The following is a 55486-nucleotide window of genomic DNA, read 5'->3' as shown; positions in this document are numbered from 1 at the left end:
GTGGGGCCCCACGTCAACGGGCCGTCGCGGCGAGCCTTGTCAGGCGTCGAAGGAGTGCTCCGGGGCCGGGAAGGTGCCGGACGCGACGTCGGCCGCGAACTCCTGCGCGGCGCCGAGGATGATGCCGTGCAGGTCGGCGTAGCGCTTGACGAAGCGCGGCGCCTTGCCCGTGCGCAGGCCGAGCATGTCCTGCCAGACCAGGACCTGGGCGTCGCAGCTCGGCCCGGCACCGATGCCGATGGTCGGGATGTGCAGCCGCTCGGTGATCTCGGCGGCGATGGGCGCCGGCACCATCTCCATGACGACCGAGGAGGCGCCGGCCTCCTGCACCGCGAGGGCGTCCTCCATGAGCCGTGACGCCGCGTCTCCGCGACCCTGCACCCGGTAGCCGCCGAGGGCGTGCTCGGACTGCGGCGTGAAGCCGATGTGGGCCATCACGGGCACCGCGCCCTTCGTCAGCAGCTCGATCTGCGGCGCCATCTCGGCACCGCCCTCGAGCTTGACCACGTGCGCCTCGCCCTCCTTCATGAACCGCACGGCCGTGTCGTACGCCTGCTCGGGGGAGCGCTGGTAGGAGCCGAACGGCAGGTCGGCCACCACGAGCGCGCGACGGGCGGTGCGGGGGACGGCCTTGACCAGCGGCAGCAGCTCGTCGACCGTCACCGGGAGGGACGACGCGTAGCCGAAGACGTTGTTCGCGGCGGAGTCGCCGATGAACAGCACGGGCACACCGGCCTCGTCGAACGTCGCGGCCGTGTACTGGTCGTACGTGGTGAGCATGACCCACTTGTGGCCCTGCTCCTTCCACTGCTGCAGGTGGTGGGTGCGCACACGACGGATCGCGGGGTCGGTCGTCGGGCCGGTGGCCGCGGTGCCGACGGACGTCGCCGACGCCGACGGGCCGCCGCCGTACGGGGCGGGCTCCTCCGCCGACGTGCTCGTGCCGGTCGCGGGGGCAGGGGTGGGTTCGGACATGGTGGTTCCCTCTCTTCTCGCGGCCCCTCGGTGGGGGTCCACGGACGAGGACCATCCTGCCGCATCGACGACATTTGTCACGTCGCTGTGCCCCAGGTCATGCCCGGGTGTGCCCAGGGTGTGCGCTGCGTTCGCGCCGCAGGTCAGTCGAGCGACTCGCGCCACCCGTTCGTCATCGGCACGCGCCGGTCGCGGCCGAAGTTGCGTCGGCTGACCTTCGGGCCCGGCGGGTACTGGCGGCGCTTGTACTCGGCCTTGTCGACCAGCGTCACGACCCGCTCGACGAGCGCAGGGTCGAAGCCCTCGGCCACCACGGCCGCAGCGCCCAGGTCGCGCTCGACGTAGGCGTCGAGCACGGCGTCGAGCAGGTCGTAGGACGGCAGGGAGTCGGAGTCGAGCTGGCCGGGGCGCAGCTCGGCCGACGGCTCCTTGTCGATCGCGTTCTCGGGGATCGGCGGCTGCTCGCCCTGCTCCTCGGCCCAGCGGTTGCGCCAGCGCGACACCTCCCACACCAGGGTCTTCGGCAGGTCCTTGATGGGGGCGTACGCGCCGACCGCGTCGCCGTAGATCGTCGAGTAGCCGGTGGCCAGCTCGGACTTGTTGCCGCAGGCGAGGACCAGGTGCCCGTGCTGGTTCGACAGGCCCATCCAGATCACGGCGCGGATGCGGGCCTGCAGGTTCTCCTCGGCGATCCCGTCGAGGTGGAGCGCGTCCTGGTAGGCCTCGAAGATCGGCGCGATCGGGACGGTGTCGAGCTGCAGCCCCGTACGTCGCGCCAGCTCGGCGGCGTCGCTGCGGCTGTGCTCGGTCGACCACGCGCTCGGGTTCGACACCCCGAAGACGTTCTCGGCACCCAGCGCGTCGACGGCGATCGCGCCGACGAGCGTCGAGTCGATGCCGCCCGACAGCCCCAGCAGGACCGAGCGACCGCCGTTCTTGTGCACGTAGTCGCGCAGGCCGAGCACGATCGCCCAGTAGCGCTCGCCGAGGTCGTCCCACCGCTCGGCGACACGCGGCTCCAGCGGCTCGTACGGCTCCAGCGGCTCGGACGAGACGACCGTGCGCTCGACCCGGAGTCCGGCGAAGCGGGCGTCGGGATCGGGCATCGGAGCCGTCGCGGCGGGCAGGTCGAGGTCGACGACCAGCAGCTCGGGCTCGAACTGCGCCGCGCGGGCGACGAGCTCGCCTGTGGCGTCGACGACGAGGGAGTCGCCGTCGAACACCAGCTCGTCCTGGCCGCCGACGAGGTTCACGTAGGCGAGGGCGCAGCTGCCCTCGCGCGCGCGTCGGGCGCAGAGCTCGAGCCGGGTGTCGTCCTTCGCGGCCTCGTACGGGGAGCCGTTGAGGACGACCAGCAGACCGGCCTCGGCGGCGTCGGCCGCCGCCGAGGGACCGTCCTGCCAGATGTCCTCGCAGATGGCGATGGCGACGTCGACGCCGTGCACCTGCACGACCTGCGTCTCGTCGCCGGGCACGAAGTGCCGGAACTCGTCGAACACGCCGTAGTTCGGCAGGTGGTGCTTGTCGTAGCGGGTGACGACGCGGCCGCCCGTGATCACCGACGCGGAGTTCGTGGGCGCGTTCTTCGGCACCCCGAGACGCTCGGTGTCGATGTGGTCCTTGGCGGTGTCGAGGTGCCCGACGACGACAACGAGGTCGCCCAGCCCCTCGTCGGCCAGCCGGGTGGCGAGCGCCGGGACGTGCGCGCGGGTGCCGTCGATGAAGCTCAGGCGGTAGGCGAGGTCCTCCACCGGGTAGCCGTTGAGCACCATCTCCGGCAGCACCAGCAGGTGGGCACCCGCCTGCGCAGCCTCGTGCGCGGCCGCGACGACGAGCTCGACGTTGCCGTCGAGGTCGCCGAGACGCGGGTTGACCTGAGCAAGGGCGAGTCGGAGCTGAGGCACGTGGTCAGCCTAGGGCGTCGAGCGTGCCGCATCATGTCGTCATGGCCAGGACCTGCCCGTGCGGCACCGGCGCACCCTTCGACGACTGCTGCCGGCCCTACCTCGACGGCCAGGCAGCGCCGACGGCGGAGCGACTCATGCGGTCGCGGTACACCGCGTACGTCCGCGGCGACGGCGGGCACCTGCTGCGCACCTGGCACCCGACCACCCGCCCGACGCGCGTCGACCACGACCCGGGCCTCGAGTGGCTCGGGCTGGAGGTGCTGCGCACCGAGGCCGGCGACGTCGGCGACGCGTTCGGCGTGGTGGAGTTCCGGGCCGCCTACCTCGCCGACGAGCCGGGCGTCCTGCACGAGGTGAGTCGTTTCGCGCGGACCGACGAGGGGTGGCAGTACGTCCGCGGAAGGATGGTCGACGACGGCGTGCCGACGATCCCCTGAGCCGCCTCGACCACGAAACATCGCCGTAACACGACCCGTGCGAGACTCTGGCCATGGGTAAGCAGGAAGACTTCGTCCTCCGGGCGCTCGAGGAGCGTGACGTCCGGTTCGTGCGGCTCTGGTTCACCGACGTGCTCGGCTCGCTGAAGTCGGTCGCCATCGCCCCGGCCGAGCTGGAGGGGGCCTTCAGCGAGGGCATCGGCTTCGACGGGTCGGCGATCCAGGGGTTCGCCCGCGTGCACGAGGCCGACATGCTGCTCAAGCCCGATCCGTCGACCTTCCAGATCCTGCCGTGGCGGGGCGAGGCGCCCGCGACGGCGCGCATGTTCTGCGACATCGCGATGCCCGACGGGTCGCCGTCGTTCGCCGACCCGCGGCACGTGCTCAAGCGGACGCTGACGAAGGCCTCGGAGGCCGGCTTCACCTTCTACACCCACCCGGAGATCGAGTTCTACGTCTTCCGGGGCAAGCCCGACGTCGGCGGACGGCCGGTCCCGGTCGACGACTCCGGCTACTTCGACCACACGGCGCAGGGTGGCGGCCAGGACTTCCGTCGCGAGGTCATCACGATGCTCGAGAACATGGGCATCAGCGTCGAGTTCAGCCACCACGAGGGCGGACCGGGGCAGCAGGAGATCGACCTGCGCTACGCCGACGCGCTCTCCACCGCCGACAACGTGATGACGTTCCGCACCGTCGTCCGCGAGGTCGCGCTCAGCCAGGGCAAGTGGGCCTCCTTCATGCCCAAGCCGTTCACCGAGCACCCCGGCTCCGCGATGCACACGCACCTGTCGCTGTTCGAGGGCGACGAGAACGCCTTCTACGAGGCGGGTGCCGAGTACCAGCTGAGCGCCACCGGCCGCTCCTTCATCGCGGGCGTCCTCGAGCACACGGCGGAGATCACCGCCGTCACGAACCAGTGGGTCAACTCCTACAAGCGGCTCGCGAGCGGCTACGAGGCCCCCAACTACCTGAGCTGGGGCCACAACAACCGCTCCGCGCTCGTGCGGGTGCCGATGTACAAGCCGCACAAGAGTGGCTCGGCGCGCGTCGAGCACCGCGGGATCGACGCCGGCTGCAACCCCTACCTCACCTACGCACTCGTCCTCGCCGCCGGACTGAAGGGCATCGAGAACGGCTCGACCCTGCCGCCCGAGACCGAGGACAACGTCTGGTCGCTCACCGACCGCGAGCGCAAGACGATGGGCCTGACCCCCATGCCGCGCAACCTCGACGAGGCGATCCGCGAGATGGAGAGCAGCGAGCTCGTCGCCGAGACCCTCGGCGAGCACGTCTTCGACTTCTTCCTGCGCAACAAGCGCCAGGAGTGGGACGCCTACCGCTCCCAGGTGACCCAGTTCGAGATCGACCGGCTCCTGCCCGTCCTCTGACGGGCGGGGTGGTCGGCTGCTCGTCGGCCGTGACCTTGCTGGTGCGCTGCCTTCGGGGGGGTTGACTCGGCTGGTGCGCTGCCTGCGGGGGTCTGGCCTTGCTGGTGCGCTGCCTTCGTGGGCTTGACTCGGGTGGTGCGCTGCCGCAGGGGCTCTGGCCTTGCTGGTGCGCTGCCTCGGCTTTCGCTGTGTCTGGTCTCCGAAAGGCCTCGACCGGGCGGCTGGGCGGGGGTCGGCTTCGGGTCTCGGGCTGTGGCTCACGCTGTGGGACGCACGATGCTGCGTTCGTGTGCGGGAGGGTCAAGGATGCTGCGTTTGCCACGGGATCCCGTCACCAACGCAGAAGCGTTCGACCTTGAGCGCGCCAAGGAAGAAGCGTGGGTGCCCTTGGGGTGGGGTGGGCAGCGCTTCTCCCTTCTCGTGGCACGGTCCACGAGAAGGGAGAAGCACTGCCACGTCCGACCCCGTCGTCGGTGGATTCTCCACCTGTAGGGCGCTGAGAAGGTGCCAGATTCACCGCCGAGGGCGATTCGGTGGCAGATCCACCGCTCAGGGGGCGCAACCGCAGATTCTTGGGTCCAACGCAGGCCGCAGCCCGAGACCCGGACCCGATGCCGCTCCCAGCCGCCCGGTCGAGGCCCTTGCGGAGCGCAGGACGACTCGAAGCCGAGCCGACGCAGCGACAAGCCGCGCCGCCGCAGCCCCACCTCGACGACAAGCCGCACTGAGGCACCCGCAGACCTAGCCCGCGCCCAGCACGTCACAGCACCTCCACCCACCCCCGGTAGCCTGCGAGCGTGCCCCCCGAGTCTCCCGAGCTGGCCCTGGCGCGTCGTGGGTTCCGCGACGGGGCGGCGGCCGCGGCCCACCTCGCCCGCCTCGACGGCATCGACGACGCGCTGGTGGAGCAGGTGGCATCCGTCGCCAGCCCCGACACCGCGCTCGCGTCGCTGGTGGCGATCGCGGAGACGTGGGGGGTCGAGCGGCTGCTCGCGACCCTGCGGGGCGACGCGGAGCTGCGGCAGCGACTGCTCATCGTCCTTGGTACCAGCGAGGCGCTCGGCGACTTCCTCGCCCGGCACCCGCAGCACGTCGAGGACCTCGCCGCCGACCGGCTGTCGCCCGTCCCGCTCGACCTCGACCTCATGCGCCAGCAGCTCGGTGACGCCGACGACGCCGACGCCCTGCGCGTCGCCTACCGCCGCAAGCTGCTGCACGTCGCCGCCCGCGACCTGACCGCGCTGACCTGCTTCGAGGAGTCGTCGGCCGAGCTCGCCGACCTGGCCATGGCGACGCTGGGCGCCGCGCTCGAGCTCGCGCGCCGAGACGAGCCCGACGCCGACTGCGTGCGGCTGGCGGTCATGGCGATGGGCAAGACCGGCGGCCGCGAGCTGAACTACGTCAGCGACGTCGACGTGATCTTCGTGCACGAGCCCGCCGACGGCGCCGACGAGCAGGTGGCGGGACGGATCGCCGCACGTCTCGCGTCGGCCATGATGCGCCTCTGCTCCGACCACACCCGCGAGGGCACCATCTGGGAGGTCGACGCGAACCTGCGACCCGAGGGTACCCAGGGGCCGCTGAGCCGCACGCTGCGCAGCCACGTCGCCTACTACGACCGGTGGGCGTCGACGTGGGAGTTCCAGGCGCTGCTGAAGGCACGGTTCGCGGCGGGCGACGCGGAGCTCGGCCAGGCCTACCTCGACGCGCTGTCGCCAAAGGTCTGGGAGGCCAGCACCCGCGAGAACTTCGTGCGCGACGTCCGCGCGATGCGCACGCGCGTCATCGAGAACATCCCGTCGCAGCAGCGCGAGCGGCAGCTGAAGCTCGGCTCGGGCGGCCTGCGCGACGTCGAGTTCTCGGTGCAGCTGCTGCAGCTCGTGCACGGTCGGGGCGACGCGTCGTTACGCAGCCCGACCACGCTCGAGGCGCTGCGCGAGCTCACCGAGGGTGGCTACGTCGGCCGGCGCGACGGTGCCGCCCTGGAGGACGCCTACGAGTTCCTGCGCACCCTGGAGCACCGCATCCAGCTCTACCGGCTACGGCGCAACCACGTCGTGCCCGACGACGAGGAGGACCTGCGACGTCTCGGCCGCTCCATGGGCTACCGGGCGAACCCGGCCGAGGGTCTGGTCAAGGACTGGCAGGCGCACAAGCGCCTCGTGCGACGCCTGCACGAGAAGCTCTTCTACCAACCGCTCCTGGAGGCGGTCACCTCCCTGCCCGACGAGGGTCTGCGGCTCACGCCGGAGGCGGCGCAGGCCCGGCTCATGGCGCTCGGCTTCAAGGACCCCAAGGGCGCCCTCGCGCACATCCAGGCCCTCACGTCGGGCGTGTCCCGACGCGCGGCGATCCAGCGCTCGCTGTTGCCGGCCATGCTGCAGTGGTTCGCGGAGTCGCCTGCGCCCGACGCCGGCCTGCTCGCGTTCCGACGGATCAGCGAGTCGCTGGGGGAGTCGCACTGGTACCTGCGCAAGCTGCGCGACGAGGGCGAGGGTGCCGAGCAGCTCGCGGCGGTCGTCGGGTCGAGCCGCTACGTGTCCGACCTGGTCCAGCGTGCGCCCGACGCCGTCGCGCTGCTCGGCGACGACGCCGAGCTGGTGCCGCGCGACGCCGAGCGACTGCGCGGGGAGATGCAGCTCGCCGCCAGGCGCCACACCCGCCCCGACCAGGCCATCAAGGCCGTCCGACGCGTGCGACGCCGGGAGCTGTCGCGCATCGGCATCGCTGACGTCCTCGGCCGGCTCGACATCGACGAGGTCGGCACCGCGCTGTCCGACCTCACGGAGGCGACGCTCGGCGCCGCGCTCACGGCCTCGATCGGGGCCGTCGCCCGCCAGCGGGAGGAGGCCGGCAGGGATCCCTTCCCGACGCGCATGGCCGTGGTGCTCATGGGTCGTCTCGGCGGCCGTGAGTCGGGTTACGGGTCCGACGCCGACGTCATGTTCGTGCACGAGCCGCTGCCCGGCGCCGACGACGGGGAGGCGGCGGCTGCCGCCACGGCCGTCGCGACGTCGCTGCGGACCACCCTCGGCGCGCCCGGCGACGACCCGGCCCTCGAGGTCGACGCCGAGCTGCGACCCGACGGCCGCAACGGACCGCTGGTGCGCTCCTTCGCCGCCTACGCGTCGTACTACGAGAAGTACTCGGCGGTGTGGGAGGCCCAGGCCCTGCTGCGTGCGCGCGCCAGCGTCGGCGACCCCGACCTGTGCGCCCGGTTCGAGGCACTCGTCGACCCGTTGCGCTGGCCCGACGGCGGCGTCTCGGACGCGCAGGTCCGGGAGATCCGGCGCATCAAGGCGCGCGTCGAGGCCGAGCGGCTGCCCCGGGGTGCCAACCCGAAGACGCACCTCAAGCTCGGCCGGGGCGGCATCGCCGACGTCGAGTGGACCGTGCAGCTCCTGCAGCTGCAGCACGCCCACGCGGTGCCCGGACTGCGCACGACGTCGACGTGCGGCGCCCTCGCGGCGGCTGCCGATGCCGAGCTCGTGACCGAGGACGACGCCGAGGTCCTGCTGCACGCGTGGCGGCTGGTGAGCCGCATCCGCAACGCCGTCGTGCTCATGCGTGGCAAGCCGGCGGAGTCGATGGTGGAGCAGACCGAGGAACGGGCGGGTGTCGCGCACCTGCTGGGGTACGGTCAGCAGCACAGCGAACGCATGGTCGACGACTACCTGCGCGCCACCCGGCACGCGAGACAGGTCGTCGAACGCATCTTCTGGGAGTGAGCGCGATGACGTCGACCGGACCGATCCTCCGCCGCGGTCGACGCGCCTCGTCCCTCGTGACGAGCACGGTGCTGGCCTTCGGGCTGCTCGCCGCGGCCGGCCCTGCGTCGGCCGACGAGCCGAACCCGACCGAGCCGACGCCGACCGAGCCCACCCCGACCCAGCCGACGCCGGCCACGGCGGTGCAGGTCGTCGAGCCGCCCGTGGTCACCGGCACCGCGCGCTACTGGTCCACGCTGACCTCGACGACCGGACGCTACGAGCCCGGGACGGCACGGGTCACCCGTCAGTGGCTGCGCGACGGTGCCCCGATCCGCGGTGCGACGGCTGCCACCTACCGGCTCGTGGGGGCCGATGTGGGTCGACGCGTCGCGGTCCGCGTGGTCGCCAGTGCCGACGGTCTCGAGCAGGCCACCACGACCACCGGTCCGACGACCGCGGTCGCCACTGCGCCGCTCACGGTGCGGACCGCGCCCCGGATCTCCGGCACCCGACGCTACGGCCAAGTGCTCCAGGCCTCGGCCGGACGCTGGAGCAGCAGCGGCCTGACGAAGCGCTATCAGTGGTACCGCGACCGCACCGTCATCCGTGGCGCCACGCAGCGCCGCTACGCCATCGCGCCGGCCGACGTCGGCCACCGGCTCCGCGTGCGCGTGACGGTCTCGAAGGCGTACCACCGCACCTCCTCGGCCACCGCCGTCACCGCACCCGTGCGGCACCGCCGCGACGCGCGACGGACCCTCACCTACTCGGTCCGCTCCGACGGGGCGCGGGGGAGCCTGGCCACCTTCCGCCGGCAGGCGGCGCAGACCCTCGCCGACGCCCGCGGATGGCCCGGAGCCGGCGTCCGATTCCGCGAGGTGCGCTCGGGCGGTGACTTCACGCTCGTGCTCGCGCGGGCCTCGCGCCTGACGTCGTACTCGACCGAGTGCAGCGTGCTCTACAGCTGCCGCGTCGGCCGCAACGTGATCATCAACGAGGACCGCTGGGTCCACACCACGCGTGTGTGGCGCTCGGCCAAGGGGTCGGTGCGCGACTACCGCCACATGGTCGTCAACCACGAGGTCGGGCACTTCCTGGGGCGGGGGCACCTGGGCTGCCCGGGCCGGGGCCAGGCGGCGCCGATCATGCAGCAGCAGTCGAAGGGGCTGCACGGCTGTCGGGTCAACCCGTGGCCGCGTCGCGACGAGCTCTGAGCGGGTCGTCCCGCCCAGCTCAACCGGCCCAGCTCACCCCGCGTCGCGCAGCAGGTGCTCGCGCTCGGTCTGGTTGAGCCCGCCCCACACGCCGAACGGCTCACGCACCGTGAGGGCGTGGTCGAGGCACTCGGCCACCACCGGGCAGCGGGCGCAGAGCGCCTTCGCGACCGCCTCGCGGCTGCGTCGACGCGGACCACGCTCTGTCTCGGGGGAGAAGAACGTCTCCGGATCCACACCGCGACACGCTCCGCGGTGCTGCCACTCGTAGGACTCCTGGATCGGGTCCGGGAGTCGGCTGGTGCTCGCCATGGCCCCTCCTGTTCGACGTGACGGACGCTTCCGTCACTGGGAGTTCGACGCCACGCCGTCTACGGATGGGTCGCATCCGTCACACGGGCACCAGTGGCCACCGCTCGGGTCCACCGTCAGGCAGGGCGCTCCATGCGCAGCTGGAACACGTCGATGTAGCCCACGCCGAAGCCGGCCTCGCAGTAGGCGAGGTAGAACTCCCAGAGCCGACGGAAGGTCTCGTCGAAGCCGAAGGTGGCGATCTCCTCCCAGTTCGCCTCGAAGCGCTCGCGCCACAGGCGCAGCGTCTGGGCGTAGTCCTGCCCGAGGCTGCGTCGGTCGGTCACCGCGAGCCCGTGCGTGTGCGCGGCGAGGTTCTCGTCGATCGCCTCGAGCGACGGGATCAGGCCGCCCGGGAAGATGTACTTCTGGATCCAGCCGTAGGAGTTGCGCGTCGCGAGGTAGCGGTGGTGCGCCATCGTGATCGCCTGGATCGACACGCGGCCGCCGGGAGCGAGCACCTCGTCGATCTTGGCGAAGTACGTCGGCCAGTACTCCTCGCCGACGGCCTCGATCATCTCGCAGCTCACGACGGCGTCGAACTCGCCGGTGACGTCGCGGTAGTCCTGCAGGCGCAGCTCGATGCGGTCGGCGACGCCGGCGGCCTCGAACCGCTCCTGGGCGAGGGCGGCCTGCTCCGAGGAGATGGTGATCGTGACGACCTGCGCGCCACGCTGCGCGGCGCGGATCGCGAGCGAGCCCCAGCCGCTGCCGATCTCGAGCACGCGGGTGCCCTCGGTGACGCCCGCCTGGTCGAGGATGCCGTCGAGCTTGCGGTGCTGCGCCTGCTCGAGCGACTCCTCGGGTGACGCGAACCAGGCGGACGAGTACGTCATCGTCGGGTCGAGGAAGCGCTCGAAGAGGTCGTTGGAGAGGTCGTAGTGCCGCTCGATGTTCGAGCGCGACCCCTCCTTGGTGTTGCGCTCGTGCTGGGGGAGCTGGCGGTCGACGAGGCCGCGCAGCTTCTGCAGCGACGGGGGCACGATCGTCGTCAGCCGCTCCGCGAACGGCGTGAGCAGGTCGGCCAGGTCGGTGCCGGGACCGGTGGTCCAGTCGCCGGCCATGTAGGCCTCGCCGAAGCCGATCTTGGTGTCGTGGCCGAGCCGGCTGAAGAAGGCGGCCGGGCGGCGCACCTGCATCTCGGGGGCGCCGGGCTCGCCGGCCCCCCACACGGTGCCGTCGGGGAACGTCAGGCGCACGGGCGTGCGCGAGACGGCGGGGCGCAGGATCGCCCTCGCGGCGCGTGCCTTGAGGGGAGTGCGCGGGGTCTGCGCGATGCCGGGCCAGCGGGTGGCGAGTACGTCGGTCATCGGGTCGTGCCTTCCTGAGGTTCGTGGAGCGGTCGTGGGACGACCGGGAGTCGGCGCAGCCAGAGCCACACACCGTGGATTCGGATCAGCAGGCTGGTCCGATGGGTCATGAGGGGCATCGTCACGAGCAGCCGCACCAGCCGACGTCGCGTGGCGGGCAGCGGCCGGCCGCGGAACGTCGCGGTGAAGACGGCCTCGTCGGGACGGGAGGCGGGGGAGCCCTCGTCGGAGGGCGACTGGCGCAGCACCACGGTGCTCGCGACGGCATCGGGCTGCAGCCGGAACTGCAGGTCGTAGCGTCCGGCCACCGTGAAGAACGGCGAGACGTAGAACGCCTTCTCCGTGGACGTACGGCCCTTCTCGTCGGGCTGCAGCAGGTACGCGTGCCGCTCGCCGTAGGTGTTGTGCACCTCCGCGACGATCGCCTCGGTGCGCTCGCCGTCGAGGATCCAGAAGACCGAGAGCGGGTCGAACACGTGACCCAGCGTGCGGGCGTTCGCGAGCATGACGATCCGGCGACCGGTGACGTCGAGGCCCTGCGCCCGGCAGAACGTCTCGATGTTCTCGCGCAGCGAGCGGTCGGGGTCGCCGATGTGGTCGGCGGCGCGGAAGGTCGAGAACGGTCGCAGCCAGCGCGGCATCCGCGGCAGGTCGTCGACGTCGACGAGCCACTGGTAGACGCGGTAGCGGAAGCGGTGCTTCAGCGGCACGCGTCGGGTGTGGGCGACGTCGCCGACCACGAGCGCGGGCAGGACGGGCAGCCGTCGCTGCTCCTCCTCGTCCGCGACGTCACGCTCGACGTCGGCGGTGGTCACCAGGTCGCTCCGAGGGAACGGGCGGCCTCGACGCCGGAGCGGCAGCCGTCCTCGTGGAACCCCCAGCCGTGGTACGCACCGGCGAACGCGGTGCGGCCGTCGGACAGCCCGGGCAGCTCGCGCTGGGCCGCGACGGACGCCGGCGTGTAGACCGGGTGCGTGTACTGCATCGTGGCGATCACCGTCGTCGGGTCGACACGGTCGGTGGAGTTCAGGCTCACGAGGTACGGACGACTGCTCTCGATGCCCTGCAGGAGGTTCATCCAGTAGGTCACGTCGGTGGCCTCGCCGCGGCCCTCGCAGGAGTCCATGCGGTAGTTCCATGACGCCCGGGCGCCCTCGGCGTCGGGCAGCACGCTGGCGTCCTGGTGCAGGACCGTCTCGTTCCGCGAGTACTCGAACGCGCCCAGCACGCGACGCTCGGCGTCGGTGGCGTCGGTGAGCAGGGCGAGGGCGTCGTCGGCGTGCGTGGCGATCACGACCGAGTCGACGACGTGCTCCTGGCCGGACGCGTCGAGCACGACGACGCCGTCGGGCTTGCGGGAGACGGCGCGGACCGCCGTCGAGGCGCGGACGTCGCCGATCGCGTCGACCACCTTGCGGGTGTAGGCGTTCGAGCCGCCCTGCACCGTGAACCACTGCGGCGAGCCCGTGACGGACAGGAAGCCGTGGTGGCGCAGGAAGGCGAACAGGTAGCGGGCGGGGTACTGCAGCGCGGTGTCCTGGCCGGACGACCAGACGCAGGCCACGACCGGGATCGCGTAGTGCGCGACGAAGTGGTCGGAGAAGCCGTGCAGGCGCAGGAAGTCGCCGTACGTCTGCGGCTCGGCGTCGTCGGGCTCGCTGTCCAGCAGCGCCAGGGCGGCGCGCTGGAAGCGCTTCACCGACGTGAGCAGGCGCAGGTAGGTCGGGTCGACGATGCGGCGACGCTGCGCGAACAGGCCGGGCAGCTTGCGACCGCCCGCGTACTCGAGGCCGCAGCCGTCGCAGTGGATGCTCATCGACATCTCGGTCGGGTGCACGGCGACGTCGAGCTCGGCGAACAGCCGACGCAGCAACGGGTAGGTCCGGTCGTTGTGCACGATGAAGCCGCTGTCGACGTGGTGCGTCGTCCCGTCAGCCTCGACGTCGTGGGTGTGGGCGTGGCCGCCGATGCGGTCGTCGGCCTCGAAGAGCGTGACGTCGTGGGTCGTGCGCAGCACGTAGGCGGCGGTGAGGCCGGAGACGCCGGACCCGATGACGGCGACCCGGGGCCGGTTGCCGGTCGCGGACGTCGAAGAGGTGGTCATGTGAGGGATTCGCCCTCACCGGTCCTGCGGATGGGTCGGTGTGACGCGATCGGTGGGGTCGGGGTCCTCGCCGGCGCGCTTGCTGGCCTCGGTGATCTCGAACAGCTCCGTGCCGAACGCACCCAGCTCCGTCGTGACCCGGCGGGCGGTGTCGAAGAGGATCGCGCTGATCCGACCGCCGGTCGTGATCGCAGCCTCCACGCCCTGCTGGACGGCGTCCTTGGCGATCTCTCGGCGGCTCAGCGCCATGGCCGTCTCCTCGGGGGTCGTGCGGTCGGTCGGCAGCCACCATTGTGGCGCACCACCTGGTGCGTGCACGCCGACGCCCCGGGGCTGGACCGGAGCGTCGGCGGGGTCGTGCTGGGGCAGGGTCGCGTCAGGCGGCGACGTTCTCGCGCTCGGCCTGGGCCGCGGCGGCAGCCTCGCGCTTGGCGCGACGCAGCGCCTTGGACTCCGGGCTCTTGCCCTGCTTGTACGGGTCGTCGGGCTTGCGGGCGTACGACGCGAGCTGACGGGCGACGCTCGCGAGCTGCTTGCTCAGTCGGCCGCTGTTGTACTGCAGGCCGTGGCGCTCGCAGATCGCGCGGATCTCCTGCGCGACCTCGGGGTAGCGCCGGGCCGGGATGTCCGGGAACAGGTGGTGCTCGATCTGGTGGCTCAGGTTGCCGCTGAGCACGTGGAAGGTGCGGCTGCCGCTGATGTTCGCCGACCCGAGCAGCTGACGCAGGTACCACTGGCCGCGCGACTCGTTCTCGGCGTCCTCCTCGGCGAACGTCTGCACCTCGGCCGGGAAGTGGCCGCAGAAGATGATGAGGAAGGTCCAGATGTTGCGGATCAGGTTGGCGGCGAAGTTCGCGCCCATGACGGCCAGCGGAGCCCACCAGCCGACGAACGGCACGAGGGCGAGCGCGATGGCGGGGTAGGCGACGTAGTCCTTCACGACCTGGCGGCGGGCCTTGCGGGCCGCGCGGCTCTTGCGGTCGCGGAACTCCTTCTTGCTCATCTTGCCGCCGAGGTACTCGTCGAGCTCAAGGCCGTGGTACATCACGCCCCACTCGAAGAACAGCATCAGCGCGAACGCGAGCGGCAGGTTGAACCGGTGGTTCGGGTACCAGGGCTGGTCGTCGTCGATCCGCAGCAGGCCGTAGCCGATGTCGCGGTCCTTGCCGTGGATGTTCGTGTACGTGTGGTGGATGTAGTTGTGGCCGTGCTTCCAGTCCTCCGCGGGAGCCACGTTGTCCCACTCGTAGCGCTTGCCGTCGACCAGCGGGTCGTTCATCCAGTCGTACTGGCCGTGCATGACGTTGTGGCCGATCTCCATGTTCTCGAGGATCTTGGAGAGGCCGAGGAGCACGATGCCGGCGACGAACGTCGGCCAGAAGAACGGCGTGAGGATGCCGATGCGGCCCAGCACCTCGCACACCTGCTGCACCCGGATGACGCGGCGGATGTAGTCGGCGTCGGCCTGCCCGAGCGAGTCGAGCGTCTTCTGGCGGATGCCGTCGAGCTCCTCGCCGAAGCGCTCGAGCTCCTCGTAGCTCATGTACTCGAGCCCGATGGTCGACTGCTTGGTGCGGTCGGTGCCCACGAGCGGTGCGGGCGCCTCGTTGTGGTTCGACGCGCTGTAGGGCGCGATGGGGGTGCGCTTGCGAGACATGGAACTCCCTCTTCCTAGAGTGCGACGCTGACGTCGCCGACAGGGACCTGGACGCAGACCTTGATGGTCTCGTCGGTGTTGGCGCCGACCTCGCCGGTGACGACGTGGCGGACGGCGCCGCTGAGCTTCTTGACGGCGCAGGTGTTGCAAACGCCCATCCGGCAGCCGTACTCGGGCGCCAGGCCGGCGGCCTCGGCCTGCTCGAGGATGGTGGCGCCGGAGTTCTCGGCGGTCGTGCCCGAGGCGTCGAAGCTGAGGGTGCCCGTGGCGTCGGCGGCCGTGAGGTCGACGGAGGGCACCTTGAAGTACTCGGTGTGGAGCTGCTCGGTCGCACCACGCTCGGCGTAGACGTCGCGGACCGCGGCGATCAGGCCGGCTGGGCCGCAGCACCAGGTGGGCGACGACGTCGGGTCGACGTCGAGGTGGTCGAGGTGGTCGGCGGTGAACCGACCCTCGAGCGCGGCGCCCGCCTCGGGCTCGCGCGTGTAGACGCGGTGCACGACGGCGCCCGGCAGCTCCTCGGCGAGCCGGTCGAGCTCGGGCGTGAACATCTCGTCGTCGCGGGAGCGGGCGTAGTGCAGGAACGTGACGCGTCCGCGGTGGCCGCGATCGCGCAGCGTGCGCGCCATCGACATGACCGGCGTGATGCCGGAGCCCCCGCTCAGCAGCACGAGGTCGTCGGGCACCTCGTCCGGCAGCACGAACTCGCCCTCGGCCTGGGAGAGGTAGACGATCGTGCGGGGCTGGAGCTCGCGGTGCAGGAACTGGGAGACGTAGCCGTCGGGGTGGGCCTTGACCGACACGCTGAAGGTGCCGTCGCGCAGGGCGCGGGAGCTGGACACCGAGAACACGCGCACCTTGCGGGTGCCGTCGACCTCGATGCCGAACTGGACGTGCTGGCCGGGGACGAAGCCCTTCCACGCGCCATTGGGCCGCAGGACGACCGTGCTGGCGGCGCCGGTCTCGCGTCGTACCTCGACGACCCGGGCGCGGACGGCGTCGACCGTGAGCATCGGGTGCAGCTGGTCGAGGTAGTGGTCGACCGAGTGCGGCGAGGTCAGGGACGCGACGGCCCGCGACGAGAGTGCGGTGCGGACGAGGCCCATCGCGTGTCTCCTTCGGTCGGCGAGTAGTTCAGTGCACGAGCGTACACTCAAAGTGTGGCGCGATGAAGCAGGCCGCGGCAAGACGCGCCGGTCGTGACGTCCGGCACGCGAACACGTGTTCACCGAGTGGGGTGGGGTCGAGGGCCACTAGACTCCCCACGTGTCCGGAAGTCCGTCGCCGTCCGCTGCGCGGGCCGACACGTCGCGTCAGGCTCAGAAGGAGCGGACGCGCGAGGCGATCCTCGCGGCCGCCCTCGAGCTCAGCCAGACCCAGGGCTTCGCCCAGACCAGCCTGCGCCAGGTCGCACGGCAGGCCGGTGTCGTGCCCACCGCCTTCTACCGCCACTTCGCCGCGATGGACGAGCTCGGGCTGGCGCTCGTCGAGCAGTCATTCGGCACGCTGCGCGCGATGATCCGCGACGCGCAGCGCGACCCCGAGACCTTCGCCGACATCATCGACGCCTCCGCCGAGATCCTCGTCCGCGTCGTCAAGCAGAACAAGGCCCACTTCGGCTTCGTCGCCCGCGAGCGCAACAGCGGCTCCGAGGCCGTCCGCCAGGCCATCCAGCGCGAGCTCGAGCTGTTCATCTCCGAGCTCGCCGTCGTCCTCGCCCGCCTCCCGCACCTCGACACGTGGTCGGCCGAGGACGTCAAGCTCGCCTCGGGCCTCTTCGTCCGCAACATGGTCTACCGCGCGGAGCAGGTCGTGCAGATGCCCGACGGCCGCCCCGACCTGGAGGAGGAGATCAAGCGCAAAGCCCGCCGCGAGATGCGCCTCATCGTCCTCGGCTTCGAGAAGTGGGACAGCCATTCGGGGTGACGTGGTGACCTTGCCGCTGCGCCGCCGCAGGGGGTCTGTGCTTGCCGCTGCGCTGACGCGGGGGGTCGCACCTCGCTGGTGCGCTGCCATAGGGGGTCTCGCCGTGCTGCTGCGCTGCCTCGGCCTTCGCTGGGGATGGTCTTCGAAAGGGCCTCGACCGGGCGGCTGGCGGCGGCGCTGGTCTGGGGTCTCGGGCTGTGGGTTGGTGCTGGGGTGGGGCGCAAGATTCTGCGTTGGCGACGGGATCCCGTAGTGAACGCAGAAGCGTTCGGCCTCGCACGCGTGAATGAAGAGTCTTGAGTGCACTTTGCGTTGGGGTGACGAACGATTCTTCCTTGGTGTGGACCGTTCCACGCGAAGGAAGAATCCTTCCCGCGCGACGCCCGCCATCGGTGGATTCTCAACCGCAAGAGCGCTCCTGCGGTTGCAGATCCACCGATAGGACGCGCAAACGCAGAATCTCGGCCCGAAAACGCAGAAACGAAGAATCATGGATCCAAAGGCGAGCTCAGGCCAGACCCCGAGACCCGAAGCCACCCCCGGGCCCCCCTGCCGGTCGAGGCCCTTTCGGAGACCACTCCCAGCGTGAGCTGCGGCAGCGCACGAGCAATCCCAGTCCGCCTGCGGCAGCGCACCAGCAAGGTCACGACCATGGCAGGCCGCGCACCAGCAGGACAAGACCCCCCCCGCAGCCAGCACAGCAACGAAAAACTCCCCTCCAGTGCTAGCGTGGACGCACTACCACTCAACTCGACGGAGGGGTCCCGATGGACGAGCTCGGTGCGCTGCTGGACGAGGTCACGCGCGACCACGCCGTGGGTGTCACGGACGACGGTGAGCGTCTCGTGGCGATGCGAGTGGCGCAGGACTGGTCGGTGGGGGTGCGGCTTCACCGCGAGGGGAGCCACCGGCAGTGGGCGATGCGCGAGCTCGTCGTCCGGCGCGGCGCGGGGGACCGGTCGTTCAAGGGCGCCGACGTGCGGGACCTCCCGCTCGGGGCGGTCGTCTCCGAGGCTCGACGGCTCGCGACCCGCAGCGTCGATCCGGGCAGCGAGCCGCGGACGACCGTCGGCCGGCTGCTGGAGGAGCGGTCGGGCCGACTCGGCCGCGACGACCTCGCGATGGCCGCCGTGGCGCTGGAGTACACGCGGCTCGTCGAGCGGGGCGAGCGGGCGCCGGCCAAGCGCATGGCGGAGCGGCACGGCGGCAGCCCCGGAACGTGGACGAACCGGGTCGCCGAGGCCCGACGACGCGGGTACCTCACCGCCGTCGAGCGTGGCGAGGCCGGCGGGGCGCTGACGTCGACCGCCCGCGTCCTGCTCGACCTCGACGTCGGCTGACGGTCAGGCCGACGCGCTCGCCGCTGCGGCGACGTCGGCCGCCTGGCGCTCATGGGCGGCCGTGGCGAGCCGGTCGAGGGCGAGCTTGAAGACGTCGTCGCCGAGCTGGTCCTCGAGCAGGTGGATGATGCCGGGGTCGGACTCGAACTCCGCCGACCACTCGACGTGGCACGTGGTGTCGGAGAACGCCTGCACCTGCACGCTCGCGCGGTCGTTGGTGATGGGGAACGGCGGCTCGGGCATCGTGTAGGTGAGGGTGCGGGTCTCGTCGTCCTGGCTCTGCACGCTGACGACGATGTCGGCGTCGGCCTCGGGGCCCCCGGAGTAGATGCTCAGCCGCGGATGCCACTGGGCGAAGTCCTGGAGGAGCTCCCACACGAGGTCGGCGGGGGCGGCGACGAAGGTCCTGCGGATGATGCGGCTCATACGTGCTTTCCGGTCGTCGGTCGAGGGGGTGGACCCATCCAACAGGTTGCGCCAGGGTCCGGGCCCACCGGGGTGGCAGGATTCTGCCACCCCGGGGCGCGCGGCGTCGCGGGGGCGGGTCGGGCGAGTGCCGTAGGCTCGACGCGCCTCGAAGGGAGAAGCCGATGTCCGACGCTCAGACGCCCACCGCGTCACGGCAGCGCCTGGCGAGCGTGGCGTTGTCGGTCGCCGGTCTCGTCTTCCTCGTGGCCGGGCTGCTCTCGTCGTGGTCACGTCTCAACGTGCTGCTCGTCCCCGTGGCGCTCGGCCTGGTGGCGCTAGCGCTCGCGGTCAGGGAGACAGCAGCCGCCGCTCGACCCAGCCGGGTGGCCGCCGTCGTGCTGTCCGCGCTGTCGATCCTCAGCCCGGTCGCCACCGTCGCCGTCGTGTTGGTAGCCGACGCCCTGGGCACGTCCGCGTCGTACACGCTCACGGTCGACTCGCCCGAACCGGTCGACGTGGTCGTCAGGAAGGACGCCGACCAGGAGCGCAGGAGGTGGGACAGGGGAGACTCGATCACGTTCTCCTCGAGGGCGTCGGTCGTCGGGATCGACGCGCGAGCCGCGACGCCGACCACGGTGATCTCGTGCGAGATCCGCCGCGACGGCAGGACCGTCGCGTCCGCGCAGCGCGCCGGGTCGGTCGACTGCAGCGTCCGCTAGGCGCGAGGCTCCTCGGCGCCGGCGCGACTGATCGGGATGCGGATCGGCCGGTCTTGCGTAGCGTCACGGTCATGACTGATCTGACTCCCGAGAAGCTCGAAGCGATCCAGAACGTCGTCGACCGCGTCGGCGCCTACCAGGACGGTGCTCCCGAGGGGACCGTCGAGACCGAGCTGCGCAAGGGCCTCGACGAGGCCGACGTGAGCCTCGAGGACGCGCACGTGACCGCCCTGGCCGAGGCCATCGAGTCGGCCGACGGCGACGTCGACGCCTCCTCGGTGCTCGGCTGACGGAACCGACCCACGATGGTCGTCGTCCTGCGGGCGCCGCTGCGCTCGCGTGACGACGACGTCGACCACGCCGCAGCCGTCGCGCACGCGCTGCGGCGTGGTCTCGTCGGGGTCGGCGGCCGGCTGCCAGAGCTGCCGGCGGACCTCGACGACGCGGTCGCGCAGGTGGCACGACGTCACGGCGACCGCACGGCCGCGCGCCTCGGTCGGTTCGCGGCGGTGGAGCGGGGCGCGTTCGCCTGGACCCGCGACGTCGCGGGCGAGCTGTGGCTCGGTCGGGTGACCGGCGACTGGCACTTCGACCCGTCGGCCGATGCGGCGACGCTCGACCTCCAGCACGTCCGCGACTGCCGTTGGCTGGACGACCCCGTGCCGTGGCCGGAGGTGCCCTCAGCGGTGCACGCCACGTTCGAGCGGGGCGGGCGCAACCTGCAGCGCGTCCACGACGTCGGCGCCGAGGCCGGCTCGCAGCTCCTGTGGGAGCGCCGGTAGCGGCTGAGTCAGCGCCAGGGGTCGATGATCGTCAGGCCCGCGACGGTCGCGGTGTCGAACGTCGGCAGCAGCGCGGCGGCCGTGTCGAGGTCGACGGTGCGCTCGAGCAGCAGGTCCGGACGCAGCCGCCCCTCGGCGACGAGCGCCATCATCTCCGGGTAGTCGCTGGCGGCCATGCCGTGGCTGCCCAGCAGGTCGAGCTCCCACGCGATCGCGCGCTCCATCGGCACCCGCGGGTGCCCCTCGACGCCGGGCAGCAGGCCGACCTGCACGAGACGGCCACGCCGGCGCAGGCTCAGGAGGGCCGTCGCGCTGGTCGCCTCGCTGCCGACGGCGTCGACGGACACGTGGGCGCCTCCGCCGGTGATGTCCGCGACCGCGGCCTCGACGTCGTCACCGGCGAGCAGGGTGTGGTCGGCGCCGAGTCGACGCGCGACGTCGAGCGCCGCGGTCGTGCGGTCGACGGCCACCACCCGCGCCCCGAGGGCCCGGGCGATCATCACGGCGCTCAGTCCGACGCCGCCGGCCCCGACCACGACGACCCACTCGTCGGCCGCCACGCGGGCCCGTGCCACCAGCGCGCGGTAGGCGGTCGCGAACCGGCAGCCGAGTGCCGCGGCGGTGGCCAGCTCGACGTCGTCGGGCACCGCCACGAGGTTGGTGTCGGCGGCGTGGAGCGCGACGTGCTGCGCGAACGAGCCCCAGTGCGTGAACCCGGGCTGCTGCTGGTCGGGGCACACCTGCGCGTCGCCTCCACGGCACCACGAGCACCGGCCGCAGCCGCACACGAACGGCGTGGTCACGCGGTCGCCCACGGCCCACCGGGTGACACCGGTGCCGACCTCGGAGACGACTCCCGCCAGCTCGTGCCCCGGGACGTGCGGGAAGACGAGGTCCTCGTGCCCGGCCCACGCGTGCCAGTCGCTGCGGCACAGGCCGGTCGCGCGGACCTCCACGACGACGCCGCCGGCCGGTGCCGTGGGGGCGGGGACGTCGCGGACCTGGGGGTCCGCGCGGACGGCGTCGAGGACGATGGCGCGCATCCCGTCATCCTCCCACCCGGCCGGCGCGGAGCGTCTCGCGCTCCAGGTGCGAGCCGCGCGGCGCGGTCCTACGGTGGCGGGACGTTCGGCCCACCCGGGGCCGACGGGAGGGAGCACCATCATGTGGGACACCATCCTGTGGATCGCCGCCGTCGTGATCGGCATCTTCGGCGTGCTGCGCATCATCCGCGGCGACATCCTCTGGGGCGCGGTGCTGATCGTCGTCGCGCTGCTCGTCGGCCCGGGAGGCGTCAGCATCTTGAGCTGATCCGCGTCCCGTGCGCCGTTTCGACGGCGCGCGGGACGGGTAGCACTGATGGGTACAGCCTTCTGCGAGAGGACAGCCCATGAGCACGATCACCGAGTCCGTCGACGTCGACGTCGACGTGCGCACCGCGTACGACCAGTGGACCCAGTTCGAGGACTTCCCGGCCTTCATGGAGGGCGTCGAGCGCATCGACCAGATCGACGACACCCATCTGCACTGGGTGGTCAAGGTCGGACCCGTCACGCGCGAGTTCGACGCGACGGTCACCGAGCAGCACCCCGACGAGCGCGTCGCGTGGACGTCCGACAGCGGGCCGGAGCACGCCGGCGTCGTCACGTTCCACCGGCTCTCGGACCACGCCACACGCGTGACGGTGCAGATGGACGTCGACCCCGACGGCTTCGTCGAGGAGGTCGCCGACAAGGCGGGCCTGCTCGACCGACGCACCCGTGGTGACCTCCAGCGGTTCAAGGAGTTCATCGAGCGTCGCGGCGGCGAGCCGACCGGCGCGTGGCGCGGCGAGGTCGAGCGACCCTGAACCCGGCGTCGCGTCCCTGACGCGACTGCCTGATCTGGGCGACGGCCCAGCGGGGCGACGGTCGGCGCGGTCTCGGATCCGCGCCGACCGCGCGCTGTCTCGACCCCTGGCGCGAGACACCGCCCACCCGGCCTCGTGTCGTGCACCAGGCTACGGACGGGCAGTCCCGCTCCCCAGGGACCAAGGTCCTCGGAACCTCGCGGTGCGCTCGGGACCGACGGCCCGGGCCCCCGAGCGATCGGGTGGTCGTCGGTCGGGCGAAGCCTCAGGACAGCGGTGCGCGGTCGTCGACGTCGGCCGACAGCGACTCGAACGTGATGTCGGGGTGCTGGCGCGAGACGAACTGCAGGCGCCAGCGGTCGCTGAACACCGCGAGCGCCGTGCCGTCGCTGCGCTCGAACGTCTCGACGCCGTTGATGCCGGCGAGCGTCTCGCGGTCGGCGGACTGGATGCGTCGAGCCAGCGTGTAGGGCAGGAAGTCGAGGCGGGTCTCGGCGTTGAACTCGCGCTGCAGCCGGTCGGTGACCACCTCGAACTGCATCGGCCCGACCGCGGCGAGCACCGGCGACTGGTCGCCGCGCAGCGTCGAGCGCAGCACCTGCACGACGCCCTCGCGGTCGAGCTGCTCGATGCCGCGCCGGAACTGCTTGAACCGCGACGTGTCGCGGGCGCTGATCGTCGCGAAGTGCTCGGGCGCGAACTGCGGGATCGGCGGGTACTCGACCTTCGGCCCGAGGTAGAGGGTGTCGCCGATGCCGAGCTGGGAGGCGTTGACCAGGCCGATCACGTCGCCGGGGTAGGCGAGGTCGGTGGTCTCGCGGTCGCGTCCGAAGAGGTTCTGCGCGTACTTGGTGGCGAACGGTCGCCCGCCCTGCGTGTGCTGCACGACCTCGCCGCGCTCGAAGACGCCCGAGCAGATGCGGGCGAAGGCCACGTGGTCGCGGTGGGCGGTGTTCATGCCCGCCTGGATCTTGAACACGAAGGCGCTGAAGGGGGAGTCGACGGCGCGCGGCTCGCCCTGGGCGTCGAGGCGGGGGCGCGGTGCGGGCGCCAGCTCGAGCATCACGTCGAGCAGCTGCGTGACGCCGAAGTTCAGCGCCGCCGCCGCGAAGAGAACGGGCGTGGTGCGTCCGGCGAGGAACTCCTCGGGGTCGTGATCGGCGCCGTCGGCGGCGAGCAGCTCGTGCCCGCCGACCGCCTCCCCCCACGCGTCGCCGAAGACGCTCGCCGCGTCGTCGGGGGAGTGCACCGTCTCACCGGCGATGGTCGCGCCGCCCGACGTGCGCTCGTACTCGACCGCGTGCCCGAGCCGACGGTCGAGCACGCCGCGGAAGTCGCCGGCGATGCCGATCGGCCAGGTGAGCGGCGTGGGCCGGATGTCGATGCGCTGCTGGATCTGGTCGAGCAGCTCGAGCGGGTCGAGGCCCGGGCGGTCCCACTTGTTGACGACGGTGATCACCGGGATGCCGCTGCGGTGGCAGACGTCGAACAGCTTCAGCGTCTGCGGCTCCAGGCCCTTCGCACCGTCGAGCAGCATGACGGCGAAGTCGACCGCGCTCAGCACGCGGTAGGTGTCCTCGGAGAAGTCGGCGTGGCCGGGGGTGTCGACCAGGTTGACCACGTGCCCGCGATGCTCGAACTGCAGCGCGGTGGACGAGATCGAGATGCCGCGCTCCTTCTCCATCTCCATCCAGTCCGAGACGGTGGCGCGGCGGCCCGCCTTGCCGTGCGTGGCGCCGGCCTCGGAGATCACGCGTGCGTGCAGGGCCAGCGCCTCGGTGAGCGTCGACTTGCCGGCGTCGGGGTGGGAGATCACGGCGAAGGTGCGACGGCGGGCGGCCTCGGCGAGCACGGTGGGGGAGGACATCGACCCGACCTTACCGGCGGCTACCGTCGGCCCGGGACCGAGCCGTGACGAAGGGGCGACGATGGCCAAGTTCGAGGAGCTCGACTGGGCCGAGACCCCGTGGGGCCTGGTGGTGTTGCGACGCCGGTTCGACCTCGTGACGCAGTGCGACGTGCACGAGGTCAAGCTCGGCGACGACTACCTCATGTCGAGCCAGTTCACGGTGAGCGAGCGGGCCCTGGCCGAGCTCGGGCTCCGCGCGGCCGTGGGCTCGTCGCTGCGGGTCATGGTCGGCGGCCTCGGCCTCGGCTACACCGCCTTCGAGGCGCTGCGCGACGACCGGGTCGTCGATCTGGTGGTCGTCGACGCGCTCGACGCGGTGATCCGCTGGCACCGCGACGAGCTGTTCGACGACACGCGCGGGCTCGCGTCGGACCCGCGCACCACCCTCGTGCGCGACGACTTCTTCGACCTCGTGCGGACGGGCCGTCTGGATCGACCGGTCGACGTGCTGCTCGTCGACATCGACCACGCGCCCGACTGGCTGCTGCGCACCGACCACGGCGACTTCTACACGGTCGAGGGGCAGCGAGCCGCGGCACGCATGCTCGTCGACGACGGCGTGTTCGGGCTCTGGTCCGACGAGCCGCCGGAGGACGCGTTCGTCGACGTGATGCGCCAGGCGTTCGCGACGGCCGAGGCCCACGTGGTGACGTTCGACAACCCGCTCACCGGGGGCACGTCGACCGCGACGATCTACGTCGGCACGCGCGCCTGAGCCGAGCCGCTCAGTCCGGCGTGGCCTCGTGGTGGCGTCGGCCCTGGGTGCGCCGGTCCTCCTTCATCTCCGCCTCGAACAGGTGCGGACGGCCGTCGACCAGGCTGTCGCGGGCGGTGCGCTCGAGGTCCTTGAAGGTCGCGTAGTAGCCCTCGTCGTACTCCTCGACGAGCTGGAAGGTCCAGCGCCCCTCGATGACGTTGCGTCCGACCAGCTCGGTCTCGATGCGGTCGGCGAGGTCGCCATGACCGGCCTCGCGCAGGAGGTCGGCGGCCTCGCCGGCCTGCAGGTCGGCATGCCCGGACAACCGGTGGAAGGCGTAGAGCGAGCCACGCGCCTCCTCGACGGCCTCGAGGGCCTCGCTGAGCTTGCCGAGCGCCTCGACGGTGTCGTCGGAGACGCCGTCGGGGCTCCACGGACCCCGACCCCCGCCAGGACGAGGCCTCGCCGGCCTCCACCCCTGCGACGTCGGCGAGCGGCAACCCGCCTTTCGAGGTGGAGGAGGTCGACCGCTTCGAGACGCCGTGGGCGATGGCCTTCGTGCCGGGGACGGGCGACCTGCTCGTCACCGAGCGCACCGGCACACTCACTCTGCGCGACGCCGAGACCGGCGAGCGCACCGAGGTGTCGGGCGTGCCCGACGTCGTCGCAGCCGGGCAGGGAGGCCTCGGCGACGTGGTCGTCGCGCCCAGCTTCGAGGACGACCAGCGGGTCTACCTCAGCTGGGCGGAGGCGGGCGACGGCGGCACGGGTGCCGTGGTCGGTCGGGCGCGGCTGGCCACCGGCGACGGGTCGGCGGCCCTCGAGGACCTCGAGGTCGTCTGGCGCCAGACGCCGAAGGTGTCGGGCAACGGCCACTTCTCGCACCGCATCGCGTTCGACCCCGACGGCGAGCACCTCTTCATCAGCTCCGGCGACCGCCAGCAGAAGACGCCGGCCCAGGACACGTCGAACACGCTCGGCACGATCGTCCGGCTCACGCTCGACGGCGAACCGGCGCCCGGCAACCCGCTGGCGGATGAGGGCGGTGCGTCGGCGCAGATCTGGAGCTGGGGCCACCGCAACCCGCTCGGCCTGGAGTTCGCCGACGACGGCACGCTCTGGTCGAGCGAGATGGGCCCGGAGGGCGGCGACGAGCTGAACATCATCGAGAAGGGCGGCAACTACGGCTGGCCCGAGGCGTCCAACGGCAGCGACTACGGCGGCGGCGAGATCCCCGACCACGCGGACGGCGACGGCTTCGTCGCGCCGCGCACCGGGTGGACCCCGTCGATCTCGCCCGGCAGCCTGCTCATCTACACCGGCGACCTGTTCCCGGAGTGGAAGGGCGACGCGTTCCTCGGTGCGCTGTCGGGCGAGTCGCTCGTGCGCGTCGATCTCGACGGCACGACCGCCGGCGACGACGAGAAGATCGTCGAGGGCCAGCGCGTCCGCGCCGTCGAGCAGGCGCCCGACGGCTCCATCTGGCTGCTCGAGGACGCCGGCTCCGGCCGCCTCCTCCGCCTCGCCCCCGCCTGAGCGGAGATTCCCAGGTCGACCTGGGAATCTCCGGCGAGGCACGGTTCCCTCAGCCGCGCGCGGCTTGCTTTCCGTGCTTGCGTGAGATTCCCGTGCCTCGTCGCGTCCCGCCCCGTCGTGTCGATGTTCACGCTCAGCGACGCACACCCTTGCGCCAGGCGCTGTACGACGTGAGCCGCTGCGACGTCGGCCGCTCCAGCCACCGCCACGGGTGCAGGGCGGCGACGTCGACGTCGGCCGAACGTCGCGTGAACCACGGGACGGGCGCGAAGGTGACGGCGACGGACCGACCAACGAGCTCCTCGCCGACGACGCCGCGACGTACCTCGACCTCGCGCCGGGTCGCGAGGTCGGCGAGGGTCTCGGCGAGGAACACGAGCCGCTTGCCCGACCACCGCAGCTCGGCCAGCTTCGGCTCGTCGAACACGTAGACGACGGGGACGTCGGGGTGCGCCTCGAGTGCGGGGTCGGCGTCGCCCATCGACTCCGGTGTCAGCCACACGGCCGACGGGTCGCCCTCGACGACGGGCGCGTCGGGGCCCGGTCCGGGGGCGCCGGCGGCGTGCCCGATGCGGACCGGCGCGTGCTCGACGGTGGGTCCAGGGTCGGCATCGGGCCATTCCTGCACCGGACACGCGTCGCTGAGCGCGCACGACCGGCACAGCTGCGGGGCGCGCTTCTCCACCTGCCACCGGCTGAAGCCGTACGGCTTCCCGGTGCCGGCGCCGATCGTCCACTGCCAGCCCAGGCGGTTCGCGGCCCGCGAGCCGTCGAGAAGGTGGCGGTAGAAGTGGTCCTCGCCGTCGCGCCAGTCGCGCCCGTGCCGGACGGTCCAGTGGGAGGCCCACCACATGCGCACCTGGTTGACGAGCCAGCCGTCCTGCTCGAGCCGGTCCTGCACCCAGCGGATGCACGCCATCCGCTCGTCCCAGTCGGGGTCGACGTCGGGGTGGGGAGGCTCGCGACGCAGTGGCTCGCGCGTCGCGGGGCCGATCCTGGCGTACACGTGGCGCGCGTACTCCTGCCACAGCAGCTCGTCGCGATACTTGCGCCGGTCGCCCGACGGCGCGTCGGCCACCGCGTCCCACACGGTCGGCAGGTCGAGGAGCCCGTGCGTCAGGTACGGCGAGACGCGACTCGCCCCCTGACGCTCGACGGGCAGCACGTTCGAGCGGGTGCGGGCGTAGCCGGTGACGTCGAGCCCGGCGAGCGCGACGTCGGCCGCCGTCTGTCCGCCGCGGTGACCGCCGGGACGGACGTCACCAGCAGCCTCCCAGGTCAGGTCGCCCAGGTGCTCCGCGACCCAGGCGACGACGGCGTCGGTGTCGTCGGGGGCCGGCAGGGCGGGGAGGGCGGGCATGGGCACAGCGTGCCAGCGGTCGGGCGGCGTCACGACTCGAGCGAGGACGCCGTGTGGGGGTCGCCACGACGCGCGCGCCTGCGGCCGATGGGCTCTAGCCTGGTCGAATGGCCGAACGCTTGAACGACCGTTACGAGCTGGGTGACCTCCTGGGCGCCGGCGGGATGGGTCGGGTCCACCGGGCCCGCGACCTGCGCCTCAACCGCGACGTCGCCGTGAAGATCCTCAAGGGCGACCAGGTCGGCGACGACACCGCCGCGCGCGTCCGGTTCGAGGAGGAGGCTCGCACCGCCGGCCGGCTGCACCACCCGGGCATTGCGACCGTCTACGACGTCGGCGAGGACCAGTCGAGCGAGGACGAGGACCCGTTCATCGTCATGCAGCTGGTCGAGGGGACGGCGGTCTCGGAGGTGCTCAAGCAGCGCGGCACGCTCGCGCCCGACGCCGTGGAGCGTCTGCTCGGCGGCGTCGCCGACGCGCTGGCCGCGGCCCACGCCGCCGACATCGTGCACCGCGACGTGAAGCCCGCGAACATCGTGCTCGCGGAGGGGTCGCGTCCGGTGCTCGTCGACTTCGGCATCGCGATCGGCGCGTCGCGCGAGCCGCTGACGCAGACGGGCAACGTGCTGGGCACCGTCGACTACATCAGCCCCGAGCAGGCCCGGGGCGTGACGGCCACCGGAGCGTCCGACGTGTACTCGCTCGGCCTCGTGGCCTACCAGTGCCTCACCGGCACGTCGCCGTTCCGACGCGAGACGTCGGTGGCGACCGCGCTCGCCCAGGTGGGCGACCCGCTGCCGGCCCTGCCCGACAACGTCCCGGAGCCGCTGCGCCGCCTCGTCGAGACCATGACCGACAAGGATCCGCTGAAGCGTCCGACGGCGGCGCAGGTGCGCGACGCGGTGCAGGGACGCACCGACGGGGTCACCGAGGTGCTGCCCGCCTACGCGGGTGCGGCGACCGCGCCGATGGGCGCTCTCGGTGCCACGGGTGCGACGGCGTCGACCTCGGTGCTCGCGCCCGTCTCTGCCACGGCGGCGATGCAGGCGCAGCCGGAGGAGCCGCGTCGACGTCGGCGTGGCCTGGCGGTGTTCGCCGGGGTGGCGGCGCTGGCGGTCCTCGCGCTGCTGGTCGGCATGTCCGGCGGTCTGTTCGCCGACGCCGACGAGACCGTGCCCGACGTCGTCGGCCAGTCGGTCGCCAGCGCGACGAAGGACGTCGAGGCCGTGGACGCGACGGTCAAGACCGAGACCGTCGACGAGCCGAACGCGAAGGAGGGCGAGGTCGTCGGACAGAGCCCGAAGGCGGGTGCTCCCGTGCCGACCTCGGGCCCGGTGACCCTGCAGGTGGCGTCGGGCCGCGTGACGGTTCCGGCCGACCTGGTGGGCCAGCCCGCCGACGAGGTCGCGGCCACCCTCGGCGACCTCGGCCTCACGGTGAAGCGCACCGACGTCGAGTCGTCCCAGACGGCCGGCACGGTCGTCGTCGTCGACCCGACGGGTCGGGTGACGGTCGGCTCGACCGTGACCATCGCGGTGGCCGTCGCGCCGGTGGTCCAGCAGACGCAGCCGACCCAGCAGCAGCCGCAACAGCCCCAGCAGCAGGACCAGGGCAACGGCAAGAAGGACGAGAAGAACCAGGACACGAACGACAAGGGGCCTGGCGGCGGGGGCCCGGGCGGCAAGGACGACAAGAAGCCCTGACGCTGGTCGTCAGCGCCCGGGTCGCCGTGCCTGCAGGTCGCGCACGGTCTCGCTGACCTGCACGAGGTAGTCCTCGAGGGTCGACTGGTTCTCGCCCGACCACCGCTTGGCGACGGCGTTCGTGGGGTAGAGCACGAGTGACGGGTCGCCCACGACGCCGAGCTCGCTGCCGTGCTGGTCGGTGACGAGCGCCCACCGCAGTCCGAGGTCGTCGACGAACAGCTGTCCGATGCCTGCGCCGAAGGCGTTGACGGTCGGGTTCGGGTCGGGGCGCTCTGCGGCGGGAAGGTCCCACCACGCCTCGCGTGCCTCGAGGAAGACGGCGCACAGCGTCGCGGCGTCCTTGACGCCCATCTGCACGAGCCCGCCCTGCAGCGCCTGGAGCCACTGGTGCTCGGCCTCGGTGAGGTCCTCGATCGTCACGTCGTCCATGGGTCCTCCGTCGCTGCGCGTCGTTCGTCGGCCAGCCTAGGTGCTTGACACGACACCTCCTGCCGAGCGTGGATGAGGGATGTCGTCGTCGCTGCCCCGCCTGGACCACGTGAACCTCACCGTGGCTGACCTGCCCCGCACGGTCAGCTTCTTCACGAGCCTCGGACTCGAGCTCGCCGAACGCATGACGATCGAGGGGGAGTTCCTCGACACCGTCGTCGGTCTCCACGACGCGCGCACCGAGACCGTCTGGCTGCGTCCGCCGGGCGGCGGGGGAGCGCTGGAGGTGTCGCGCTACGACCGCCCCGGCCACGTGCTGACGGTCCCCGCGCCGCCGCACGCGGTGGGACTGCGTGCGGTGTGCCTGGAGATCACCGACCTGCGGGCGACCGTCGCGCGCCTCGACGACGAGGGCTACGCGCTCGTCGGCGACGTCGGTGAGCACGAGGGGACGTGGCTGATGGCCTACGTCCGGGGTCCGGAGGGGATCATCGTCTCCCTGACCGAGCGGATCGGCTGACGAGCGTCCAGCGGCTCGCTCAGCCTGCCGTGGACGTCGGGTCCTCCAGGAGGCGAGGGAACACGCCGTCGACCCGGAACTCGGCGTCGAACGGTGCCGTGAGGGTGCGGCCGTCGGTGTACTCGACGTGGGCCTCGCAGCGCAGCGAGTCGCCCGTGTCGGTGAGGAGGCCGAGCTCCTCGCAGGTGACGTCGACGTCGCGGACGTCGGCGTGGACGCCGTAGCGGGAGATCAACCAGGCCGCGCCCTCCGTCCCGTAGCGGAGGTCGTCGGCCATGGCCTCCTCGATCTCGGCCGTGGTGGTGCCGCTGCAGCCGGCCAGCACGACGGACCCGAGGGACAGGGCGACGAGGCGGGCGAGGCGCATGACCGCAGCGTAGGGCCGCTGGTGAGGGCGGGTCTTCGTCTTCTGGAACGCGTTCCGGCACGACAGCGGCCCCCGAGCGGAGAGCTCGGGGGCCGCTGCGTCGTGGTGCTGCGTCAGCGACGAACGGCGTCGAGCGCGTCGATCATGCCGTGCCCGGCGTAGCTGTTGTTCGACGGCGATCCGGTGCAGAGCGCGCCCGGGGACGAGCTGGTCTGCTGGGGTGCGCAGGGTCGCTCGTCGGCCTGGGCCTTCAGCTGCTGGATGACACGCGCCGGCCGCCAGCCGGGGTGCTTGGACTTCATGAGGGCGGCGACGCCGGCCACGTGCGGCGACGCCATCGACGTGCCGCTCTTGAGGCCGTAGCCGTTGTCCTTGACGATCGTCGACAGGATGCGCGAACCGGGCGCGGCGACGTCGATGACGTTCTTGCCCCGGTTGGAGAACGACGACAGCTGCGTCTCGTTCGACGTGCCGATCTGCGCGTACGAGGAGACGGTGACGACCTCGGGCAGCTCGGTGGGGATGTCGAGGCAGCCGTTGTTGATGGTCCGCTCGATCGGGGTGCTGTCGTTCGGGCTGCTGGCGTTCGTCGTCTTGCGGGACAGGTCGTAGGCGGAGTTGCCGGCTGCCGCGACGTGGACGGTGCCCTTCTTCGTCGACCAGGTGACGGCGCGGCCGACGGCCTCGACGACGGCGGCCTGGTTGGCCTGGTCCTGGCACCAGAACTCGAAGGGGTCGATGTAGTAGCTGTTGTTGGTGACGTCCATGCCGCGCAGGCCGGCCCACATGAAGCCGCAGATGGCGTACTCGGGGTAGATGAAGCCGTCGTCGTTGACGACCTTGACCGACGCCATGCGCACGTTCGGTGCGACGCCGGTGATGCCGATGCCGTTGCGAGCGGCGCCGATGGTGCCGGCCACGTGGGTGCCGTGGTCGCTGGTGGTGGGCTGCCAGCCGGTGGGGGAGCGGTCGATTGTGCCGCCGTCGGTGCAGTTGACCGAGTTGTTGACGTCGATGTTGGGCGCGAGGTCGGGGTGGTCGGCGTCGATGCCGCTGTCGAGGACGCCGACGAGCACCTTGCGGGAGCCGTCGGTGATCTCGTGGGCGTGGTCGGCCTTGATGTGCGCCATGTCCCACTGCTCGCCCTCGCGCGGGTCGGGCTTGACGTACTTCTGGGGCGTGTTCGCGAACTCGCCCTTGAGCTCGGCGCGCTCGGTGGAGCGGCTCCGCGCGGACTGGCGCAGGGTGGACGCCTGCTCGGCGCGCTCGCTGACGGCGACGGTGCGGGTGGTGCCGACGGAGGTGACGCTGGTGCGGCCGAGGCGGTAGACGTCGGCGCGGAAGTCGGCGTGCGTCGACTGCGCGATCACGACGCCGATCTGCGGCCACGCCTGCACGACGGTGCCGCCAGCCTTCTGCACGACCTTGCGCGCGTCGGCGGTGCCCTTCGCGTTGGCCTTCTTGGCGTTGACGACGTAGGCGCTCACCTGCCCCTCGGGCGTCGCGACCGGTACGGGCGTGGACTTCTCCGTGGTCGCCGCGCCGGCGCTGGTGAGCGTGGTCGCGACGGCGCCGAGCGTCAGGGCGGCGGCCCCGACGGCGAGCCCGCGTCGGGCTCGAGACATACCTGTGTTCACGTGCTGTCCCCCCTAGGAACTGTCGGCGGCCACGTGAACGTGGCGCTGAGACCGACCGTCCCACCCCACCACAGCCTTCGGACAGACGTCCAGGGTCGGCGGGTTGCAGGTCGGTGACGGAGCGCGCGACCGGCGGTGGACCAGGTCAGCGTCGGTCGCCTTGCCGCCGGTACCGCTCGCTGTCGTGGTCGGTGCAGGACCTGAGCATCGAGAGCATCTCCGCGTGGTCGGCGGTCCACGGTGTGGTGAGGAAGGTCCACTCGCGGCCACGACGGACGTCGCGTCCTTCGTCGCCGGCCGGGGTCCCCATGACGTCATCGTGACCTCGCGGACGGAGCCACCGCAGCGGTGTCAGGGAGTGAGACGAGCGACGAGGCAGCGCGACCACGCCGAACAATGTGGCGATGGCGAACGGTCACCTGCAGCGGCTCGGTTTCCTCACCATCGGACTGTTCGACCCTGACGACCCCCGCCCCGGACACGAGAGCACGCTCGAGGTGATCGAGCTCGGCGAGCAGCTGGGCTTCGACTCCGCGTGGGTGCGGCACCGGCACCTCCAGCACGGGGTGTCGTCGCCCGTGGCGTTGCTCGCGGCCGCGACGCAGCGGACGCGCCACATCGAGCTCGGCACCGCCGTCATCCCGCTCGGCTGGGAGAACCCGCTGCGGCTCGCCGAGGACCTGGCGACCGTCGACGTGCTGAGCGGTGGTCGACTGCAGCCCGGCATCAGCGTCGGGCCACCGACGCACTGGGACGACGTCAAGAAGAGCCTGTACCCGGACACGTGGGAGGACGAGGACTTCACCTACGAGCGGATCGAACGTCTGCTGCACCACCTGGGCGGAGGCCGGGCCAGCGACTTCGCGGGCGTGGAGGGCATCGAGACGTACTCCGCTCGCGTGGAGCCGCACGTGCCCGACCTGGCGTCGCGCGTCTGGCAGGGCGCGGCGGGCCTCGGATCCGTCCGCTGGGCTGCCGAGCGCGGGCTGAACCTGCTGTCGAGCAACCTGGTGCGCGCCGAGGACGACGACGACTTCGACCGAGTGCAACGCTCCCACATCGACACGTTCCGCGCCCACCACCGCGACCCCTCTCGAGGCCGGGTGTCGCAGGGGCGGGTCGTCATCCCGACCGACTCCGCCACCCCTGAGCAGGTCGCGAAGTACCAGGCGTACGTCGACTCTCGCCTGCCGCGGACCCACGCACCGCAGGGTCCGGGCCGCATCCTCTTCTCGACCGACCTGATCGGTCCGGCCGCGTCGATCGCCGACCAACTGCACACCACGCTCAGCTACCAGGCCGTCGACGAGGTCGTGTTCGCGCTGCCCTTCACGTTCGACCACGACGACTACGTGCAGATCCTGACCGACATAGCGACCCGCCTCGGTCCCGAGCTCGGCTGGTCGCCGACCGCGCACCCCGCCGGAGCGTGACCTGGCCTGGGCGCTCGTTCATGCGCGCGCCGCGCACACACGCGACGGCGATCCCGCCCTGCGTGCATCGTCCCGACGAAACACCAGACCGCTCGATCAGCTCGGCCGGGTGACTGGATGACGGGTCCCGTGTCCCCCTGCGGCCAGAGGCGAGGGATGTGCGTGTCGCTCAGGCGCGATGGGGCGGTGGCGGGAAGTAGATGCGGAGCCGCTCACGCAGCGCGGGGTCGCACACGTAGACGTAGGTTCCTCGGATACCTCGGGTGAGCAGGACCCGGTAGATGTTGATGACGTACTCGAGGAGGTCGTCGTCGGTGTAGGTCTGGCCCAGCGTCGTGTTGTTCGCACGTCCGTTGCGGTCGTGGTAGTTGGACCGGACGAACTCCGGGCGATCGGCGGCGACGTTCCAGCGCAGCTCGTGGCCGATGATCACCCCGGCGTAGTTGAGGTCGTAGCCCTGGCTCGTGTGGATGCACCCCACTTCTTGCAGCGCCGTGCGTGAGTTGATCCAGTCCTTGTCGGTGCGGTTCCAGAACAGCTGCAGGCCGTCGATCTCGATGTCAGGCCTGTGCTTGTCCTTCTTGCTGACCCAGGGCCAGGCGAAGCCGGCGAGCACGCGGGAGAGTCCGTGGTCGGCGTCGCGCGCCATGATGTCCTCGCGCATCTCGCGGAGGTCGTCGTAGAGGCGTAGGTCGTAGTCGGGGAACTCGATCCGCTGCGCGGCTGAGCCCCGCAGCACGTCAGCGACGTAGTCGATGTAGGCCTCTCCAGCGAGGGTCCGCATCTGGGTCCAGAGGCGCACGTGCCGGTCGTCGTGCTTAGCCGTCTCGACCAGCGCCGTTACTGGCCGGAAGATCGTTTCCCAGCACCGTAACCCGTGGGGTCAGATCCCGATGACCGGTGGAGGGAAATCTTTAGGAGGCCGGTCGCGGGACTACATGGACCGTCTGCTCGCGACGCAGCAGCAACCCGATCCGAAAAGTCGTCGGCGCCACTACGTCCCGCGGACGTACTTGAAGCGTTGGGGGTTCGGTAAGCAGAACCGGCGTGTCTGGAACTTGGATACCGTGACCGGAGAGGCATGGGCGTTCTCGGTGAACGACATGTGTGTGGAGGAGAACTTTGATCGGGTCATCGGCCCGGACGGGGAGGCACGCAACCGGGTCGACGCCATGTTCGGTGTTGTCGATGCGGAACTCGGCCGTATCCAATCGCTGTTCGAGCGGCTCACGGACCCCGAGGATCTGGAGTTCGATGACCTCATCGGTCTCGGCGTGACGGTCGCGGTCCAGCGGATGAGGACTGCACAGCAGCGTCGGCTGCGCCTTTAGCACGACGCCTGGCTGGTCGCGCACAACCCTGAGGAGTTCAAGTCCATGAAGGACCCCTGAACCCGCTCCGGCTTGCCGGCATCCACACCGAGTTGCTGTACACGAGCATGTGGGAGGCGGCCGACGTGATGACGACCAGGTCCATCGAGGCGTGGGACGACCCCGAGGGCACGTTCTGGACGTGCGATGCCCCACTGTTGGTGCCGTTCCGCAAGAACAAAGGCCCCTCCCTGTTGGCAGCACCGCACATCCTGTGGCCGGTGACCCCGCATCGAGTCGTTGCCTTGACGAACGAGCCATCGGGGCAGAAGGCGATCACCCGGCTGGCCACACCGAAAGAGCGCGGTCTCGTGCGGCACGCGATCGAGCAGGGCCGAGAGCGGTGGATCTTTGCCTCACCGGAACAGAAGGACCGGCTGCCGAAGACGAAGAAATTCGGTCGACGGACGCAGATGCGAATGCGGTGCTCGCAGTGGACTCCACACGGCCTGTATGTCGAACCGCCGGGTTGCTGCGTCGAGCAGGCCGACGGGTTCTCTGCAGGCCCAGACGTTGCTTTTTGCGACCAGGAGCTGCACGTGGACGCGCCGGCGATGTGGGAGTACGCCTGATGGCGGTCTATATGGGTGACTTCGAGGATCTGTCGAAGCGGTGTCGAGGGCTCGGCGGCGGCGGACTAGCCGGTTTCCTTGCGGATGAGCGCATCAGCGCCCTTGGTTGGCCCGAGGACGTGGTCGAGCAGTGGCTTTACTGGTTCGCCGGATGGAGTTCCTTCCACGCCGACTATGGTCACGTGGACCTGACCTCTATCGAGTGGCACGACGAACTCATTCCGTCAGAGTCGTTCTTGACGATGCCGACCGGCCCGTCGGACGGTGACCTGCTAGACGAAAACGCAGAGAACGCCGAGCACCGATTGGAGTCCCGCAAGCATCTGGGAATCCCTGCGTACTGGGATTCTTATGGGACGTGGATGCGACGGCCGCTCCTGATCGACCGCGCGGCGCTGTTCCCTGCTTGGAATGGGCTCCAGGTCATCGAGGGCCGCACCCGGGTGGGGATCCTTCGGGGCCTCGTCCAGCGCGGCCGGTCGGTTGCGCCGGAGCACGCTGCTTGGGTCGCGCAAACTCGTTGAGGCAGAACCTCGGGTGCCTCGATTCGGCATCGCGTACAGGGTCTGCGAGTTGCGATAGGAAGGCATGGTGGCGATGTCCGTAGACGCCGGCGAGCCCGGTCGTCTGGCGCTCGGTGGGTGGCTACTTCGGGAAGGGCTCGCCGACCGGCCACGGGTCTCCCAGATTGAACCATTCGGCCTGCGGTCGCTCGGGGTCGACGAACGTCATGCGTCCGTCCTCAACGATGGATCGCCTCCAGAGCGGGAACCCGTCCACAGCGAATTCCGGATCGGGGTGCTCCCAGATCGTGTGCTGCTGGGTGCCCACGAAGGCGGGGTGGAGGTTCTTGACCATTAGAACGGCCGAAACGCCGCGGTGGTCCCAGCGGTCACCCCTATACCAGTAGCCGTCGGGCTGTCGGGCCGTGGCGGTCTCCTCCGTGCCGTCGGCGTGAGTGCGGAACTCCACGACCTCTGAGCCGTACAGGGCGTTGAGCATGTCGTGGTCGTCGAGAGAGATGCTGCTTGAGGCGACAGCAATGACGAATGGCGCGTTGAGGGAACCGTAGGCCGAGCCCTTGTCAGCCAAAGCGCCCCGGATGCCGTCCTCGTCGTGGACCCAGTGGGCTTCGCCGCCTCCGAAGATGCCGAGCGGACGTGCGCCCTTCCTGCCACGTGCCTCGGGCGATCTCGGCACGGCCCGGAAGCCGATCTTCCAGCCTGCGTCCTCATGGACGTAGCCAGGGAGGTCGTCGCGACGCTTGCCCTCGGCGAGTGTGTGTTGGTCGGGGTCCAACCCCGTGAGCCATCTCTCCAGTTGGCTTCGCAGCGGCCGTGCGCGTAGCGGAGCCTCGCCTTGCTTGACGACGTCGATCCAGAGGAAGAAGTTCGGGCTGTCCATCTTGTCGAGCGATTCGTAGACCGCGTTCACCCGGGCAGACTTGCCGACCGCGTCGTCGCTGAATGAGGCCGATCGTGCTTCGACATAGATCGACCGCCCGTCCTTTTCGGCAAGGAAGTCCGGTCGCCGACTCGTCCCTTCGAGATCCGGGTGGCAGGTCACGGCGTAGCCCATCCGAAGCAGGCATTCGTGTACGTATAGCTCGAAGAACGCCCCCTTGGACTGCCGGTCATCCTTGGACCGCAGACGCCCCCGAACGTCGGATTGTGCGTCGGGGCAGAGCCGAGAGAACCAGTCCTCGATTAGGGCACGAACCTGATCCCAGTACGGCCCGGAGACGCGGTCGAGGAACTGCGCATGGCTGTCCCCGTGCGACGCCGGGGAGGGATCCGTGCGATTCACTGCTGAGAAGATTGTCACCTCCCCTATCCCACCATGCTCAGGAAACAACCGAGGGCAAACAAGGTAGTGCCGAGTATCGACGTCAGCTACGAACCGCTCCGGGACCCCATCGCCATGCAGTTTCCTTTGAGCAAACGCATTGCAAGACAACGTCGTTCAACCACGACCGCCCCTTCGTTGCGGGATAGTGGACCTGTCGGTCTAGCCGAGCAGCATGAGTCAGAGGGTGTCCTCGTGATGCCGACATCGCGCACGTACCAGGAGCAACAATGACGAAAGCCATGGCGCCCGCCAAGGGCCAGGCGGCAACCGCTCTCGCTGCACTGACGGCCGCGCAGTCCGAAGAGTACGCCCGAACCCACCAGCGGCTGAGCATCCACGACTACCTCCCGGTGACCTTCCACGACGGCGCCGCCAAGGCAAGCAAATGCGAGTGGAGCTCGCACATTGCCGCCAACCTCACCCCCGAGGAGGCGGGCGCGCTCGCCTGGGTGCTCATTGACACGATGATGCAGGTCCGCTTCGGCCCCGCCACCCCTCTGTATGACACGTGGCGCGGACACACTCTCGCAGGGACCAAGATCCCGCCAACACACGATAAGACCATCGCCTCGTTCATCGAGCCGGTCTTCGGGCTGCCGGCCGCGCCGAAGAGCAAGGACCACCTGCACGGCCACGTCGGCGAGTGGCTCTGGCACCTGCTCACCAAGGACAAGACGGGCGTCCGCGTCCAACCCGACCCGAAGGGCGACGTCACCGACGCCGGCGCCGACGGGTTCTCCATCTACGAGAACGCCGCTGGCGCGCTGCGGTTCCGGCTGTGGGAAAGCAAGAAGAACACAGGGACCGGGCCGCTATCGACCAGCCTCAGCAAGGCGTACAAGCAGATCGCGGACAACGGCCAACGGTACGTCGCCAAGATCGTCGGCACATTCACGCCAGGTTCCTACGACGACGAGACGCTCGCGTTCATAGCCGAGGTCCCCGCCGCGTGGACTCAAGGCGACGAGCTTGTCGGCGCCGGAGTGACGCTCGCGACCCACCATCCGCTGCCCGACAAGCCGTTTAAGAAGATGAGCAAAAAGCTGCCGCTCCTCGACAAACCCGGCCAACTGCGCGGACTCGCCACCAGCATCGGCTGCTACGACGAGCTCGCTGAGACAGTGCGGAGGTACGCGTGGACCGCGCTCTAGCCGCCGAGCACCTCAACGCCGCCTTCGGCGAGGACCAGCTCACTGAACTCCCCACCGTACCCGAGCTCACCGATCTCATCGCCGAACTCGAGATCGAACTCGTTCGCGGCCTCACCGACAGCGGCTTCCGCGCCGACCTCACACCGCTGCGACGCACCGCCTGGTACCTGCATGGAATTGCCTCCACCGCCGAAGGGTTCCGGTACCCGCTCGAACAGCGTCGCCGCGCATTCGCCGTTAGCGCCCACGTCCTCGATCTCCTCCTCGAAGACCCAGCCGAAACCGACCGAGATCGACTCGCCACCGCGTTCGCCGCCCAGGTCGGCTACCACCGCGCCGACGAGAGCCCCAACGCCGGCGCCATCCACCGCAAGATGCGCGACATCGTGAACGAAGCAGCCGAGTTCACCGACAGCGCAGACGTTGCACTTCAAGCCGGAATCCTGTTCCTCGGCCTCGACATGGCCACCCTCAACCGGCGGCTACGCACGTGGGCAGCCTCCGCCACGGCACTGACCCGCGGGACCGATCTCGACAGCCTCGACGGCACAATGTTCGGTCCGACCCAGCGGCTCCTGCGCGGCGTCGCCGACCTCGTGAACTACCTACGGGAAGGCAGCACCGATGCGCTCGAAGCAGCCCGCGGACACCTGCGCCTCGTCGTCAACGACGAAGTCGGCCTTAGCGACCTCGACACCCGCTGGGTGGCGGGACATCTGCTCCTCCTCGCCGACGGGCTCGCCGACAACAGCATCTGGGCAGTCCTTCCACCCGACCTCCCCGCAGCCGTCAAGCAGGCGTTCACTCTCGACCAACAGCCCATCCTGACACTGTGGCCGCCCCAGCGCGCCCTCCTTGCCCACCCGACCCTCAGCCCCCTCGACCCCGCCACCACCCGGCTGCTCGTATCCGTCCCGACCAGCGCCGGCAAGACGCTACTCGCACAGCTCATCATCTGCGCTCACACCGCACTCGACGACCGCGACGTCTGCTACGTCACCCCACTGCGAAGCCTCGGCCGGGAGATGCGACAAGGACTCCGATCCCGACTGCGCTACCTCGACCGACGAATCGGCGCAGACCTCCCCGACGGTTTCGGTGCCAAGGTCCTGTTCGGCGACGACACCATCGATGGCGAAGAAGGCACTGGGCAGCTGCCGCAGGTCGAGGTCATGACGCCCGAACGCCTCATGAACGCGCTGCGGCAGAACCCACAGGAGATCCTGAGCCGGTTCAGTCTGTTCATCATCGACGAAGTCCACCTCATAGCCGAGACCGGCGGGCGCGGACTGCTGCTCGAAGGACTGCTTTCCCTGCTCGACGCCAGCAGCGCACGACTCATCCTCCTCTCCGGCGTGATGGGCAACGCCGCATCCCTCGCCGCATGGACTTCTGCCGGACAATCCGAAGTGTTGTTCACCGATGAGTGGAGAGCGCCACGACGGTTGCACGTCCTCATGGGCACCGAGAAAATCGAGGAGAGTCGCACCGACACCCCTGCTAGCCGCCGCGGTGGTAAGGACAAGACCCGCTACGACCTACGGGCCCACCTAGCGGTTCGCCCCACCAACGCCACCGAGCGGCACCTGGCCACCAGCAAGAAAACCCCCATCGGGCAGCTCGTCCTCGGCCCCGACAACAAGCGCATCACCGGGAGCGGCAACACCTCCACCGCCTACTCGACAACCGCCAAGACCGCCACACTCTTGCTCGGTGCCGGCAGCCTCCTCATGGTCGTATCTCAGCGAGCCACCGCACGCGATGCAGCGAAGGTCATGGCCGACCAACTCGATGAAGACCCGCGCTCCCAAGGCCTTGCCGACGCCCTAGTCGCACGCCTCGGCGAGGACCACCCCCTCGTCGGCACGGTCCGCAAGGGTGTGGCCTACCACCATGCCGGGCTGCCGGTTGAGGTACAAGAAGCCGTCGAAGACGCGATCCGCAGCGAGACCATCAAGGCCGTCGTCGCAACCAGCACCCTGACCGACGGCGTGAACCTGCCCGTCCGCACCGTTGTCATCGCCACCACCGAGTACGACGGCCAGGACCCCGCGTTCCGAATGACGGCCGCCCAACTTCTCAACGCCGTTGGCCGCGCCGGCCGCGCCGGCAAGGAGTCCGAAGGCTGGATCGTCCTGGCGTTGCAGAAGGCGCTGAGCGGCAGCGACTTCGACCGGCTCACTCCTGGCCCCGACGAGCTGGAGGTCCGCTCGACCGTCGCCAAGCCGTCCGCTCTTGAAGCTCTTGCCGAAGCCGAAGCGTTGGTCGCGCAGACACAGGGCGCGATCCTGCAGCTGACCCCGGACAAGGAGGCCGGAGGCTTCGTCAACTACGTCTGGTTCATCCTCCACGTCCTGGACCACGTGCCCGATCTCGTAAGCACCCGGACCTGGCGTGACGTTGTAAAGCGTCTTTTCGCGTTCACCCAGCTTCCCGAAAACCTCAAGGACCGGTGGATGGCACTCGCAGAACTCGTCGTGGGCGAGTACGAGCAGACGCCACCCGCGTCACGTCAACGTTGGGCGCAAGCCGGAACCAGCTTGGCCTCGGCTGCCGTGATCGAGGCGATCGCCGAGGAGCTTGTCGACCATGTGCAACAGCTCGGAGGCCTTGATGAGCAAACGCTCGCGGAAACTCTCGACGTGCTCTCCAGCCAAGGCGTGTACACCCGGCTGCTGAATCTGCCCGAAGCGAAGACGTACTGGCGCTTCCGAAAGTCACCCAGAGGGGCGGACATCGACGTCGATACCGACGCCGTGATTCGTGACTGGATCGCGGGACGAACACTCACCGAACTGGCCAACACCCACCTGAACACTGCGGTGCAGGACTCGGCCTTTCGACTCGAGCAGATGGTCGACGTCATCAGTGAAGGTGTCCAGCACTACCTGGCGTGGACCGTCGGTCTGGTCGTCGTCCAGGCCAACGACATCCTGCTGTCCCGGTTGAGCTCCGTGCAGCTCTTCTCTAACACCGCTGCCCACTTGCGATACGGCGTCGACACCCCTCTCGCGATCGATCTCCTCGTCAGAGACGTAAAGTCCCGGACCCTGGCGCAGCGCCTAGGGCGCATCGCTGAAGATGCCGGACTGGACGAAGAAGGCTTACGCGACTACTTGAGCAACCGGCACATCCAAGGATGGCGCACCGATCTCGGAGCGACCCCGACCGATGTCCTCGACCTGCTCCAGTACGTCCAGGGCACAGACCGACACAAGCTGGCCGAGATGATGGCAACCGGCGCCGTCACCGCTCAGTCTCGGCTTGAGGGTGACGAGCCCGTCGACCCGACATCGGTGACCGTGGCCGCGTCGGACGACGGCGATGAGCTCAAGATCGTGGCCGAAGACCGCTCGATTCTTGGGGTTATCGTTGCGCGTGATCACGCAGGCGTCTCGGCGGTGCTCGACAGCGGCCTGCTCCTCGACTTCACCCTTGAAGGAACCACCATGACGATTACACGCGCGGCGGCCGGTCAACTCAGTTTCCTGTAGCCCCGTCCGGTTGCCCGCGTTCGGTCGCGCTGAGCGTTCAATAGCTAGACGATCGCTGCGAGTAGTCTCAGCCTGTCGGCGTCGACGAACAGACCGGTTAGCGGTACGGATGCACCGACTTCGCGCCGCTCGAGCTCTCGGCGTGTTCTTCCAGTTGACAGTTCGCTGGTCACCGGATTACTTCGCGGGCGTCGGGGGCCGGTTGGATGGCTGTAGAGGACAGGTCGTGGGTGCGCTGGGCCACCCGGACGAGCGTCTTGCATTGGGCTCGCGGAATCTCGTTGAGCAGACTCATAATCGCGGGACCTGTCGTCGCACACCGGCGGTTGCGCCTGCTGATCGGTCGTGGGCAGCGGGCGTTTTGAAGTCCGGCGGTGAGGGGAGAAGGCTTCCACAGAGTTTCCTGCCGGGAATTCGGCCCGTGGCCGGCTCAGCGCGGTGTCGATCGCGTTGCGGGTCCGTTCACCAGACGTGGGCATCAGGTGGGTGTAGGTCCGCAGGGTGAAGCCGGGGTCGGCGCGGCCGAGGTATTCGCTCAGCGCCTTGATCGACTCGCCTGCGTCGAGCAGCGTGCTGGTGTAGAGGTGGCGGAGCGCGTGGGTGCCGTTCTCGCGCTCGGTTTCGATGCCCGCCTTCTCCAGGGCCGGACGCCAGATGTAGGTGTTGAAGTAGTTGCGGTTGAGCGCGCCTCGCCCTCGCGTCGTCATAAGCAAAGTGAAGGTGCGTTCCGATCCGTCGAGTCGGTCCCACGGAAGTGTCACCTCGCGAGGCGGGTAGCGAGTCATGTGCTCGTTGATCGCGTCGAGCACGGAGTCGGGCAGAGGCACGCGCCGTGTCTTGCGTCCTTTGGGCAGGCCGAAGAGCTGCCTGTTGCTGGCACCGAGTTTGACCTGGCGGACGATTTCGATCTCGCCCTTCTCGATGTCGATGTCGTCGGGGGAGAGGCCAAACATCTCGCCTTGTCGCAAGCCGAGGCCGGCGCCGAGTTGAGCGACCAGTTGGCAGCGCTCGGGGAGCGCGCTGCGGACGTTCGTGACTTGTCCGGCCGTCCACGGCGTGAGCTTGCGCTGCTCGGGCTTGGGTTGACACGCCGAGGGTGCATTGCATGGGTTCTTCTGGATCAGCGAGTCGTCCACGGCGGCGGTGAAGGCGGTGGAGACGTTGGTGAAGATGACCTGTTGATAGGTGGGGGCCAACTCGGACAGGCCGCGCAGCAAGGGCTGGATGGTGGACGGCTTGACGTCGCTCAGCAGTTTCGCGCCGAGGCCCGGATAGGCGTGCAGCCGTAAACGCAGTTCGACCGCCTCTCGTGTGCCCTCGTCGAACGTCTGAGCTTCCAGCCACTCCGCCGCGTAGTCCTTGAAGCTGATCTTGCCGGCGTCCGGATCGAAGTATTGGCCGCGCACGATGTCGGCAGACACCGTGGCCGCGAACCGATTGGCGTCTGTCTTGCGGGTGAAGGTCTTTGAGCGAGCGCCGCCACCAAGCTAGCGCCAACGGACGATGTACTTGAGCCGTCGTTCGCCGTCTCGGCTGCGACGTACGCGACGGTCAGTGGGCGCCATGACCCGTCCCGCTGTTCTCGCGGAGCCAGGAACGCACGTCGCTCGGGTCGTAGCGCAGGTAGCGCTACGACACGGAAGGCTGTCGGGCCAGTTCCCTTGTGCCGCCACTGGTAGAGCGTGTTGACGGGGACGCACAGGTACTCGGCGACCCCCTCGACCGTCATCAGGCGGTCGAGGGGACTGCTGCATCGATAGGTGACATCTGATCTGTGGTGCCGCGAGGTGCCGCTGAAAGGATGTGCACCATGCCCAAGCCCTACCCCCGAGAGTTCCACGAGGACGTCGTGCGGGTCGCTCGGAGCCGCGAGCCCGGCCACCTGTCGAAGTACATCGCTGCCGACTTCGGGATCAGCGAGTCGTGCCTGGCGAACTGGATGAAGACCGCGGACGTCGAGGACGGACTCAAACCCGGAACCACCGCGGCAGAGAACTCTGAGCTGCGTGAAGCGAAGAAGCGGATCCGCCGGCTCGAGTAGTGGGGGCACCTCCCGCTTGCGGGGGCGAACGAGGTCCTGCGGCGCGCGGCGGCCTACCTGTCACAAGCGAACCTGCCGGGAAAAGTCTCTTCCCACTCGTGAGGTAGCTCGCGGCTGACGGGATCGGAGTCTCGCTCAGCTGCAGGGTGCTCGGGCTGTGTCGCCAGCAGTACTACCGCTGGCTCGCTGCCCCGATCACCACCTCAGAGTAGGACAACGCCCACCTGTCCAACGCCGTCCTGGGCGCGCATGAGGACGACCCGCAGTACGGATACCGATTCCTGGTCGACGAGGTCCGAGCTGCTGGCTTCGACGTCGCTGAGCGGACGGTCTGGAAGATCTGCTCGGAGAATCGTTGGTGGTCGAGTTTCAGCAAGAAGCGCGGCCGCAACGCCAAGTTGGCCGGCCCACCAGTGCATGACGACCTCCTGAACCGTGTCTTCCAGGCCGGGAGGCCCAACCAGATTTGGCTGACCGACATTCCCACAAGCACTTCGTGCAGGGAGGTGCCCCCACCGAACACCCCACCGCCGAGGGGAAGGTCTATCTCTGCGCGCTCAAGACACCTGGTCCAACCGGATCGTGGGCTACTCCATCAGCGACCACATGACCTCCCACCTGGCCTTCCAGGCGCTCGAGAACGCCGTCGCCCGCCGTCGAGACGTCGCCGGATGCATCGTCCACTCCGACCGCGGCAGCCAGTTCCGCAGCCGCCGCTTCATCACCGCGCTCGCCTGCCACGACATGGTCGGATCGATGGGGCGCGTCGGCGCAGCAGGCGACAACGCCGCCATGGAGTCGTTCTTCGCCCTGCTGCAGAAGGACGTCCTCAACACCCGCCGCTGCGACACCGAGAAGAGCTGCGGATCGCGATCGTGACGTGGATCGAAGAGACCTACCACCGCCGTCGCAGACAAGCCGTCCTCGGCCAATTGACCCCCATCGAGTGGGAGACCATCATGAACCAGACCGTCGCCCTGGCGGCCTAAACCCACCTGTCACCTATCGGTGCAGCAGTCCCGTCTGCTCCAGCGCGCTTCGGGCAGGTGCGGTTCTTCCGGTGCGATTCTCGGTTTGCGTTGAGGACAGGTGCGCAGCCATCGAGGCTTGGAGCTTGCGCTCGGTCTCATCACTAGTCATGGCATTCATCCTCGGTCGGGTGGCTCGCTGCCGAGGAGCAAGTCTCGTACTTCAAATTAGATTCGAGATTCCGGAATCTAGGATAAAGTGCGATGTGTGAGTGGGCGGGATGATACTGACTTGGTCTGGTCCAAGACCTTGTTCGGCAACCGGCACATGCTGCGGGTTGCCGACTCGATCGCCGCTGCCCGGGGCTCGGAGTTCACAGCGCCGGAGGTGGTGGGCCGCACGAAGCTGGCGGGAAGTACGGTGCACAGGTTGCTGGAGGATCTGACGACGGTCGGGTTGGTCGAGAGGCTGCCAAGAGAGCGGAGGGAGCGAACGCAGCGGTACAGCCGCAGGTCACATCCGTTTTGGGACGCAGCTTCGCTCCTATGTAAGGAGGCCGTCGGCGATGCCGGCTAGTCACGAGGCTCTACGAGACACGAACGGTCGCAATGAGAGGACGCAGCGATGACAAGGCCACCAGGGTTGGAGCCGTTCCTGAGCGTTGACGGCGACGTCCTCTGCCAAGAGGTCCGCGTTCGGGACGTCGACGTTCTAGCGGAGATCACTCTTGACGAGACGGAGATATGGCGCCGTCGTGCTGTTGGCGCAATCAAGCTGCGAGATCTCGACTTGCTGAACTTGCTGCTCACACTCCCGCTCGGTAAGCCTCACTATGTCGCAGGGCTATCGAGCTATGAGACCGACCTACTCGCTGGTGTGCCTGGGATCGAGCTAACCATCGACCGTCGTGGCCAGCCGTACGCCACGCGCACGGTTCGCCCGCCGCTTCGAGTCGACCGAGTGACGGTCCCTGGACGATCGTGGCGTCAAGCGCTCGCCGCCGCAGCGAGGTTTGGACCGTACTGTGAGCGCCGCATCTTGCTTGACCGGGAACCCGCTGACGATGACCTTATGTGGCTTGAGGCGAAGTTCCTGGGCATTGGTGTTGCTGTGGCGAGCCAAACGACCGGCCAAGCATCGACAGTCAGAGACTTGTTGGGGCCGGTGCCGTTCAAGCCTGAGCGGTACACCGGCGCATCGTGGAAGTTCGCTGAGGTCGTGTATTCGCAGACCGGCTTGGCGGGATCAGTGGTCTCCAGGCGCGGCTAGCCTGCGAGGTCGATCCACTCCTTCACGACCGCCGGCATGCCGACCGTGGTCGAGGTGTAGGCGCCGAGCTTGATGTGCGCCTCTTCGGAGTCGAGCAGGCGACGACGCCACCACTGGGCGATCTGCGCCTGGGTCAGTCCGTCAATGTCCTGGCGCATCGCGTTGATCATCGCGAGGTTATGCAGGTGCGCCTCGAGGCGATGTTCAGGCGATCCGCTGAACCGGTCGACCGCGCGCCCAACGCACACCGAGCAGTCGCAGGCGTAGGGGCTGACGCTGGCGAACCAGTTCTCCCGCATGTGGCTGACGCGGCTGTAGCGAAGCAGGTCGTTCATCAAGACGCTGGGAAACTTCTCACCCGGTCGGCCGGCGAAGCCCTTCTCGCCCGGCAGGTTGATCCGTCGGAGGCTGGGCAGCTGCCCGACCGCCGCGGCCTTGGCGCCGTGAGCGAGCGCGTCGAATGCAGCCAGATCGGTCCTCCAGGGCATCGCCCACCCGACCTCTGCGAAGAACCGCCTGAACCCCGCCGGAACTCCCTTGGTCGTCAGCGGGTCCGTCTTATGTCCCAGCGCGAGCGCCACCGGGTGCCGGCTGCGCCTGGCCACCGCGATGAGCTGCTGGACGTTGGGCTCGGCGCACCAGCGGGGGTGCGCGGGCAGCAGAAACAGAACATCATCGCGGTCCACCGCGTTTACGATCTCCAGGGCTGCCTTGAGAGCCTTCGGATCGCCGGGCTCCATGAAGCCCGTCGGGGTCACCGCGATGTCGGCACCGGCACTGATCTGCCCCGCCAGGTGATCGGCCAAGGTGAACTCGAACAGACCCTCCTCGCCGAGCATGAACGGTTCAGCCTCCGATGCGACATGCCCGGTGTGGGACGTCGGGTCGACAAGCAGGGTCAGATTGGGATAGGCGGCCTTGATCTGCCGAACCGTCCGCGTCGCCTCAGTCCCGGCCACCACGAGACCGCCACCGGCGGTGTCGACGTGGGCCGCGGTCTGGGTCGCCTCGGTACTCGCCACGACCAACACGCGACGCGAGAGTCGCTGCTCGACAGTCGAACCCACGACGCTCGGACGCGAGGCATGCACTGACGACGTGCGGCCATCGACGACGGTGCTCAGGATCGATCCCTGGTCAACGCTCATCTGCCTCACCTCCATAAACTCTGCGGAACTCAGCCTCGGTCATCAACGCCGACTCCGCGATCATCTGAACGTCTTCGCCTGCCAAGATCCGCTCCTCGAGCGCCGCGTCCAGAAGCGATGGCGACTCTCGGGGCAACTCCACCGGCTCCCGGCTCCGGTAGCCGGCTTTGGAGAACTCGATGTTGACCTGCTTGTACTGCGACTCGCTGATGCCACCGAGGTCCCGAGCCCTTCGAAGTAGAGCAGCCATCGAGACACCCCACACCGGCTTGAGCTGAGCCAGCCGAGGGACCGTGACCCCCTTCAGCGCCGGCGCGATATCCGACGCCGGCATCAGCAGCTCGCTCGCGAACCGATCAGCTTCGGACTCCTGGTTCTCTGTCGGCACCTGATGCATCACCGCGTGACCGAGCTCGTGCGCCATCGTGAACCGCTGCCGGTCCGCAGGCGCATGCATGCCAGCGATCACCAGCGGCACGCGGCCGTCGGGCCAGCTCATGATCGCGTCGATCAGGGCGGACCCGAAGTCCCTCACCAGCACGACCACGCCCGCCGCTTCGAGCACCGCAGTCAGGTCCGGGATCGGGCCCGGCGCGATCGACAGCTCCTTGCGCAGATCCTGCGCAAGCTCCTCCGGGGAAACGAACCCGTCGTCGGGCAACGGGGTGCGCCGGATCGCCGTCGTAGGCCGCCGCTCCCCAAGGATGCGCTCAACCTGCAGATGCGTAAGCTCCAACTCCGCCCGGATCTGGTTGGCCTTCGAAACAGGGAGCGTCGAACGCTTGCGATGAAAAACGAACGGGGCGGCACCGACGTCGGCGTAGGGGAGACGTAAGAGCTCCTCGGGAGTCTTCAGCGCAACTGACAATGCGGCTAATCGACTTGAGTCCAGCTCGACCGCGCCACTCTCCAACTTCGACAACACCGCTTGCGAGATCCCACTGCGCGCTGAGAGTTCAGTCTGCGTCAACCCGCGCGCGACTCGGACCGTGCCGACCATTGGCCGGCGCGTCTCCTCATGAACTGAAGGGAATGCCACACCTGTAACTATAGGCAGACCATCCGACGATATTCCACTCTTATCGACAGAAATATTCCTGCATCGGTCCGGGTCGATTCTGATTCGAAGCCTTCCGCGAACGCTCGGTGCGTTTGAGGTCGCGCCTGGACCGGACAGGGGTCACTTGCGTCATGTTGCAAGACCACCATGCGTCGCCACGAACGTCAGCAAACGCCGCTCTCGTCCGGATGCAAATCTTGATCAGGGTCGTGATCGTGCCACCCAGCGCACACTAACGACGCGCCCTATGGGTTCATGGATTCGTGGGATGGAAGCCGCTCATGCATGCTGTACCAACGCTCGCCAAACGGGCACCAGGTCCTTTCCGACAGCCGCCGCGTACTGTGCCCGAGTCATCTTAGGCTTGCGCCTAATGTCGTGTTGCGTTGGTGGGGTATTGCCGAGGCCGGTCCTGCTGATTCTGTTGACACACTGGTGACACACACCAACGAGAAACGGCGGCTGACGTTTGGAAGACGTCGAAAGACGTCTCCGCAGGTCAGCCGCCGTTTTCGGCAACGACTGGCAGAGGGTGAAAACCCTCAGATCAGATGTCGTAGTACAGCTCGAACTCGTGCGGGTGCGGACGCAGCTGGACCGGGAGGATCTCCTCGGTGCGCTTGTAGTCGATCCACGTCTCGATGAGGTCGGGGGTGAACACGTCGCCCTGGGTGAGGAACTCGTGGTCAGCCTCGAGGTTGTCGAGGACCGCGTTCAGCGACGTCGGGACCATGTCGATCTCGGCGTACTCCTCCGGCGGGAGCTCGTAGATGTTCTTGTCGATCGGGGCCGGCGGCTCGATCTTGTTCTTGATGCCGTCGATGCCGGCGAGCAGCAGGGCCGAGAAGGCCAGGTAGGGGTTGCTCGACGGGTCGGGGCAGCGGAACTCGATGCGCTTGGCCTTCGGGTTCGAGCCCGTGATCGGGATGCGGACGCAGGCCGAACGGTTGCGGGCCGAGTAGACCAGCGCGATCGGGGCCTCGAAGCCCGGCACCAGACGGTGGTAGGAGTTCACGGACGGGTTCGTGAACGCCAGCAGCGACGGCGCGTGCTTCAGGATGCCGCCGATGTAGTGACGGGCGGTGTCGGACAGTCCGCCGTAGCCGGCCTCGTCGTAGAACAGCGGCGAGCCGTCCTTCCAGACCGACTGGTGCACGTGCATGCCCGAGCCGTTGTCGCCGAAGATCGGCTTCGGCATGAAGGTCACCGTCTTGTCCGCGGCCCACGCCGTGTTCCGGACGATGTACTTGAACTTCATGATGTCGTCCGCCGCCTTGAGCAGCGTGTCGAACTTGTAGTTGATCTCCGCCTGGCCGGCCGTGCCGACCTCGTGGTGACCGCGCTCGAGGACGAGGCCCGCGTTCGCGAGGTTCGTCATCATGTCGTTGCGCAGGTCGGCCGTCTGGTCCGTCGGCGCGACGGGGAAGTAGCCGCCCTTGTAACGGACCTTGTAGCCGCGGTTGTCGGTGATGTCCTCACCGGTCGACCAGGCCGACTCCAGCGACGTGATCTCGTAGAACGACTTGTTGGCGCTGGTGCCGTAGTTGACGCGGTCGAAGATGTAGAACTCGGCCTCGGGCGCGAAGAACGCGGTGTCGCCGATGCCGGTGGTGGCCAGGTACGCCTCCGCCTTGCGGGCGATGTTGCGGGGGTCGCGCGAGTAGGCCTCGCCCGTGATCGGGTCGTGGACGAAGAAGTCCATCGCGATCGTCTTGCGACGCTTGAACGGGTCGACGTAGGCCGTGCCGAAGTCGGGGTAGAGCACCATGTCGGACTGGTCGATGCTCTGGAAGCCGCGGATCGACGAGCCGTCGAAGGCCACACCGTTCTCGGCGGCGTCGGCGTCGAACGTCCACGCCGGCAGCGTCACCTGCTGCTGGATGCCGGGCAGGTCGGTGAAACGGACGTCGAGGTACTCGACGCCCTCGTCCTTGACGTACTTGAAGAACTCGTCGGCATTGCCGAACATGGGGCCTCCTCAGCCACGCGATGGTGGCCTGGTCGTCGATGTGGCGGGAGCGGACGCCTCGGCGGCCGCGTCACCGACGCTAGGCAGAGGCAGTTTCCCTACCGTCACTCCATTGTTTCGGGCATGTTACAAGTCTCGCCCGAGGATGAACGCCACGTGTCGGCGGCGAGCCGCCCGCTAGGCTCACGACGTGTACGACGTCTCGCTCGGTCGCCGCCTGCTGGCCCTCTTCATCGACTGGGCGGTGGCGATGCTCAGCGTCGTCGCGGTCACCCGGACGCCGCTGGCGGGGGAGGGGGCCGTCAGCTCCTTCGTCACCCTCGGGGTCTTCTTCGTCGAGGTCACGCTCCTGACCGGCGTGCTCGGCTACTCCATCGGCAAGCGCGTGCTGAGCCTGCAGGTCGTCTCGCCCGACGGGCAGCCGATCGGCCTCCCGCGGGCGGCGCTGCGCACGGCCCTGCTGTGCCTCGTGATCCCCGCCGTCATCCAGAACGAGGACCACCGGGGACTGCACGACATCCTCTCCGGGTCGCGCGTCGCCCGCCTCGGGATCTGACGTCGCTCAGCGGTCGAGGTCGGCGCGGTTGCGCTCCACCGACACGACCGTCGCGCCGTCGAAGCAGAAGCGCGCCACCCCGCGGTAGGACTCGCGGTAAGTCGTCCGTGCGTACAGGCACGACGCCCCCGACGGCTCCGCCCGTCCGCCCTCCTCGACGAACGTGCGCGCTAGGTCGGGGTCGTCCGTGCCACCGGCCTCGCGCACGTCGTCGGGCGTGAGCGCGTCGCCGCGCGCGTCGAGCGAGCGGTACGTCTGGCTCGTCATCTCGCCCGACGTCGCCGCCTGGCACGCGCCGACGCCGAGCGTCGCCGCGAGCGCCAGGACCAGCCACGTGCGAGGCATCAGCCCCGCATCTGGCGGCGGGCGCCCTTCATGCTCGTCGGCACCGGGCCACGCGGCATGGGTGCGGCCGGGCGCATCGCGTCGAGCGCCTTCAGCTTGTTGAGGATCGCGGTCTGCTCGGCCGGCTTGATGGCGTTCGGCAGCTTGCGCACGTGCTTGATCAGCTTCGGCAGCGGCACCTCGCCGTCGCCGCGACCGACGACGACCTCGAGCACCGGCACCTCGTCGCCCACGATGCGCGCGTGCTTCTTGCGCTCCGACGCGATCAGGCTGCGCACGCGGGTGGAGTTGCCCTCGCCGACGAGGATGATGCCCGGACGCCCGACGACGCGGTGCACGACGTCCTGGTTCTTGTTGAAGGCCGCTGCCTGCTTGACGTGGTAGCCGCGACGCAGCATCTGCAGCGCGCCTGCAGCGGCGCCCGTCTGGCCCTCGACCTGCGAGTAGGCCGCCTTCTCCGCGCGACGTCCGAGCACGAACAGCGCGCCGAGGATGCCGAACAGCACCGAGATGATCACGGTGAGGACGATCGCCAGCACGCCGGTGCCGATGAACGTCAGCAGCAGCACGGCCGGGATGCCGGCGCCCAGCACGAAGGCCAGCAGCATGAACAGGCCGACGTTGCGGTCGGACTGCTTGGTGATCTTGTACGCCTGGCGCAGCTGGCGCAGACGTCCCTCGGGCGGGGCGGCAGGGGTGGACATGCCGTCCATCTTACGGGTGCCTCAGGCGGCGCCGTCCGTGTGGCGGAGGACGACCTCGCCCGTGGACTCACGCCTCTCGACGGCCTGCTGGTAGAGGCGTCCGGCGCGGTACGACGAGCGCACGAGCGGGCCCGACATGACGCCGGCGAAGCCGATCTCGTCGGCCTCGTCCTTGAGCTCGACGAACTCCTCGGGCTTCACCCAGCGCTCGACGGGGTGGTGGCGCGGGGAGGGGCGCAGGTACTGCGTGATCGTGATGAGGTCGCAGCCCGCCTCGTGCAGGTCGCGCAGCGCCTGCGAGACCTCCTCGCGGGTCTCGCCCATGCCGAGGATGAGGTTGCTCTTGGTGACCAGGCCGTAGTCGCGCGCCTGCGTGATGACGTCGAGCGAGCGCTCGTACGTGAACGCCGGACGGATGCGCTTGAAGATGCGCGGCACGGTCTCGACGTTGTGCGCGAGGACCTCAGGCCGGGAGCTGAAGACCTCCTCGAGCAGGTCGGGCTTGCCGTTGAAGTCGGGGATGAGGTTCTCGACGCCGGTGCCCGGGTTCAGCTCGTGGATCTTGCGGACCGTCTCGGCGTACAGCCACGCGCCACCGTCGGGCAGGTCGTCGCGGGCGACGCCGGTGATCGTCGAGTAGCGCAGCTCCATCTTCTGCACGCTCTCGGCCACGCGACGCGGCTCGTCGCGGTCGAGCGGAGCCGGCTTACCGGTGTCGATCTGGCAGAAGTCGCAACGTCGCGTGCACTGCTCGCCGCCGATGAGGAAGGTGGCCTCGCGGTCCTCCCAGCACTCGAAGATGTTGGGGCAGCCGGCCTCCTGGCAGACCGTGTGCAGACCCTCGCCCTTCACCAGCTTCATCAGCTCGTTGTACTCAGGACCCATCTTCGCGCGGGTCTTGATCCACTCGGGCTTCTTCTCGATCGGGGTCTGGCTGTTGCGGACCTCGAGTCGAAGCATCTTGCGGCCGTCCGGTGCGATCGTCACGCCGTCCAGCGTACGCCGCCGTCCCAGCGTCGCCACGGGCGCACGCCTACCGGGGCGTAGCCTCGCTAGGGTCGAGGCGTGAGCATCCTCGACCGCTCCTGGACCCGACCGCGACCCACGCGCGCCCAGCTGGCGACCGACGTCGTCCTGGGGGTCGTCGCGGCCCTCGTGAGCGTCGCGTCGGTGCAGGTCTACGCCAGCGCGTCGGGCGTGTCGACGGGCTGGAAGGGTGTCGAGGCGTACCTGTGGTTCGGCCTCGGCGGCCTCGCCCTGTGCTGGCGTCGGCAGTACCCGCTGACCGTCCTCGTGGTGGTCTCGGCCGTCTTCATCGTCGTCGGCGAGCGGCTGCTCGAGCTGGGCGCCGTCTTCACCATCCAGATGGTGCTCTTCGCCGCGCTCTACGCCGCGTGGGCGTGGTCGCGGCGGCCGAGGTCGCTGATGGTCGTCACCCTGGTGGTGCTCGTCGGCATGTTCGGCTGGCTGCTGTGGTCGTTCGGTCGCGACCTCATGCCGCCGCTCGGCGAACAGACCGGTCTGCTGCCACCCAAGGTCGCGCTCATCGTCTACAGCGTCGCGCTGAACGTCATGTACTTCTTCGGAGCCATCGCCTGGGGGCAGGCCGCCTACCTCAGCGCCCGACGCAGCGCGCTCGTGGAGGACCAGCGCGAGCGCGAGCGCGCCGTGCAGGACGTCGAGCAGCGGCAGGCCGTGCAGGCCGAGCGGGTCCGGATCGCACGCGACCTGCACGACGTCGTCGCGCACCACGTCAGCGGCATCGGCGTGCAGGCCGCCGGCGCCAGCCGCCTGCTCGAGGCCCGGCCCGAGCGCGCCCGCGAGGCGCTCGGGGCGATCGAGACGTCGTCGCGCCAGGCCGTCGCCCAGATGCACCAGATCGTCGGGCTGCTGCGCTCCGACGACGACGCCGCGCCGTCGGACCGCGGCCCCCAGCCAGGCCTCGACGACGTCCGCCAGCTCGCCGTGACCACCGACCGCCCGTCCGTCGAGGTGCACTGCGTGGGGGAGACGTTCCCCGTGCCGGACACGGTCGGGCTGTCGCTCTACCGGGTCGCGCAGGAGGCGCTCAGCAACGTGCGCCGTCACTCCGCGGCGACGTCGGCGCGGGTGACCTTGCGCCACCTCAGCGAGCCGGGGGAGCGCGCCGCGGTCGAGGTGGAGGTGCTCGACGACGGCCCCACCCGCTCCACGCCCGCGAGGACGGCGGCGGGTTCGGGCTCGACGGCATCCGCGAGCGCGTCGCCATGCACGGCGGCCTCGCCGACATCGGCCCCCGACCCGCGGGCGGCTTCCGCGTGCGGGTACGCATCCCCGTCGACCGGGAGGACGCATGAGCGACACCACCCCCATCCGCGTGCTGCTCGTCGACGACCAGGAGCTGATCCGCGCCGGGTTCTCGATGATCCTGGAGATCGAGGACCACATCGAGGTCGTCGGCGAGGCGCGCGACGGCGACGAGGCGCAGCGCCAGGTCGCGGCGCTGTCGCCCGACGTCGTGCTGATGGACGTGCAGATGCCCGGCACCGACGGCATCACCGCCACAGAGCGCATCGTCGCCGAGCACCCCGACACACGCGTGCTCATCCTCACGACGTTCGACGACGACGAGTACCTGTTCGCGGCGCTGCAGGCCGGCGCCAGCGGGTTCCTGCTCAAGAACTGCCCGCCCGAGGACCTCGTGAGCGCCATCGGCCTCGCCGCGCAGGGTCACGGGCTGCTTGCGCCCGAGGTCACGCGTCGTGTCATCGCCCGCTCCACCGGACGCGCCCGCGGCGACGCGACCGTCCTCGACGACCTGACCGACCGCGAGCGCGACGTGCTCCGCGCCCTCGCCCGTGGGCTCAGCAACGCCGAGATCGCCGCCGAGATGTATGTGAGCAGCGCGACGGTGAAGTCGCACGTCTCGCGCATCCTCACCAAGCTCGGTGCCCGCGACCGCGTGCAGGCGGTGATCGTCGCGTTCGAGTCCGGCCTGATGGATGACTGAACCCGATGCCCGAACCCGACTGAGCGCAGCGAAGGAGCGGTGAGGGCAGGTCGAGTGGTGCACGCCGAAGGCGTCCCGCTGTATCGAGACCTCGGCAGCGGTCAGGCTCGGGTGCGTGCCCGCTCGACGCTGGTCTGCCCCGAGTGGTCTCGATACGCCGACGCGAACGCTCGTTCCTCGCGTGCATCGGCTACTCGACCAGCGGTGGTGGGTGCGCGCTCTACGTTGATCTGTCTCGAGTGGTCTCGATACGCGGCCTCGAGCTCGCTGGCGCTCGCCGGATCCGCTACACGACCAACGGTGCTGCGTGCCGGCTCGGCGCTGGTC

The 55486-nt window shown here is 69.7% G+C and carries 53 protein-coding genes and 2 pseudogenes; 27 read left to right on the top strand and 28 right to left on the bottom strand.

The window, feature by feature from the left end:
- Positions 1-39: 39 nt before the first annotated feature.
- Together panB and A6Q81_RS02495 are read right to left on the bottom strand one after the other, a co-directional pair.
- A complete protein-coding gene (gene panB, locus A6Q81_RS02500) occupies positions 40-975 on the bottom strand; it encodes a 3-methyl-2-oxobutanoate hydroxymethyltransferase (protein ID WP_286689418.1) in 936 nt (311 codons plus the stop codon).
- Positions 976-1118: 143 nt separating this feature from the next.
- On the bottom strand, positions 1119-2879 hold the full coding sequence (locus A6Q81_RS02495) for an NAD+ synthase (RefSeq protein ID WP_286689417.1): 1761 nt from the start codon (positions 2877-2879) through the stop codon (positions 1119-1121).
- A gap of 41 nt (positions 2880-2920) precedes the next feature.
- Here A6Q81_RS02495 and A6Q81_RS02490 point away from each other — a divergent pair, with 41 nt between their 5' ends.
- The 4 genes from A6Q81_RS02490 to A6Q81_RS02475 all read left to right on the top strand — a co-directional run bounded on the left by A6Q81_RS02490 (position 2921) and on the right by A6Q81_RS02475 (position 9634).
- Positions 2921-3319 carry a YchJ family protein gene (locus A6Q81_RS02490; RefSeq protein ID WP_286689416.1) on the top strand — a complete coding sequence of 133 codons (399 nt, stop codon included), beginning with the start codon at positions 2921-2923 and terminating at the stop codon, positions 3317-3319.
- A 53-nt stretch (positions 3320-3372) separates the two neighbouring features.
- The gene (locus tag A6Q81_RS02485) at positions 3373-4710 is read left to right on the top strand and encodes a glutamine synthetase family protein (protein WP_067858518.1); all 1338 of its coding nucleotides are present in this window, start codon (positions 3373-3375) and stop codon (positions 4708-4710) included.
- 797 nt (positions 4711-5507) lie between these two features.
- On the top strand, positions 5508-8438 hold the full coding sequence (locus A6Q81_RS02480; protein ID WP_286689415.1) for a bifunctional [glutamine synthetase] adenylyltransferase/[glutamine synthetase]-adenylyl-L-tyrosine phosphorylase: 2931 nt from the start codon (positions 5508-5510) through the stop codon (positions 8436-8438).
- Positions 8439-8443: 5 nt separating this feature from the next.
- Positions 8444-9634, top strand: coding sequence for a DUF3152 domain-containing protein (locus tag A6Q81_RS02475; protein WP_286689414.1), 1191 nt, complete (start codon positions 8444-8446; stop codon positions 9632-9634).
- 33 nt (positions 9635-9667) lie between these two features.
- Here the strand turns inward: A6Q81_RS02475 and A6Q81_RS02470 are convergent, their stop codons facing one another.
- The 7 genes from A6Q81_RS02470 to A6Q81_RS02440 form a co-directional block, all read right to left on the bottom strand.
- Positions 9668-9946, bottom strand: a complete 279-nt coding sequence (locus A6Q81_RS02470) for a WhiB family transcriptional regulator (protein ID WP_067858509.1) — start codon at positions 9944-9946, stop codon at positions 9668-9670.
- A 116-nt stretch (positions 9947-10062) separates the two neighbouring features.
- The gene (locus A6Q81_RS02465) at positions 10063-11295 is read right to left on the bottom strand and encodes an SAM-dependent methyltransferase (protein ID WP_286689413.1); all 1233 of its coding nucleotides are present in this window, start codon (positions 11293-11295) and stop codon (positions 10063-10065) included.
- Positions 11292-12110, bottom strand: coding sequence for a DUF1365 domain-containing protein (locus A6Q81_RS02460; RefSeq protein ID WP_286689412.1), 819 nt, complete (start codon positions 12108-12110; stop codon positions 11292-11294). The genes A6Q81_RS02465 and A6Q81_RS02460 overlap by 4 nt, the downstream gene beginning before the upstream one ends.
- Positions 12107-13399: an NAD(P)/FAD-dependent oxidoreductase gene (locus A6Q81_RS02455; protein ID WP_067858503.1), complete on the bottom strand. Its 1293-nt coding sequence runs from the start codon at positions 13397-13399 to the stop codon at positions 12107-12109. The genes A6Q81_RS02460 and A6Q81_RS02455 overlap by 4 nt, the downstream gene beginning before the upstream one ends.
- A gap of 15 nt (positions 13400-13414) precedes the next feature.
- Positions 13415-13648: a hypothetical protein gene (locus A6Q81_RS02450; protein WP_253023168.1), complete on the bottom strand. Its 234-nt coding sequence runs from the start codon at positions 13646-13648 to the stop codon at positions 13415-13417.
- Between the two features lie 127 nt (positions 13649-13775).
- On the bottom strand, positions 13776-15056 hold the full coding sequence (locus tag A6Q81_RS02445) for a fatty acid desaturase family protein (RefSeq protein WP_286689411.1): 1281 nt from the start codon (positions 15054-15056) through the stop codon (positions 13776-13778).
- A 14-nt stretch (positions 15057-15070) separates the two neighbouring features.
- Positions 15071-16162 carry a ferredoxin reductase gene (locus A6Q81_RS02440; RefSeq protein WP_067858497.1) on the bottom strand — a complete coding sequence of 364 codons (1092 nt, stop codon included), beginning with the start codon at positions 16160-16162 and terminating at the stop codon, positions 15071-15073.
- A gap of 160 nt (positions 16163-16322) precedes the next feature.
- Between A6Q81_RS02440 and A6Q81_RS02435 the strand changes: the two genes are divergently transcribed.
- Positions 16323-16982 carry a TetR family transcriptional regulator gene (locus A6Q81_RS02435; RefSeq protein WP_067858495.1) on the top strand — a complete coding sequence of 220 codons (660 nt, stop codon included), beginning with the start codon at positions 16323-16325 and terminating at the stop codon, positions 16980-16982.
- 767 nt (positions 16983-17749) lie between these two features.
- Positions 17750-18322, top strand: coding sequence for a hypothetical protein (locus A6Q81_RS02430; RefSeq protein WP_286689410.1), 573 nt, complete (start codon positions 17750-17752; stop codon positions 18320-18322).
- A 3-nt stretch (positions 18323-18325) separates the two neighbouring features.
- Here A6Q81_RS02430 and A6Q81_RS02425 read toward each other — a convergent pair whose 3' ends face one another.
- Positions 18326-18748, bottom strand: a complete 423-nt coding sequence (locus tag A6Q81_RS02425) for an SRPBCC family protein (RefSeq protein WP_067858489.1) — start codon at positions 18746-18748, stop codon at positions 18326-18328.
- Positions 18749-18912: 164 nt separating this feature from the next.
- On the opposite strand from A6Q81_RS02425, the gene A6Q81_RS02420 reads away from it, so the two are divergent.
- From A6Q81_RS02420 to A6Q81_RS02410, 3 genes are all read left to right on the top strand, one after another.
- The gene (locus tag A6Q81_RS02420; RefSeq protein ID WP_286689409.1) at positions 18913-19449 is read left to right on the top strand and encodes a hypothetical protein; all 537 of its coding nucleotides are present in this window, start codon (positions 18913-18915) and stop codon (positions 19447-19449) included.
- Positions 19450-19520: 71 nt separating this feature from the next.
- Positions 19521-19739, top strand: coding sequence for a hypothetical protein (locus A6Q81_RS02415; RefSeq protein ID WP_067858483.1), 219 nt, complete (start codon positions 19521-19523; stop codon positions 19737-19739).
- A gap of 15 nt (positions 19740-19754) precedes the next feature.
- Positions 19755-20231 carry a GAF domain-containing protein gene (locus tag A6Q81_RS02410; RefSeq protein ID WP_286689408.1) on the top strand — a complete coding sequence of 159 codons (477 nt, stop codon included), beginning with the start codon at positions 19755-19757 and terminating at the stop codon, positions 20229-20231.
- Positions 20232-20239: 8 nt separating this feature from the next.
- Here A6Q81_RS02410 and A6Q81_RS02405 read toward each other — a convergent pair whose 3' ends face one another.
- A complete protein-coding gene (locus A6Q81_RS02405; protein ID WP_286689407.1) occupies positions 20240-21274 on the bottom strand; it encodes a zinc-binding dehydrogenase in 1035 nt (344 codons plus the stop codon).
- Between the two features lie 121 nt (positions 21275-21395).
- On the opposite strand from A6Q81_RS02405, the gene A6Q81_RS02400 reads away from it, so the two are divergent.
- Together A6Q81_RS02400 and A6Q81_RS02395 are read left to right on the top strand one after the other, a co-directional pair.
- Positions 21396-21542, top strand: a complete 147-nt coding sequence (locus A6Q81_RS02400) for a GPGG-motif small membrane protein (RefSeq protein WP_169795972.1) — start codon at positions 21396-21398, stop codon at positions 21540-21542.
- Positions 21543-21621: 79 nt separating this feature from the next.
- Complete coding sequence (locus A6Q81_RS02395) at positions 21622-22080, top strand: SRPBCC family protein (RefSeq protein WP_067858476.1); 459 nt, start codon at positions 21622-21624, stop codon at positions 22078-22080.
- A gap of 265 nt (positions 22081-22345) precedes the next feature.
- On the opposite strand, the gene A6Q81_RS02390 is transcribed toward A6Q81_RS02395, so the two are convergent.
- Entirely contained in the window at positions 22346-23947 is a 1602-nt protein-coding gene (locus tag A6Q81_RS02390) for a peptide chain release factor 3 (protein ID WP_286689406.1), read from the bottom strand.
- A 61-nt stretch (positions 23948-24008) separates the two neighbouring features.
- On the opposite strand from A6Q81_RS02390, the gene A6Q81_RS02385 reads away from it, so the two are divergent.
- Positions 24009-24704 carry a spermidine synthase gene (locus A6Q81_RS02385; RefSeq protein WP_286689405.1) on the top strand — a complete coding sequence of 232 codons (696 nt, stop codon included), beginning with the start codon at positions 24009-24011 and terminating at the stop codon, positions 24702-24704.
- Positions 24705-24714: 10 nt separating this feature from the next.
- On the opposite strand, the gene A6Q81_RS02380 is transcribed toward A6Q81_RS02385, so the two are convergent.
- The gene (locus A6Q81_RS02380; RefSeq protein WP_286689404.1) at positions 24715-25011 is read right to left on the bottom strand and encodes a hypothetical protein; all 297 of its coding nucleotides are present in this window, start codon (positions 25009-25011) and stop codon (positions 24715-24717) included.
- Between the two features lie 188 nt (positions 25012-25199).
- On the opposite strand from A6Q81_RS02380, the gene A6Q81_RS02375 reads away from it, so the two are divergent.
- Positions 25200-26222, top strand: coding sequence for a PQQ-dependent sugar dehydrogenase (locus A6Q81_RS02375; RefSeq protein ID WP_286689403.1), 1023 nt, complete (start codon positions 25200-25202; stop codon positions 26220-26222).
- 133 nt (positions 26223-26355) lie between these two features.
- On the opposite strand, the gene A6Q81_RS02370 is transcribed toward A6Q81_RS02375, so the two are convergent.
- Positions 26356-27582 carry an FAD-binding domain-containing protein gene (locus A6Q81_RS02370; RefSeq protein ID WP_286689402.1) on the bottom strand — a complete coding sequence of 409 codons (1227 nt, stop codon included), beginning with the start codon at positions 27580-27582 and terminating at the stop codon, positions 26356-26358.
- 107 nt (positions 27583-27689) lie between these two features.
- Here A6Q81_RS02370 and A6Q81_RS02365 point away from each other — a divergent pair, with 107 nt between their 5' ends.
- Positions 27690-29285, top strand: a complete 1596-nt coding sequence (locus tag A6Q81_RS02365) for a protein kinase domain-containing protein (RefSeq protein WP_286689401.1) — start codon at positions 27690-27692, stop codon at positions 29283-29285.
- Positions 29286-29294: 9 nt separating this feature from the next.
- On the opposite strand, the gene A6Q81_RS02360 is transcribed toward A6Q81_RS02365, so the two are convergent.
- Positions 29295-29717, bottom strand: coding sequence for a DUF3806 domain-containing protein (locus A6Q81_RS02360; RefSeq protein WP_286689400.1), 423 nt, complete (start codon positions 29715-29717; stop codon positions 29295-29297).
- Between the two features lie 79 nt (positions 29718-29796).
- On the opposite strand from A6Q81_RS02360, the gene A6Q81_RS02355 reads away from it, so the two are divergent.
- Positions 29797-30237 carry a VOC family protein gene (locus A6Q81_RS02355; RefSeq protein ID WP_286689399.1) on the top strand — a complete coding sequence of 147 codons (441 nt, stop codon included), beginning with the start codon at positions 29797-29799 and terminating at the stop codon, positions 30235-30237.
- Positions 30238-30256: 19 nt separating this feature from the next.
- On the opposite strand, the gene A6Q81_RS02350 is transcribed toward A6Q81_RS02355, so the two are convergent.
- The 3 genes from A6Q81_RS02350 to A6Q81_RS02340 all read right to left on the bottom strand — a co-directional run bounded on the left by A6Q81_RS02350 (position 30257) and on the right by A6Q81_RS02340 (position 32551).
- A complete protein-coding gene (locus A6Q81_RS02350; protein ID WP_286689398.1) occupies positions 30257-30604 on the bottom strand; it encodes a hypothetical protein in 348 nt (115 codons plus the stop codon).
- A gap of 113 nt (positions 30605-30717) precedes the next feature.
- Positions 30718-32229, bottom strand: coding sequence for a S8 family serine peptidase (locus A6Q81_RS02345; RefSeq protein ID WP_286689397.1), 1512 nt, complete (start codon positions 32227-32229; stop codon positions 30718-30720).
- A gap of 157 nt (positions 32230-32386) precedes the next feature.
- On the bottom strand, positions 32387-32551 hold the full coding sequence (locus A6Q81_RS02340) for a hypothetical protein (protein WP_286689396.1): 165 nt from the start codon (positions 32549-32551) through the stop codon (positions 32387-32389).
- A 94-nt stretch (positions 32552-32645) separates the two neighbouring features.
- Here A6Q81_RS02340 and A6Q81_RS02335 point away from each other — a divergent pair, with 94 nt between their 5' ends.
- The gene (locus A6Q81_RS02335; RefSeq protein ID WP_286689395.1) at positions 32646-33674 is read left to right on the top strand and encodes an LLM class flavin-dependent oxidoreductase; all 1029 of its coding nucleotides are present in this window, start codon (positions 32646-32648) and stop codon (positions 33672-33674) included.
- 169 nt (positions 33675-33843) lie between these two features.
- Here A6Q81_RS02335 and A6Q81_RS02330 read toward each other — a convergent pair whose 3' ends face one another.
- A complete protein-coding gene (locus A6Q81_RS02330) occupies positions 33844-34509 on the bottom strand; it encodes a DNA/RNA helicase domain-containing protein (protein WP_286689466.1) in 666 nt (221 codons plus the stop codon).
- Between the two features lie 103 nt (positions 34510-34612).
- Here A6Q81_RS02330 and A6Q81_RS02325 point away from each other — a divergent pair, with 103 nt between their 5' ends.
- The 3 genes from A6Q81_RS02325 (at position 34613) to A6Q81_RS02315 (ending at position 36140) form a co-directional block, all read left to right on the top strand.
- Positions 34613-35005 (top strand): DUF4238 domain-containing protein, encoded by a 393-nt coding sequence (locus A6Q81_RS02325; protein ID WP_286689394.1) that lies wholly within the window; start codon positions 34613-34615, stop codon positions 35003-35005.
- Positions 35006-35130: 125 nt separating this feature from the next.
- Positions 35131-35616, top strand: a complete 486-nt coding sequence (locus tag A6Q81_RS02320; RefSeq protein ID WP_286689393.1) for a hypothetical protein — start codon at positions 35131-35133, stop codon at positions 35614-35616.
- Between the two features lie 11 nt (positions 35617-35627).
- Positions 35628-36140: a hypothetical protein gene (locus A6Q81_RS02315; RefSeq protein WP_286689392.1), complete on the top strand. Its 513-nt coding sequence runs from the start codon at positions 35628-35630 to the stop codon at positions 36138-36140.
- A gap of 121 nt (positions 36141-36261) precedes the next feature.
- Here the strand turns inward: A6Q81_RS02315 and A6Q81_RS02310 are convergent, their stop codons facing one another.
- Positions 36262-37440: a hypothetical protein gene (locus A6Q81_RS02310; protein ID WP_286689391.1), complete on the bottom strand. Its 1179-nt coding sequence runs from the start codon at positions 37438-37440 to the stop codon at positions 36262-36264.
- Positions 37441-37691: 251 nt separating this feature from the next.
- Between A6Q81_RS02310 and A6Q81_RS02305 the strand changes: the two genes are divergently transcribed.
- Both A6Q81_RS02305 and A6Q81_RS02300 read left to right on the top strand, forming a co-directional pair.
- Positions 37692-38615, top strand: coding sequence for a hypothetical protein (locus A6Q81_RS02305; protein WP_286689390.1), 924 nt, complete (start codon positions 37692-37694; stop codon positions 38613-38615).
- Complete coding sequence (locus A6Q81_RS02300) at positions 38600-42109, top strand: DEAD/DEAH box helicase (protein ID WP_286689389.1); 3510 nt, start codon at positions 38600-38602, stop codon at positions 42107-42109. Before A6Q81_RS02305 ends, A6Q81_RS02300 begins: the two co-directional genes overlap by 16 nt.
- A 44-nt stretch (positions 42110-42153) precedes the next feature.
- Here A6Q81_RS02300 and A6Q81_RS02295 read toward each other — a convergent pair whose 3' ends face one another.
- The gene (locus A6Q81_RS02295; protein WP_286689388.1) at positions 42154-43530 is read right to left on the bottom strand and encodes a tyrosine-type recombinase/integrase; all 1377 of its coding nucleotides are present in this window, start codon (positions 43528-43530) and stop codon (positions 42154-42156) included.
- Between the two features lie 389 nt (positions 43531-43919).
- On the opposite strand from A6Q81_RS02295, the pseudogene A6Q81_RS02290 reads away from it, so the two are divergent.
- The 3 genes and pseudogenes from A6Q81_RS02290 (at position 43920) to A6Q81_RS02285 (ending at position 46388) form a co-directional block, all read left to right on the top strand.
- Positions 43920-45139 (top strand): annotated as a pseudogene (locus A6Q81_RS02290) (IS3 family transposase).
- A 307-nt stretch (positions 45140-45446) separates the two neighbouring features.
- Complete coding sequence (locus A6Q81_RS17165; protein WP_353681403.1) at positions 45447-45695, top strand: helix-turn-helix domain-containing protein; 249 nt, start codon at positions 45447-45449, stop codon at positions 45693-45695.
- Positions 45696-45761: 66 nt separating this feature from the next.
- Positions 45762-46388 carry a hypothetical protein gene (locus A6Q81_RS02285; RefSeq protein ID WP_286689387.1) on the top strand — a complete coding sequence of 209 codons (627 nt, stop codon included), beginning with the start codon at positions 45762-45764 and terminating at the stop codon, positions 46386-46388.
- Here the strand turns inward: A6Q81_RS02285 and A6Q81_RS02280 are convergent.
- From A6Q81_RS02280 to glnA, 3 genes are all read right to left on the bottom strand, one after another.
- The gene (locus A6Q81_RS02280; RefSeq protein WP_286689386.1) at positions 46385-47536 is read right to left on the bottom strand and encodes a hypothetical protein; all 1152 of its coding nucleotides are present in this window, start codon (positions 47534-47536) and stop codon (positions 46385-46387) included. The two genes, A6Q81_RS02285 and A6Q81_RS02280, sit on opposite strands and share 4 nt — an antisense overlap.
- Complete coding sequence (locus A6Q81_RS02275; RefSeq protein ID WP_286689385.1) at positions 47526-48536, bottom strand: XRE family transcriptional regulator; 1011 nt, start codon at positions 48534-48536, stop codon at positions 47526-47528. The genes A6Q81_RS02280 and A6Q81_RS02275 overlap by 11 nt, the downstream gene beginning before the upstream one ends.
- A gap of 607 nt (positions 48537-49143) precedes the next feature.
- Positions 49144-50565 (bottom strand): type I glutamate--ammonia ligase, encoded by a 1422-nt coding sequence (gene glnA / locus A6Q81_RS02270; protein ID WP_067858441.1) that lies wholly within the window; start codon positions 50563-50565, stop codon positions 49144-49146.
- A 190-nt stretch (positions 50566-50755) separates the two neighbouring features.
- Here glnA and A6Q81_RS02265 point away from each other — a divergent pair, with 190 nt between their 5' ends.
- Complete coding sequence (locus tag A6Q81_RS02265; RefSeq protein WP_067858438.1) at positions 50756-51121, top strand: RDD family protein; 366 nt, start codon at positions 50756-50758, stop codon at positions 51119-51121.
- Positions 51122-51127: 6 nt separating this feature from the next.
- On the opposite strand, the gene A6Q81_RS02260 is transcribed toward A6Q81_RS02265, so the two are convergent.
- The 3 genes from A6Q81_RS02260 to lipA are packed head-to-tail and all read right to left on the bottom strand — an operon-like array spanning position 51128 to position 53157.
- Entirely contained in the window at positions 51128-51466 is a 339-nt protein-coding gene (locus tag A6Q81_RS02260) for a hypothetical protein (protein WP_286689384.1), read from the bottom strand.
- Positions 51466-52170 carry a DUF4191 domain-containing protein gene (locus tag A6Q81_RS02255; protein WP_067858433.1) on the bottom strand — a complete coding sequence of 235 codons (705 nt, stop codon included), beginning with the start codon at positions 52168-52170 and terminating at the stop codon, positions 51466-51468. The genes A6Q81_RS02260 and A6Q81_RS02255 overlap by 1 nt, the downstream gene beginning before the upstream one ends.
- Positions 52171-52191: 21 nt before the next feature.
- Positions 52192-53157 carry a lipoyl synthase gene (gene lipA, locus A6Q81_RS02250; RefSeq protein ID WP_286689383.1) on the bottom strand — a complete coding sequence of 322 codons (966 nt, stop codon included), beginning with the start codon at positions 53155-53157 and terminating at the stop codon, positions 52192-52194.
- 468 nt (positions 53158-53625) lie between these two features.
- Here lipA and A6Q81_RS17160 point away from each other — a divergent pair.
- Positions 53626-54063 (top strand): annotated as a pseudogene (locus tag A6Q81_RS17160) (sensor histidine kinase); the annotation flags it as partial.
- Positions 54064-54254: 191 nt separating this feature from the next.
- On the opposite strand, the gene A6Q81_RS02245 reads toward A6Q81_RS17160, so the two are convergent.
- Positions 54255-54422 (bottom strand): hypothetical protein, encoded by a 168-nt coding sequence (locus A6Q81_RS02245; protein ID WP_286689382.1) that lies wholly within the window; start codon positions 54420-54422, stop codon positions 54255-54257.
- Between the two features lie 80 nt (positions 54423-54502).
- Between A6Q81_RS02245 and A6Q81_RS02240 the strand changes: the two genes are divergently transcribed.
- Positions 54503-55159, top strand: coding sequence for a response regulator (locus A6Q81_RS02240; protein WP_286689381.1), 657 nt, complete (start codon positions 54503-54505; stop codon positions 55157-55159).
- Positions 55160-55486 lie beyond the last annotated feature (327 nt).

This window comes from Aeromicrobium sp. REDSEA-S38_B2, from assembly GCF_001628525.1.
GTDB classification, from domain to species: domain Bacteria; phylum Actinomycetota; class Actinomycetes; order Propionibacteriales; family Nocardioidaceae; genus Aeromicrobium; species Aeromicrobium erythreum.
The sequence above is the reverse complement of the archived record's forward strand: the minus strand, read 5'-3'. Positions and strand labels throughout refer to the sequence as shown.

Excerpts from the sequence above, each read along its gene's own strand:
- A6Q81_RS02345 (WP_286689397.1), bottom strand. The coding sequence starts at position 32,229 with ATGTCTCGAGCCCGACGCGGGCTCGCCGTCGGGGCCGCCGCCCTGACG.
- A6Q81_RS02370 (WP_286689402.1), bottom strand. The coding sequence starts at position 27,582 with ATGCCCGCCCTCCCCGCCCTGCCGGCCCCCGACGACACCGACGCCGTC.
- A6Q81_RS02425 (WP_067858489.1), bottom strand. The coding sequence starts at position 18,748 with ATGAGCCGCATCATCCGCAGGACCTTCGTCGCCGCCCCCGCCGACCTC.
- A6Q81_RS02445 (WP_286689411.1), bottom strand. The coding sequence starts at position 15,056 with ATGTCTCGCAAGCGCACCCCCATCGCGCCCTACAGCGCGTCGAACCAC.
- A6Q81_RS02255 (WP_067858433.1), bottom strand. The coding sequence starts at position 52,170 with ATGTCCACCCCTGCCGCCCCGCCCGAGGGACGTCTGCGCCAGCTGCGC.
- A6Q81_RS02475 (WP_286689414.1), top strand. The coding sequence starts at position 8,444 with ATGACGTCGACCGGACCGATCCTCCGCCGCGGTCGACGCGCCTCGTCC.
- A6Q81_RS02365 (WP_286689401.1), top strand. The coding sequence starts at position 27,690 with ATGGCCGAACGCTTGAACGACCGTTACGAGCTGGGTGACCTCCTGGGC.
- A6Q81_RS02355 (WP_286689399.1), top strand. The coding sequence starts at position 29,797 with ATGTCGTCGTCGCTGCCCCGCCTGGACCACGTGAACCTCACCGTGGCT.
- A6Q81_RS02490 (WP_286689416.1), top strand. The coding sequence starts at position 2,921 with ATGGCCAGGACCTGCCCGTGCGGCACCGGCGCACCCTTCGACGACTGC.
- glnA (WP_067858441.1), bottom strand. The coding sequence starts at position 50,565 with ATGTTCGGCAATGCCGACGAGTTCTTCAAGTACGTCAAGGACGAGGGC.
- A6Q81_RS02325 (WP_286689394.1), top strand. The coding sequence starts at position 34,613 with ATGGACCGTCTGCTCGCGACGCAGCAGCAACCCGATCCGAAAAGTCGT.
- panB (WP_286689418.1), bottom strand. The coding sequence starts at position 975 with ATGTCCGAACCCACCCCTGCCCCCGCGACCGGCACGAGCACGTCGGCG.
- A6Q81_RS02385 (WP_286689405.1), top strand. The coding sequence starts at position 24,009 with ATGGCCAAGTTCGAGGAGCTCGACTGGGCCGAGACCCCGTGGGGCCTG.
- A6Q81_RS02390 (WP_286689406.1), bottom strand. The coding sequence starts at position 23,947 with ATGTCCTCCCCCACCGTGCTCGCCGAGGCCGCCCGCCGTCGCACCTTC.
- A6Q81_RS02420 (WP_286689409.1), top strand. The coding sequence starts at position 18,913 with ATGTCCGACGCTCAGACGCCCACCGCGTCACGGCAGCGCCTGGCGAGC.
- A6Q81_RS02405 (WP_286689407.1), bottom strand. The coding sequence starts at position 21,274 with ATGCGCGCCATCGTCCTCGACGCCGTCCGCGCGGACCCCCAGGTCCGC.
- A6Q81_RS02485 (WP_067858518.1), top strand. The coding sequence starts at position 3,373 with ATGGGTAAGCAGGAAGACTTCGTCCTCCGGGCGCTCGAGGAGCGTGAC.
- A6Q81_RS02395 (WP_067858476.1), top strand. The coding sequence starts at position 21,622 with ATGAGCACGATCACCGAGTCCGTCGACGTCGACGTCGACGTGCGCACC.
- A6Q81_RS02335 (WP_286689395.1), top strand. The coding sequence starts at position 32,646 with ATGGCGAACGGTCACCTGCAGCGGCTCGGTTTCCTCACCATCGGACTG.
- A6Q81_RS02350 (WP_286689398.1), bottom strand. The coding sequence starts at position 30,604 with ATGCGCCTCGCCCGCCTCGTCGCCCTGTCCCTCGGGTCCGTCGTGCTG.
- A6Q81_RS02415 (WP_067858483.1), top strand. The coding sequence starts at position 19,521 with ATGACTGATCTGACTCCCGAGAAGCTCGAAGCGATCCAGAACGTCGTC.
- A6Q81_RS02455 (WP_067858503.1), bottom strand. The coding sequence starts at position 13,399 with ATGACCACCTCTTCGACGTCCGCGACCGGCAACCGGCCCCGGGTCGCC.
- A6Q81_RS02470 (WP_067858509.1), bottom strand. The coding sequence starts at position 9,946 with ATGGCGAGCACCAGCCGACTCCCGGACCCGATCCAGGAGTCCTACGAG.
- A6Q81_RS02305 (WP_286689390.1), top strand. The coding sequence starts at position 37,692 with ATGACGAAAGCCATGGCGCCCGCCAAGGGCCAGGCGGCAACCGCTCTC.
- A6Q81_RS17165 (WP_353681403.1), top strand. The coding sequence starts at position 45,447 with ATGCTGCGGGTTGCCGACTCGATCGCCGCTGCCCGGGGCTCGGAGTTC.
- A6Q81_RS02440 (WP_067858497.1), bottom strand. The coding sequence starts at position 16,162 with ATGGGCCTCGTCCGCACCGCACTCTCGTCGCGGGCCGTCGCGTCCCTG.
- A6Q81_RS02465 (WP_286689413.1), bottom strand. The coding sequence starts at position 11,295 with ATGACCGACGTACTCGCCACCCGCTGGCCCGGCATCGCGCAGACCCCG.
- A6Q81_RS02260 (WP_286689384.1), bottom strand. The coding sequence starts at position 51,466 with ATGCCTCGCACGTGGCTGGTCCTGGCGCTCGCGGCGACGCTCGGCGTC.
- A6Q81_RS02280 (WP_286689386.1), bottom strand. The coding sequence starts at position 47,536 with ATGAGCGTTGACCAGGGATCGATCCTGAGCACCGTCGTCGATGGCCGC.
- A6Q81_RS02400 (WP_169795972.1), top strand. The coding sequence starts at position 21,396 with ATGTGGGACACCATCCTGTGGATCGCCGCCGTCGTGATCGGCATCTTC.
- A6Q81_RS02360 (WP_286689400.1), bottom strand. The coding sequence starts at position 29,717 with ATGGACGACGTGACGATCGAGGACCTCACCGAGGCCGAGCACCAGTGG.
- A6Q81_RS02430 (WP_286689410.1), top strand. The coding sequence starts at position 17,750 with ATGGACGAGCTCGGTGCGCTGCTGGACGAGGTCACGCGCGACCACGCC.
- A6Q81_RS02240 (WP_286689381.1), top strand. The coding sequence starts at position 54,503 with ATGAGCGACACCACCCCCATCCGCGTGCTGCTCGTCGACGACCAGGAG.
- A6Q81_RS02275 (WP_286689385.1), bottom strand. The coding sequence starts at position 48,536 with ATGGTCGGCACGGTCCGAGTCGCGCGCGGGTTGACGCAGACTGAACTC.
- A6Q81_RS02315 (WP_286689392.1), top strand. The coding sequence starts at position 35,628 with ATGGGTGACTTCGAGGATCTGTCGAAGCGGTGTCGAGGGCTCGGCGGC.
- A6Q81_RS02450 (WP_253023168.1), bottom strand. The coding sequence starts at position 13,648 with ATGGCGCTGAGCCGCCGAGAGATCGCCAAGGACGCCGTCCAGCAGGGC.
- A6Q81_RS02340 (WP_286689396.1), bottom strand. The coding sequence starts at position 32,551 with ATGGGGACCCCGGCCGGCGACGAAGGACGCGACGTCCGTCGTGGCCGC.
- A6Q81_RS02410 (WP_286689408.1), top strand. The coding sequence starts at position 19,755 with ATGGTCGTCGTCCTGCGGGCGCCGCTGCGCTCGCGTGACGACGACGTC.